Origin of the sequence: Nostocoides jenkinsii Ben 74 (assembly GCF_001046875.1) — a bacterium.
GTDB lineage: Bacteria > Actinomycetota > Actinomycetes > Actinomycetales > Dermatophilaceae > Nostocoides_A > Nostocoides_A jenkinsii.
Genome location: NZ_HF571038.1, coordinates 2,333,681 through 2,376,476, shown reverse-complemented (window position 1 = coordinate 2,376,476; position 42,796 = coordinate 2,333,681). Strand labels below are relative to the sequence as shown.

Sequence of the window (42,796 nt, the reverse complement as noted above, 5' to 3'; positions counted from 1 at the left end):
CGGACGCCGAACCGGCGGCGTCGAACCGCTCCTTGTAGCGACGCACGACGGGCGCCTCCACGGTCGAGCTGGCGCTCTTGACGTATTCGCCCATCTCGTTGAGGCGCTCGAGGAGGACCTTGCTGGTCACTCCCACTTCCTTGGCGAGCGCGCTGACACGGACTTTGGACACAATTCTCCTGTCTCGGGTCCGTGCCGAGACAGGCGCGGACCGCGTTATGGCTGGGTGGAGCTCATTGCTGAGTACTCATCGGAGGCTCATTGCGGAATCCCGCTTTCAGAATCTCGTTGGGCACGGCGGTCGGACATGAAACCCCCGCGAGGTGACTCTCCACCCACGCCAGGACGACGCTCGGCTCGGTCGCACCCTCGATGCGGAGGGCACGGACGAACGCGCGTCGTCTCAGCGCGAGGTCGAAACAGTCACGTGTCGGATGCAGCCAGCAGCCACGACCCGGCAGGTGACGGCGCGGATCGGGCACGAGTGGCGTGACCCCCTCGTGAGCGACCCCCGCGACAACTCGCAGAAGGACCGACCGGCTATCCGTGACACGGCACCCGATGCACGTCCGGATGGGCGTGCTCAAGCCCGCTTCCCGGAGTCCAGCCCGGTCGGCATCAGCCATTCTAGCGGGTCACCCGCGATCGGCTCGCGGCGGTTGCTGCGGGGGCCGCCCGTGGCTGGGCCCGGTGGTGCCGCCAGCGGCCGGTGAGTCGACGTCCGGACGGATGTCGATCCGCCAGCCGGTGAGCTTGGCGGCGAGCCGGGCGTTCTGGCCTTCGCGACCAATGGCCAGCGACAACTGGTAGTCCGGGACGATGACCCGGGCGCTGCGCTCGCTCGGACTCACGATCGTCACCGACTGCACGCGCGCCGGAGACAGTGCCGCGGCGATGAACTCCGCCGGATCCTCCGAGTAGTCGACGATGTCGATCTTCTCGCCGCCGAGCTCGGTCATAACAGCCCGCACCCGGGCCCCCATCGGCCCGATGCACGCGCCCTTGGCGTTGAGCCCGGCCACCTTGGTATGCACGGCCATCTTGGTCCGATGGCCCGCCTCCCGCACGAGTTGGGCAATCTCCACCGCCCCACTCGCCACTTCGGGCACTTCCAGCGCAAACAGCTTGCGCACCAAGTTGGGGTGGGTTCGCGAGAGCTCGATCTGCGGGCCGCGGGGGCCGCGCTTGGTCGCCACCACATAGCAGCGGATGCGGTCGCCGTGCTTGTAGGACTCCCCCGGGACTTGTTCGGCCAGCGGCAGGATGCCCTCGACCGAGCCGAAGCTCACGGTGACATAGCGCGAACTCGCGCTCTGCTGGATCACCCCCGCGACGATGTCGCCCTCACGGCCCTTGAACTCGCCGAAGATCTGCTCGTCCTCGATCTCGCGGAGCCGGTTGACAATCACTTGGCGAGCCGTCGCGGCGGCGACCCGCCCGAAGTCGGTCGGGGTGTCGTCGAATTCCGGACCCAGCTCGATCCGCGGCCGGGCCGGGGCGGCGTCGTCCTCGGGTTCCGACCCGGGCTCCGACCCCGCCTCGGGGCTGACCGGCTCCGGCTCGGCCGGTACCTCGAACTCCTCGCGGGCCCAGATCGTCACGCGGCCGGTCTTCTTGTCCATCTCGGCGCGGGCCACGCGGTAGTGGCCATCGGTACGCTGATAGGCCATCAGCAGCGCGCGCTCGATCGCCTCGACGAGATCGCCCATCGCGATGCCGCGCTCGTGTTCGAGCAGGCGCAGCTGTGCGGGATCGATGTCCATCGTGCTCAGTTCCTCTCGTCGATCTCGGTGTTGTCTGCGTCGGTGTTGTCGGGCTCGATGTCGTCGAGGTCGTCGCCGTCCTTGACCGCGCCGAACTCGACGACGATCTGGGGACGGTCGAGCGCGGCATACGACAGGAGTCGTTCGGTGCCGGCAACGTCGATGACGACGGCGTCGCCTCCGGCCCGAAGGATGCGTCCGGACACCTGCGTGTCCTCGACGCGGCACTGCAGGATGCGTCCGACATTGCGCTGGAACTGGCGCGGCTCGTGCAGCCGTCGCCCGACCCCGGGGGACGAGACTTCGAGGACGTATGGCGCGGCGCCCAGCACGTCGGAGGCGTCCAGCGCGTCGTTGATGCCGCGGCTGACGTCCGCGACGTCGTCCAAGCTCAAGGCGGGGGTCGGGCTGGCGATCCAGCCGTCCTCCCCCAGGTGCGGCCGGTGGTCGACGGTGACCCGGACCAACCGGCGCTTGCCGGCCGCCGACACCTCGACGTCGTCGAGGACTAGCGAGTGCGCAGCGACCACCGGTCCCAGTAGGGCGGCTACCTTCTCCTGCGCGCTCATGCGGAAGTCCTCTCTTGACGTGTGAATCCCCAACTCTAAGCGTCGCCGCGCCGACATTCGTTCCCGCGCTGCTCGCAGCGCCCGGCATGTCATCATCGGCGGGTGCACAGGGGTGTCGGTATGCCGCGGCGTGCCGTCCTCGGGGCGGCCCTCCTCGGCGTGGGCGCCATCGAGCTCACCGGGTGCGGCATTCACTTGGAGGAAGACGCCCCGCACATCCCGCTGGTCCCGACGCGGACCCCGGTGCCCGGCGAGGCGGATCTTCTCGCGCTGATGACGCAGTCGAGTGCCCTCGCCGTGGCGCTGCCCGCAACCGGCGCGCGAGGTGCCGAGTTCGCCGCCCAGCACGTCGAGCAGGCGGCGGTGCTCGACAGCGCGCTGCGTCGGGGCGGGGTGCCCGAGAGCTTGTTGACCGCGCCAGCGGCAGCCGATAGCCGGTCGGTGGGTGATCGCGAGGTCGCTCAGGTCGCCCTGATTCGGTCGCTACTGACGACGGCGGACCCGGCGTTGCTGCCGACCCTGGCCTCCCTCGGCGCAAACCGGGCGGTCGTATGCCGCGTGCTCAAGGCGACGATTCCCCATGCGGACACTCCCTCGCCCTCCGGACCACCGGCAACGGTGCCCTATCTGCTGGCGAGCCGGGCCGCGGCATACGGGATGGAAGTGGTGGCGGCGCGCGCGGCCGGGGACTTCCGCACCCGCGCGATCGACGCCCTAGATGAAATCCGGGCCTTGGCCCTGGAGCAGGAAGTGATCGCGGGCAAGGACGCCCCGCCGGCCATCACGGCATACAGCCTGCCGCTGAGCGCGGACGACGAGGCGAGCGCGCGGCGGCTGGTGGAATACCTCCTCGGCGGGCTCGTTACGGCGTACGCCCAGGCCATCGGGACTGCGGCTGCGGGCACGAAACTCCAGCGCGCTGACGTCCTGTTGGGTGCCGGGTGGCTGGAGGAGGCGGCGTTGTTGGCGGACGCCTGGAAGGTGCCGCTGACCGCTTTCCCGGGGCTCGCCCAGCCCACCGGCTGACGTCTGCGGAATCCCGCGCGGAATCCCCGAGCGTCGTGGCGCGTTGCCCTGGGCATGTTCGGTTCTCGCGCGCGCCAGCCCATGCCCACCGCCGACACTGCCCTCCCGGGCCGCGCCGAGCGACCCTTCGAGGTTCCGGCCGAGCATGAGGTCCTCGGCACTCCGCTGCAGGGGCCGTGGCCGGCGGGGACCGAAGTGCTCTACATCGCGATGGGGTGCTTCTGGGGGTCCGAGCGGATCATGTGGCGGCTCCCTGGGGTGGTGACGACGGCGGTCGGTTACATGGGCGGGTTCACGGCCAATCCGACGTATGAGGAGACCTGCACCGGGCGCACCGGCCACACCGAGGCGGTTCTCGTGGCGTATGACCCGGCGCGGATTCGGCCCGAGGAGATCCTGAAGGCGTTCTGGGAGAACCACGACCCAACGACGCTGAATCGCCAAGGCAATGACGTCGGCACGCAATACCGCTCGGCGATCTACTGGACCACTCCTGGCCAGGAAGCGGCGGTCCGCGCCACGACCGAGGCCTTCCAGGCGGAACTCACCACGCATGGGCACGGGGCGATCACGACGGAGTTCCGCCCGGCCGCTGAGGCCGGGACCTTTTGGTATGCCGAGCCCTACCACCAGCAGTACCTCCACAAGAATCCGGGTGGGTACTGCAATCACGGTCCCAACGGGCTGACGTGTCCGGTTGGGATCGCTGACCTCCCGGCGCAGATCGACGTCCTGCCGCCTCAGTGACATCCGAAGGCGCCGAAGCGGCGTTGGCTGCGGCGGTTGCGGGGCTGCGCGCGCAAGCCGGTTTGTGCGGAAGTTGTCAGCATACGCTGCTGCGGCCGACTCGGCGGGGAACGGTGTACCTGAGGTGCGGACGTGCCGACGAGGACGCGGTTTACGAACGGTACCCGAGGCTACCGAAGGTCACTTGCGCCGGTTATGAGGCGGGTTCTGAGCGAGGGGCGACACCTATCCCACGGTAGTCAAAGGTGACACGATTTCTCACGACGCCCGTGTCGGCTTGTTCCGTCGGGCCCGGGGCCCTAAATTGCCCTGGTCGGGGTTCCTCGCGAGCCACAACCGGAGCCATAAGGTGCCAAATCCATGACGAACGTCCAACCCACCCGTCGCACACTCACCAAGGGCATCGCCTGGAGTGCGCCCGTGATGGCTGCGGCCGCTTCTGCACGCGCGATCGCGGGGTCGTGCCCGCCGGACGGCACGGTCATGGTGCTCTTCTCCAACAACGGCTGCTCGACGGGCAATGTGGACCTCCGCTTCGACGTGAGCAACGGCTGGACCAGCACCGTCACCTTCGCCGCGACCCGGGTGACCTTCTCCGACCGCTCGACCGGCGCCGTGTCCATGTCCCCCGTCGCGGTCGCCGCGGGCGGCAGCACGAATGGCTGGGGCACCGTCTCGCCGCCGGCGGGCACCCACGTGACGCAGGTCGCCTACATCCTCAACGGCTGCACCCTCGGCGGCGAAGCCGGCGGTTGCCGCGCCTAACGCCGTCGAGGTTCGACCGGGCGAAACCCGGTCGAGGGCACGGCATACGGGATGAAAGAATCCCGAACCATGACCACCCCCGCCCCGCAGCCCCCTGCCCTCCCCGAGCGCCCGACGCTCGACGGCCTGGAGGAGAAGTGGGGCGCCGTATGGCGTGAGCAGGGCACCTACGCGTTCGATCGGGACGCCGCCCTCGCCGGCGACCGCGCGAAGGTCTTCTCCATCGACACCCCGCCGCCCACCGCGAGCGGCAGCCTGCACATGGGGCACGTGTTCAGCTACACGCACACCGACTGCATGGCGCGCTACAAGCGGATGGCGGGTTACAACGTCTTTTATCCGATCGGCTGGGACGACAACGGCCTGCCGACCGAGAAGCGCGTGCAGAACTACTACGGCGTGCGCGGCGACGCGTCGCTGCACTATGACGCCGGCTTTGAGCCGCCGCACCGCGGCACCGCGACCTCGACCAAGGCCGCCGACGAGAAGCCGATCAGCCGCCAGAACTTCATCGAGCTCTGCGACGAGCTGACGGTCAAAGACGAGGAAGCCTTCGAATCCCTTTTCCGCAGAATGGGTTTCAGCCTCGACTGGTCGATCAGCTATCGCACGATCGACGACCACTCGCGCGCGACGAGCCAGCAGGCCTTCCTGCGCAATGTCCAGCGCGGCGAGGCCTATCAGTCCGAGGCGCCGGGCCTGTGGGATGTCACCTTCCAGACCGCGGTCGCGCAGGCGGAGCTGGAGGCGCGCGAGTACCCCGGGCACTACCACCGCGTCGCCTTCCACAGCGCCAACGGGCCGGTCTACATCGAGACCACTCGCCCCGAACTGATCCCGAGCGTCGTCGCGCTCATCGCCCACCCCGACGACGAGCGGTATGCCGCCCTCTTCGGCACCACCGTCACCTCACCCCTGTTCGGGGTCGAGATCCCCGTGCTCGCCCACCCCGCCGCCGAGCCGGACAAGGGCGCCGGCATCGCGATGTGCTGCACCTTCGGTGACCTCACCGACGTGATCTGGTGGCGCGAGCTGCAACTCCCGACCCGTTCGATCGTCACCCGCACCGGCCGCCTGCAGCAAGACACCCCGGCCTGGCTCGTGGGCACCCCCGGCGACGCGTTGTATGCCGAGCAGCTCGCCGGCAAGACCGCCTTCAGTGCGCGGGCGGCCATCGTCGAGGCGCTGCGCGAGAGCGGCGATCTCGACGGCGAGCCGACGCCCACCAAGCGGATGGCCAATTTCTATGAGCGCGGCGACAAGCCCCTCGAAATCGTCACCAGCCGTCAGTGGTACATCCGCAATGGCGGCCGCGAGGCCGACCTCAACGCCAAGCTCATCGGCATGGGCCAGACCGTCGCCTTCCACCCGCCCTTCATGCAGGCCCGATACAGCAACTGGGTTGCCGGCCTCAATGGCGACTGGCTGGTCTCGCGCCAACGCTTCTTCGGCGTGCCGATCCCCGTCTGGTACCCCCTCGATAGCGAGGGCGAGCCGGACTACGACCACCCGATCCTGCCCGCCGAGGCCGACCTGCCCGTCGACCCGGCCGCCAACCCGCCGGCGGGATATGCGGAGGAGCAGCGCGGCATACCCGGCGGCTTTGTTGGCGACCCGGACGTGCTCGACACCTGGGCCACATCCTCGCTGAGCCCGCAGATTGCCGCCGGTTGGCGCACCGCCGACGGCACGGGCAGCGACCCGATCTTCGAGAAGGTCTTCCCGATGGACCTGCGCCCGCAGGCGCATGACATCATCCGGACCTGGCTCTTCGCCACCGTCGTTCGCTCGTTCTGGGAGCACGGCACAGCGCCGTGGACCAATGCCGCGATCTCCGGCTTCATCCTCGACCCCGAGCGCAAGAAGATGAGCAAGTCCAAGGGCAATGTCGTCACGCCCGAGGATGTCGTCAAGGAGCACTCCGCCGATGCGGTCCGCTACTGGGCGGCCAGCGGCCGGCTCGGGACGGACGCGGCATACGACATCGGCCAGATGAAGGTCGGCCGGCGACTCGCGATCAAGCTGCTCAACGCGAGCAAGTTCGCCCTTGGCTTCGGCGAACCCGACCTCGCCCCGCGCCAGGGACTGGCGTCCGTGGTCACCGAGCCGCTGGATCGCGCCATGCTCGCCGCGCTCGGCAAGGTCGTTGCCGACGCGACCGTGGGTTTCGAAAACTGGGACTACACCCGCTCGCTCGACACCACCGAAACCTTCTTCTGGACCTTCTGCGATGACTACATCGAGTTGGTCAAGGACCGTGCGCATGCCGGGGATCCGTCGGCGCGCGCCGCGCTGCGGCTGGCGCTCTCGGTGCTGCTGCGCCTGCTCGCGCCCTTCCTGCCGTATGCCACCGAGGAGGTCTGGTCCTGGTGGCAGGAGGGCTCGGTGCACCGCGCCACCTGGCCGAACGCCGAGGAACTCGCGCTCGGCCAGCCGGGCGATCCGGCCGTGTTGAGCACCGTCGGCGCCGCCCTCGGTGCCGTGCGCAAAGCCAAGTCCGAGGCCAAGGTCGGGATGCGAACCGAGGTCGCCAAGATCGTCATCGGCGGGTCCGATGCGGTGATCGCGCAGGTCCGCGCCGGTGAGGGGGACCTGCGAGCCGCGGGCCGCATCTCGGGAGATCTCACGTATGCCGCGGGCGACGACCTCGCGGTCAGCGACGTGGAGTTGGTGGTCGCCGCCGGCTGAGCGGGACCCCCTCCGGCGTAGGCTCCCCTCATGTCGAGGGTCGACACGCAGCGGGCCGAAGAGCAGCCTTACGAGGCGGACCGAGTCGCGCCCGGGCGGTCCCCGTGGCTGGCCTTCGTCCCGCTCGCCGGGGTGGTCGTGCTGGCTCTCTGGGTGGCAACCGCGGGAGTGGTTCACGTCGTGGGCCAGCCCTACCGCAATCCGCCCCTGCCACTAATCGAGCCGGACCGGATCGACCCGCCCTCCCCCGCGCCGTCCCAACAACTGGATCCGTCCCCGGTCCCACCAACTGTGCGTGTGGTGGTGCTGCTCGTGATCGTCGCCGTCCTCCTCGGGGTGATAGCCGTCCTTGTGCGGCGGTGGGCGATGCGGACGAGGCGACGCCGCGGCATACCCCCGGTTGTTGTCTCGGTCGTAGATGTGGTGCTTGCCGACGCCGAGGAGCAACGGGCCGCCTTGCTCACTGGCGCACCACGCAACGCGATCGTGCGCTGCTGGCAGCGGTTGGAGGCCGCGATCGAGGCCGCCGGGCACCCAGCCCAGCCTTGGGAGACACCCACCGAGGTGACCGCTTCCGTCCTGCGGCGCGAGGCTGTCGATGAGTCGGCACTGGCCGAGTTGCTGAGCCTTTATCGCGAGGCCCGCTTCAGCAATCACGAACTGGGCGAGGCGCAGCGTGCGGCGGCCGTGGCGGCGCTGGATCGCCTCCACCTCACCATGGGCGGCGCCCAAGGTGAGACCGCGTGAGCCTGGGCAGGCGGCTGACCTGGCCACGGGAGCAGCGCACCGCACCCCTGGTTTCCCCGTCCGTCCTGCGCAATGGCGTCGCCCTGATCGCCGGTGTCGTCGGGATCTGCTGGTTCTCCTTCTCCCCGGCACCGAACTACCCGCTCTTGGTCGCCATTCTCGTGCTCGGGTGGATCGTCGTATGGATGCTCGTCGGCCTGAGTCGGTCGGCCACCGCTCAGCACTGGGTCGCCTACCGGCCGGTGAGCGGGCGTCGGCCGGGCCGGGATTCGCGCGTCTCGCAGCTGCGCGTGTTGCTGGACGAGCGCGACGACGCCGACCGCAACGACGAGGTGCACGCCCTCCTGGTCAACCTCACCGACGACCGACTCGCCCTGCGGCGGGCGGACCGACCTGGCGAGGACGAGGATCGGCTCGCCCTCCTCGGAGCGGAACTTCACGCATATCTCATCGCTCCGTCTGGGGCACGATCGCGCACGCTGCGCGACCTCGATCACTACCTCGCCCGGCTTGAGAGGCTCTGAATGGAACTCCCCCTGGTCCACCGCCTCGCCGCCGACGTCCTCGACGAAGTCGAGCGAGCCGTCGTCGGCAAGCGCCACGAACTCAGCCTCGTGCTGGCGGGCATCCTGGCCGGCGGTCACGTCCTGCTGGAGGACTACCCGGGACTCGGCAAGACCCTCGCGGCGCGCAGCCTGGCCAGCGCCTTGGGCCTGGACTTCGCCCGCGCGCAGTTCACCCCGGACCTGCTCCCGTCTGATCTGACGGGATCGTTCATCTACGACCAGCGCGCGGGCACCTTCGACTTCCGGCGCGGCCCGATCTTTGCCGGGCTGCTCCTTGCCGACGAATTGAACCGCACTCCCCCCAAGACTCAGTCCGCGCTGTTGGAGGCGATGCAGGAGCATCAGGTCACCGTTGAAGGCACGACCTTTGCGTTGCCACGCCCCTTCCACGTGCTCGCGACTGCGAACCCGATCGAATACGAAGGCACTTATCCCCTGCCCGAGGCACAGCTCGACCGATTCCTGATGCGACTCGCGTTCGGCTACCCGACTCCGCACGAGGAGTGGCAGGTGCTCACCGGCCGGCTCGGCCGCCGCCGCGAGGAGCACGACATCCGGCGCATTACCGATGCCGACGGGGTGCTCGGCATGCAAGCCGCGATCGAGACCGTCACCGTCGAGGACAGCATCAGCCAGTACTGCGTCAACCTCGCCACCGCGACCCGCCGCCACGCGAATGTGCTGGTCGGGGCATCCCCGCGCGGCTCGCTCGCGCTGATGGTCTGTTCGCGGTCGTATGCCGTGCTCTCCGGCCGCGACTACGTCACCCCCGAGGACGTCAAGGCGGTCGCCCACCCCGTCCTGGACCACCGGCTCACCATCCGTCCGGAGTTGTGGGCCACCGAGGTCACCACGGCGTCCGTGGTCGATGCCGTGCTCGGCTCCGTCCCGGCCCCGAGCAGCGGGCGTACCCCGTGACCGTCGCGGCCGACTCGGTCGAGGAGGACGGCCGAAGCGGCTGGCTGCCGACGCCCAATGTCGTTCGGGCCGTGTCGGTTGCGCTCGTCACGATGTCGGTGGGCGTGCTCGGCCGCCGCGCCGATCTGGTGATCCTGGTGTTGCCCTTGGCCGTGGTCGCCGCCTGGAGCATGGCGACCCGACCCCGTCACGCCCCCTCGGTGCGCACGACGCTCGGGCCGACCGCCCTGCCCGAGGGCAGCGCGCTGACGTTCACCGCCTTCGTTTCCGTGCCTGCCGGCGCGCCCGATGTGGCGATCGTCCTCGCGTCAGACCCCTTCTTCGACCCCGTGGACGGGACCTGGACGCTGTGCGCCGACGCGGGCCCGGACGCCGGATCGGTCACCCTTGCCGCCCCGATCGCGGCGCGACGGTGGGGTCGCTATCGGACCGGAGCCGCCGTGCCTGCCGTCACCGGGATTTTCGGCGGCTTCCGACACAGTTTCCGTCCGATCGGCGAGACCGAAGTCGTCGTGCTCCCCGGGAAGGAGTCCTTCGCAAGCCGCACCGGAATGCCGCATCCGCGCGGCATCGTGGGTGCGAACCGATCCCCTCGACGAGGTCAGGGCAACGATTTCGCGGCCATCCGGCCATACGGTCCGGGAGATCGGCTGGCCCGCGTCAACTGGGCCGTCTCGACCCGCACGGCAACGCTGCAGGTCAGCGAGATGCATGCCGATCTCGACACGGCCGTCACGCTCGTCGTGGACGCTTTCCACGACCTCGGCAGCACCGGGGGCGTCGGGGGCGCCGCCAGCAGTCTCGACACCGCCGTCCGCGCCACCACGGCGCTCGCCGAGCACTATCTGCGGGCCGGCGAGCGGGTCGGGCTGCTGGTGCTCGGGGCAAGCGATGTGCCACCGCTGACCGCCCGCTCGGGCCAGGCGCAGTTGCGGCGCATCCAGGACGGCCTCGCGCGGATCGTGCCCGGGACGGTGCGCGGCGGGGAGGATGACGCGACCGGCGCGCTCCTGGCGCGCCTTCAACCGGGCGGGGTGGTGCTCCTGCTGACGCCGGTGATTTCGGCCAGTGCCCTCAACCGGGCGTATGCGCTGGCGCGGTTCGGGCACACCGTCCTGATCATCGACACGCTCCCGCCCGCGGCGCTGACGGCCGGCCGGCTGACCGCCGAGGATTTGGCGGCCATCGCCCCCTTCACGAACCCGCGCGCGATCCCGACCACCCGCCTGGCCTGGCGCATCCGGCTGCTGGAGCGGGAGGGGCAGCTTCAGCGGGTGCGGGCGAGCGGCATACCCGTGGTCCCGTGGCGTGGACCGGGATCGCTGGATGAGGTGCTGCGTCAGTTGCAACGGCGAGCACGCGCCCCCCGGGTGGCTCGGCGATGAGCATCCGCGAGGACGTCGCCGCCGCGCTGACTCAGGAGGGCCGGGACCACCTCCGCCTGCGGATCGGCCTGGTCTGTGCCTCAATCGCCGCCGCGATCGTGACGAGCGCGGCGAGTGGAGCCGCGCGCCCGACCGGTGTCGGGGTGCTCTTCACGCTCGCGCTGCTCGCCGCGCTCGTGCCCGACGGTCACATTCCGACCATCCTGATCGCGGGGCACCTCGTCTTCTGGTTCATGACGGTGCCGCGGCCGGCGTCGGCGGCGGCGATCGCGCCGGCCGTGGTGACGGCGATCCTGCTGTTGGCGGTGCATCTGCTCTCCGCCGCCGCGACGGTCTGGCCGCCCGGAGGTCGTATCCCGCGCTCCGCCGCACGCCGCTGGCTTCGACAGGGTGGGGCGGTGGCGGTGGCTGCCGTCGCGGTCGGTGGGCTCACCGCGCTTTTGGTGGCCGCTCCGCTCCCCGCGGGAACGCTGCCGAGTTTGGCCGCGGTCGCCTCCCTCGGGGCCGGGGCGATCGCGGCATACCGGCTGATCGCTCGGTGACGTGAGCACGAAGGTGAGGCTCATCACGACCGAGATGTCGTCGGACCGTGCGTGGGAGTGGGCGATGTCGCGCCAGCCGGGTACCCTGCAGATTCCGTCGGCGTGGCTGTGCCCGCCTCAAGCCTCCGCAGGAGAAACCCCATGTCCTTCACACTGACCCGCGCCGTCGGGCTCATCGGCGCGTCGCTGGCTGCGGCCACGCTGGCCTCCGCCGCGCCTGCCACCGCCACGCCCACCAGCACGACCGCCAACGCCGGCAGCCAGGCCGACGACACCCGTGGCACCGGGCTGACCTATGACGCCCTCGTGAAGATGTTCGGCAGCGGCTGGGTTGGCGACCGGACGACCGTCGAGGCCGGCCTGCCGTCGCTGCAGCAGATGACCAAGGGTTCCATCACCAACGCCTCCCGCAAGGCGGCCTTCTTGGCGACGCTGGTCTCGGAGTCGGCGCTTACGTACAACGCCGACGAGTGGGGCGCGACCTACACCTATCGCGGTCGCGGCTATATCCAGCTCACCGGTGACTTCAACTACTCCGACGCGGGCGCCTACTTCGGGATCAACCTGCTCGGCAAGCCCGATCTCGCCAAGTCGCTGCGCTGGAGCGCGCCGATCGCCCGGTGGTACTGGACCGTCGCCCGGACCACGACCAACGCCTATGCCGACAAGCACGACATGAACGGCGTCAACCGCAATATCGGGTTCGCCTGGAGCTACGAGGAAGCCACTCGCCGCTGCAACCGGTTCAAATCGGCCTTCAAGTACTTCACCGGCTCGCTCCCGGCGAAGACGATCTGCTACCCGGCCCGTCTGCCGCAGCGCGGCGCCACCGATTGGTACAAGGCGGCCGGCGAAAGGTAGCCCCCTCACGGCGGGTGAGAGTTGGTGTGACCCTTGGGATAACCAATTCTCGTGAGGGAGCAGTTCAGGATCGCCGAACGTCGGCGAGGGTCAACGGAGCCACCACCCGAGTCGGAGCGAATCTCCTGTAGAGCCGACGGTGCAGTACCAACCCGGTACGGGAAGGGGCCTCCAGCCGACGCTGAAACGAGTTTCGTCGGGATACTTCTGGGAGCACGTGCCCGAAGCAATTTGGCTTTGATTGGCCACCAGGCCAGGACCGAACAGCGCGACGAGCGCCAGGACCGTCACGGCCGTCGCGAGGGCTAGCCGGCGTGTCCTCGTCATCGGTACATCGTGGAAGTTCCGGGAACAGGCAGAGTCCACCCGTTGAAATAAATGACGGATTCCTGAGCGAAAATACACCATGTGCTGTCGCACCAAGAAGGAATCCGCCGCCCTCGTTGCGCGACGACTTTTGCGGAGTCACTCCCAGAGTTGCCATTGGTGGTTCTAAAGTAGCTGTAGTACGTCCGGCCAGGATCGAGGTGAGTGACTCGGGAGGTGCCGACCGTGTAGACTCGCTCGTCTGCGGAGTCGGCGAAAGGCGTGTCCAGGTAACCATTGGGCATATCGGTAGACCAGCTCTGAACACTCTTGGAGAAATAGTACTTGCCGTCGTAATTGTAAGTCACGAAGTCGGGTTCGAACGTCGGGTCCGTGTAGCACTGGAACGCCGACAACCGAGTACTTGACCACGTGAACTTCGTGCGCCCATAGCGCTGGCCGGCTAGGGAGGAAGGATTGGAGCGCCCATTTATCCAAGAGGGCCACCAGTCCCCGCATGATCTCTCCGTGGTCATAACGCTGCGACCTGCCGACCCACGGCTCCCGGAACAGGAAGCTGTGAGTTGATCCGGTTGAATTTGCCCTGCGCGAACGCCGTCCTTGCGTCACGCAGCCTTTGGATGTGGCGTGAGGCCCTGGGTGACTCTGAGAGGGCTGCTCCCTCCAGATCGTCGAGCGTCGTTGCAACCTCACTCGGCAGACGCTCTTCAGCGTCCCGCTGATCCTTGCCTAGCACTCCGAAGGTGACGGCCCCGTCGCCCGTGGGGACTTCGATCACGACCGAGGCAGGCGTCTGGTCAGCAGCGAGATGCCCCCCAAGGAATCCATCCGTGAAGCCCCAGGCGAGGAGGCCCATCACTACGGACGCTACGCGCTTCATAATGCACCGTCCGATCGTTGAAAGGAACCGTTGAGCCGATGCTACACGCGCCCGGTCTTGTCTGCCAGGGGACGGGTCGGCTGACGCCAAATGCCAAATTGCCGGGGGAAACACCGCGCCTGGGTGACCCCACCATCCCCGAAGGATTGGAACTGACAATGTGCGGCCGAAAGACGCGGGCCGGGCTCAAATTCGTGCCTAGGCAGAGGCGGCCTCGCCGGTCCCGAACTCGAAACTCGGCCGGCGGGCCAGCCGCAGCCCGACGGGCTGGACGACGAACCACGGCACGGTCCATCCCGAGAGTTGGAGCCGGTGACTGGCGAACTCGGCCCGGCCGAATTCCCGCACCCGTCCGTGCGCCGGGTCGTAGATCTCGAGGTTGCCGTCGCCGCGGTCGGGCAGGATCAAGGTGACATGCCGCGGGATCCAGCGGTCCCCGACGTAGAGGAGGGCCGGCTCTCCGTCGTCGACGAGTTCGAGCAATCGGTCGAACCGGTCCCCGAGGGCGCCGAGGCTCTCCCCGCGCATGACCTCGATGTCGTATGCCGTTCCACGCCTCGAGGCGCCGAACTCCAGTTCCTTCTTCGCCCCCCACGGCGGTGTCCCTAAGGACCGCGGCCACGGAAGGTTGAGCCGGCCGCCGCCGGCTCTCAACGCATTGGTGCGGTGGTGCACCACCCGCTCGTACGCGGCGAACCGGGACTGCGGGTCGGAACCACTCACCATACCGACGCTCGGGCCCTGGCCGGTCAGAATCCATTGGGCGAACAGCGGGTCGACGAGCATGCGGGCGATCGTCAGGCAGGCCGACCCGCACGTCGTCTGGCTCTGTTGGGCGGGGGCGAGATCGCCCGCCTTGAGGCGGTACACCGGCGAGCGGCGCGGGCTCAGGCGGAGCGGCGGCGGGGGGCCCGCTTGCGCGGCGGCTGCTGGTCCTGCCGGACGATCGTCGGCAGGACGTTGCCCAGGACGGTCTCCTGCGTCACGACCACGCGGGCGATGTCGTCGGCGCTGGGCACATCGAACATCACCGGCATGAGGACTTCCTCCATGATCGCCCGCAGGCCACGGGCGCCGGTGCCGCGCTTGAGCGCCTGGTCGGCGATCGCGTCGAGGGCGTCGGGGGTGAACTCCAACTCGACGCCATCAAGCTCGAACATCTTGGCGTATTGCTTGACCAGCGCGTTCTTGGGTTCGCTGAGGATGCGCACCAGCGCGTCGCGGTCGAGCGGCGCCACGGTCGTGATGACCGGGAGGCGGCCGATGAACTCGGGGATGAGCCCGAACTTCATCAGGTCCTCAGGCATGACATCGACAATCGACTCGGCGAGATCCTTCCGGGTGTGCAGCTCGGAGCCGAAGCCCAGGCCCTTCTTGCCGTTGCGCGACTCGATGAGCTTCTCCAACCCGGCGAAGGCGCCGCCGACGATGAAGAGGACATTGGTCGTGTCGATCTGGATGAACTCCTGGTGCGGGTGCTTGCGGCCACCCTGCGGCGGCACCGACGCCGTCGTGCCTTCGAGGATCTTCAGCAGCGCCTGCTGGACGCCCTCGCCGGAGACATCGCGGGTGATGCTCGGGTTCTCTGACTTGCGAGCGATCTTGTCGACCTCATCGATGTAGATGATCCCGGTCTCGGCCTTCTTGACGTCATAGTCGGCGGCCTGGATGAGCTTGAGGAGGATGTTCTCGACGTCCTCGCCGACATAGCCAGCCTCGGTCAGCGCCGTCGCGTCGGCGATGGCGAAGGGGACATTGAGCATCTTGGCGAGGGTCTGGGCGAGATAGGTCTTGCCGCAGCCGGTGGGCCCGATCAGCAGGATGTTGGACTTGGCGATCTCGACGTGGTTGACGTCGCGCCGGTTGGCGTTCTCCCCGGCCTGGATGCGCTTGTAGTGGTTGTAGACCGCGACCGCGAGCGCCTTCTTGGCCGGCTCCTGCCCGACGATATAGGTCTGGAGGAAGTCGAAGATCTCCTTGGGCTTGGGCAGCTCGTCGAAGCCCAGGTCGGAGGACTCGGCCAGCTCCTCCTCGATGATCTCGTTGCACAGGTCGATGCACTCGTCGCAGATGTAGACCATCGGCCCGGCGATCAGCTTCTTGACCTGCTTTTGGGACTTGCCGCAGAAGGAACACTTCAACAGATCGCTGCTTTCGCCCGCACGTGCCATGTGCCCGTGCTCCCTTCGCCGTTGAGTGAATCCGAATCCGCGGACGAGATCGCCCGTGGTGGTGACGCTACCTGCCGGGACGCTCCGTCTCGACCATTGAACCGGACATGTCGCGCCAATGGCGCGCGTTCTGCTGACAGCCGAATCGTCATGTGCGGCGCTCCTTGGCCGAACCCTGCGTTCCTGGCACGAGGCGCAACGCGGCAACTGGCCGGTCTGGGCCGCTGTCCGGGTAATGCGCCATCGTTGTCAGTCTGAATCGTACATCAGTTCTAATTAGAGTGCAACGCTATCAAGGCGACACCTCCGCGTGAGCGATGTGGGCGAGTTCGCGCCATACGAGAAGCAAAGTGAGGCCGGCACCAACCCCGGCGAACCAGAAGGGCGCCGTCACGCCCCACATCTGCGCGATCAGCCCACCCAGCACTTGCCCGACGACGAGCCCGCCGAAAAGCGCGACCACGTACACACTCGACACCCGACCTTGGAACTCCGTCGGGACGGCGCGCTGGCGCACGGCCGTCGAGAGCGTCCCCCAGACAAAGGCGTAAGCCCCGAAGACCACCATGATCCCGATGGCCACAGCGCCGCTCCGATTGAGCGCCAAGGCGAAGTGCGTCACCACCTCCAACGTCAGGCAGGCGCGCATCAGCGTCGCGAGATCAAAGCGTCGCTCCAACCGACCGTATGCCGCGGTGCTCGCCATCCCCCCAACCGCGGCTGCCGTCGTCAACAGTCCGAAGCCGACCTCCCCCAAGTGCAGGTGGTCCAGGGCATACAGCACAAGCACCGACCACGCCGCTCCCCAGGTGACATTGAACGCCAGGATGACCAGCGCCAGGGTCCGCACCGGAGCATTGCCGAGGAGCCAGCGCACCCCTTCGTCAATGTCACGACGGATGTGGGTCGGCTCCCGATCGGGACGCGCAACGGTCGGCGTGGCGATCCTCAGCACCAGGACGGCACTGACAGCGAGGCTGAGGAGCTGCGTGACGAACGGCCAGGCCATGCCGGCGGCGAAGAGAAAAGCACCGACGGGCGGACCGACCAACTGATTGCCCGTCAGAAATCCCGCCATAAGCCGCGAATTCCCCAGTCCCAGATCGGGTTTCGTCACGACCATCGGCAGCAGAGTCGAGAAGCTCGTGTCGGCAAAGATCTCCGCGCATCCGAGCGCCAACATGGCAGCCAACACGATGCCAATCGACACATGCCCGGTCGTGAGAGTGCCGATCAGCATGGCCAACACCAGGATCCGGGCGGCATTCGCCACCACGACCAACCGCTTGCGGTCGTGTCGATCGGCGATGGCCCCCGCGATGAGCCCGAAGAAGAGCGTCGGGACCCGCTGCAGCGCGGCCGCCAGGCCGACCAAAAAGGCGTTCCGGGTCTGGCTCGCCACCAGAAGCGGACCCGCGGCGAGCACGATCCCGTCGCCAATCTGCCCAACCCACGACGAGGCGAGCAGCCACCGGAAGTCGCGGCCCAGCCGCGCCGGCGCAATCGACTCCACCAGTCTGCTCACAAGCGAGTCAGCCTACTGAAGCCAGCCCGACCCTCCTGAGGCATGCGCTGACGATAACTGGGCTGGTCGCCATGCTTGCCGCCACCCCTCTGAGGAGACTCACTACCTCGTCGCTGGCGATCCGAATCCGCAGTGCTCTGTGCGCATTCGGGTTGCGGGGGGCTGGGACCTGCTCTGACCAGCGCATTCGCGCGGCACGCACGGACGACGCACCACTGACCCCCGACGAAGCGCTTACGATGCGCGGCGCGGGTGCCATCGACCTTGTCCCTGCGGCCGACCCCGCCCCACACAACGTCTGACCCCGCCCCATACAACGACTGAGGGTTGACACCGCTAGCGGTGCCAACCCTCAGACGTTGCGCAGAAATCAGCTCTCGAACGACGCCTTGCGCGAGGCCAGAACCTCATCGATCAGGCCATACTCCTTGGCCTCGGCAGCCGACAGGATCTTGTCGCGCTCGATGTCCTTCTGAACCTGCTCAACCGTCCGCCCGGAGTGCTTGGCCCAGGTCTCCTCGAGCCACTCGCGCATCCGCAGCACCTCCTTGGCCTGGATCTCTAGGTCGGAGGCCTGACCATAGTCGCCGCCCATCAGCGCCGGCTGGTGGATCAGGACGCGGGCGTTGGGCAGCGCGAACCGCTTGCCCGGGGCGCCGGCGCCCAGCAGCACCGCCGCGGCCGAGGCAGCCTGGCCGATCACGAAAGTCTGCACATCGGGGCGGATGTACTGCATCGTGTCGTAAATCGCGGTCATCGCCGTGAACGAGCCGCCGGGGCTGTTGATGTACATCAGGATGTCGCGGTCGGGGTCCTGCGACTCCAGCACGATCAGCTGGGCGATGATGTCATCCGCGGACGCGTCGTCAACCTGCACGCCGAGGAAGATGATGCGGTCCTCGAAGAGCTTGGTGTAGGGATCGAGGCGCTTCATCCCATAGGACGTGCGCTCCTCGAACTGCGGGAGGATGTAGCGGCTGCTGGGGCCGGGCACGTGGAGGCGACCGGTCGCCATACCGTCGAAAGTCATTGTCGTTTCAGTCCTTTTCGATCCGTATGCCGTGCTCAGTCGGTGACCGGGTTGTCGTCGACGCCCGCCTGCTCGGCGCGCAGGAAGACGTGATCGACGAAGCCATATTCCTTGGCTTCCTCGGCGGTGAACCAGCGGTCGCGGTCGGAGTCGGCCTCGATCTGCTCAAGGCTCTGGCCGGTGTGCTGGGCGATCAACTCGGCCATCTGCTTCTTGATGAAGAGCATCTGCTCGGCCTGGATCTTGATGTCGGAGGCGGTGCCACCGATGCCGCCGGACGGCTGGTGCATCATGACTCGCGCGTGCGGGGTCGCGTAGCGCTTGCCCTTCGTGCCCGCCGAGAGCAGGAACTGGCCCATCGACGCGGCCATGCCCATCGCGACCGTCGCGACGTCATTGGGGATCCAGTTCATGGTGTCGAAGATCGCCATGCCGGCCGTGACCGAGCCGCCGGGGCTGTTGATGTAGAGCCAGATGTCGGACGCGGGGTCCTCAGCGGCGAGCAGAAGCATCTGCGCGCAGATGGCGTTGGCGTTGTCGTCGCGGACGTCGGAGCCGAGGAAGATGATGCGTTCCTTGAGCAGCCGCTGATAGATGTGGTCGTCGAGGCCGAACTGGCCACCCTGGGCCGCGGCGCTGGGGTTGCTCACGCTTGTCGTCTCCGTCGTGCGCTCGTGCGGATAGTTCATGGTGACCTTAACGCGCGGGTATGACGGGCTACTCCCGCCTTCCGCCACTGTTCACTGAGAGCGCAACCGCGTGGTGCCCGGCTCACGGACGGCCGGGAGGGCGGCATACGCCAAGACGATCAACGCACCCACGGCGAGCAGTGCGCGCAGGACCCCGTGGTGATCGCCGAGGAAGCCGACGAGCGGTGGCCCCGCGATGAAGGCGACGTATCCGATGGTTGCGACCACGGACACCCGGGCGTGCGCCCGGTCAGGGTCATCCGCCGCGGCGGACATGCCGACCGGGAAGCCGAGCGAGACTCCGAGACCCCATAGGGCGGCACCGACATAGGCGAGGGCGGGCCCGCCGAAGACGACCATCAGGGACCCGAGCAGCGCGACCGCGAGCATGACGCGCAGAGTGGGGACACGGCCATACCGATCGAGCAGTCCGGTGCCGAGAATCCGCCCGATGGTCATGAACCCGAGGAAGGTGGCGAAGGCGAGGACGCCCGCCCAGGCGGGCAGGTCATAGCCCTCGACGAAGGCGACCGACACCCAGTCGTTGGCCGTGCCCTCGGTGAAGGCGGCGACGAGGGTCACCAACCCGATGAGTATGGTGCGGGGCTCGGTCCACGCGGACCGCGCCGGGGTCGAGGGCGCCCGGGTCGAGGGGGCTGGGGATGCGGCGTCTTGCGGCTCGCCCTCCAGCGAGCGCGGGAGGAACGAGCGGGTGCTCATCCCCGACGCGAGGACCAGGATGGCCGCCACTGTGACGAGGTGAAGCCAAACCGGCACCTTAAGCGCGGCCATACCGGCGCCGAAGAGGGCAGCCAGGACGGTGCCCCCGCTGAAGGCCGCGTGGAAGCGCGGCATGATCGAGCGTTCCAGCAGCCTCTCGACGTTAGCGCCTTCGAGGTTCATTGCGACGTCGCAGGTGCCCATGCCGAGCCCGAGGACAAAGAGTCCGGCCGCGACGACCCACCGGTTGTGGGCGATGTCGACACCCAGGCCGACCAGGGCCAGGCCCGCGCCAAGGACGACCATGGCGATGGCGCACGTTCGCGCCGCACCGATCCGCTTGACGATATGTCCGGCCACCGGGAGGCCGATGATGGAGCCGGCCGACGCGAACAACAGCACCATCCCGAGTTGCCCGGGCGTCAGGCCGAGGACGGCTTTGGCGTCCGGAATCCGGCTCGCCCACGAGGCGAACGCAATGCCGTTGATGGTGAACACGGCATACACCGCATTGCGTGCAGAGATGAGTCGGCCGAGGGGCAGGGAGGCCCGGGACATCGAGTCCTTAACGGTGTCGGTGGTGCATGGAAGGGAGGGAAAATGTGAAGAGCGGTGCCGATGCACCGCTCTTCACGTTGACCTGAGGTCGGTCAGGCCTTGTCGGCCGCTGCCTCGGTGGGCTCGTCCTGGGCCGGTTCGTCCTCGGTGGGCGCGTCCTCGGCGACGATCTCATCCGCCGCAGCCTCGGCCTCGTCGAGATAGTCCTCGTCGACGTCGTCCTCGTCCTCTTCTCCCTCGGGAGCAAGAAGGCTCAGGTCAACGGCGTTGCCCGACGCGTCGGTGATCGTGGCGCGGTCGAGGACGCTGGCGAGGGCCTTACGGCGCGCGACCTCGGCGACCATCGAGGGGACCTGGCCCTCCTGGTCGAGCTGCGCGGCAAGCTGCTGCGGGTCGATGCGGTACTGCTGGGCCTGCATGATGAGGTACTCGACGAACTCCTGCTGGCTCACCTCGACCTCGTCCTTCTCGACCAGCGCGTCGAGGATGAACTGCGTCTTGAGCGACGTGCGGGTGGCCTCGTCGACCTCGGCACGGTGCTCCGCGTCCTCAAGTCGGCCCTCGCCTTCGAGGTGGTGGTTGACCTCGGCCTCGATGATGCCCTCGGGTAGCGCGACGTCGATGCTGGCGAGCAGGTGCTCGAGGATCTTGTCGCGGGCCTGCACGCCCTGCTCGAACTTCTTGGAGTTCTCGACGCTGCTGGCAACGTCCGCCTTCAGCTCATCGAGGGTGTCGAACTCGGAGGCAAGTTGAGCGAAGTCGTCGTCCAGGTCGGGGAGGGTGCGCTCCTTGACCGCCTGCACCGTAACGGTGCACTCGGCCTCTTCGCCCTGGTGGTCGCCGCCCGCGAGCGGGGCCGTGAAGGTCGCGGTCTCGCCGGCCGAGTGACCGATGACCGCCTCGTCGAGACCGGGCAGCATGTTGCCGGAGCCGACCTCGTAGGAGATGCCGCTGACGGAGTCGATCTCCTCCTCGCCGATCGAAGCGGCGAGGTCGATGGTCAGGAAGTCGCCGTCCTGCACGGCACGATCAACGGTGTTGAGGGTGCCGAAACGCGTGCGAAGGTCGTTGAGCCGCTCCTCGATGTCGCTGTCGCTGACCTCGATGTCGTCGACCGTCACGGCAATGGCGTCGAGGTCCGGAAGCGTGATCTCGGGGCGGACGTCGACCTCGGCCGTGAAGGCCAGCTGCTCGGAGTCGTCCATCGGGACCTGGGTGATCTCGACCTCGGGCTGACCGATGGGACGCAGATCGGATTGGTCGACCGCCTCACCGTAGAAGCCCGGCAGGGCCTCGTTGATGGCCTCCTGGAGCACCGCGCCCCGACCCACCCGCTGCTCGATGATGCGGCTGGGCACCTTGCCCTTCCGGAAGCCGGGGACCTGGATCGAGGCCCCGATCGTCTTCAGGGCCGCGTCGATGCTCGGTTGGAGTTCGGCATACGGGACCTCGACGGTCAGCTTGACCCGCGTCGGGTTGATGGTCTCGACGGCGCTCTTCATCGTTGTTTTCTGCTCCGGAATTGGGCGAACGTTGACGAGCGGGCGACGAGAATCGAACTCGCGTAATCAGTTTGGAAGACTGAGGCTCTACCATTGAGCTACGCCCGCGTGGCCGCGTGCAAGACCGCACGTGACACCGGGGTAGCCTACTGCCCGCCGGTGCCGCTCCCGAAATCGTCGGGGGTCTACGTCGGTGACGGGGTATGGCGCAGCTTGGTAGCGCGTCCGCTTTGGGAGCGGAAGGCCGCCGGTTCGAATCCGGCTACCCCGACCAGTCTTGGGCCGAGCGACCCTGCGCGGCCCGCGGCAGGGCGTTCACGTCACCCCTTCGCGTTCACGTCATACGTTGCAGGGGGTGACGTGGTCGAGAAGGTATGACGTGGTCGGAAAGGGGTGATGTGAACGCGACGGTACGACGTGGACGTCAGGAGCACGGGCGGAGTGCCGACGTCGCGACACTCCCCGAGCACGAGCGTTGCGCGTTCAGCTTCACGAACCACGGCTTGATCGGATAGATCGCAGACGGGGTCTTCGCGGCCAACGTCAAAAGGTTCTTCAACTCCCCCGGGTCGGCCACGGTGTCATACAGCTCCTGCGTCTTCGGCACGCCCTTGGCGTAGGTCACGATGAAGCGATACCGGCCGTCGAACACACTGGCCCAGGTCGGAATGACGGCGGGGGTGTTCACGGTGTAGCGCGGGTCGGAGAAGTATTCCGAGAGCAGCACCGGATGCCCGGCGGGTTCCGCTACCAACGAGAGCCCGTCTATCGCCGGCAATGTCGGGTCCGGCGCGATGCCGGTCACCGACAAGATGGTGGGCAGGAGATCGATATTCGACACCAGCGCCGTGTCCGCCGAGGCGGCGGCAAGCGTGCCCGGTGCGAACACCCCCGGGAAGGCCATCATCAGCGGCACGCGGACGGAACGGTCATACGCCACGAATTTGCGCTGCAGCGCGTGCTCGCCGAACATCAGGCCATTGTCTTGAGGTGAAGATCACCAGGGTGTTGTCGAGTTGGCCACTGGTCTCCAGCGTGGCCACCAGGGCGCCGAACCAGTCGTCCACGCTCTTAAGCACGCGCTGTTGCAGCGGGCAGACGACCCGGTAGCCGAAGGCCGCGCCACTCTGCGGGAAGGCCCGCACGAAGGCCGGCTTGTCGCTGCGATCGCTCTCGACCGGCGGCGCCGCACAGCCGGGCACCGCCGACGTTCGATACTGCGGCTCCGGCATCGTCACGCCCATGTCCAGATCATGCATATGGGGCGCGGTCGGGTTGAACTCCAGATAGAACGGCTGGCCCGTCAGCGTCCGATTGTCCAGCGCCCGGACGAGGTAGTCGTCGGCCTGCGCCCCCAGCCAGGTGGTGTTGTAGTTGGTCCCGCTGGCCACATCACCCGTGATCTTGGTCGTGATCCCGTCACTCGATCGCGTGGCGAGGAAGTTGTAATACCAGGCGGGCCCGTCCGACCGAACGCAGAACTCCGTCGATCCCCCGTTGTCGCACGACCCGGTGACCGTCGTGTACTCATCGAACGACGGCGGCTGCGAGATGAGGTTCAGATACTTCCCGAACAGCCCGGTCCGATATCCCGCTCCGTGGAGGTATGCCGCGATGCTCCCCCGCGTGTCGAGCAGGTTCCCCGTCCCCTGGCTCTTTACCCCGGTGTTGTGCGGATAGCGACCCACGAAGGTCGAGGCCCGGCTCTGGCAGCACGAGGGCGACGCGACGAAAGAGTTGCGGTACGAGACCCCCCGCGCCGTGACGAAGGACGCCAGGTTGGGCATGTACTGCACCAGCCGATCCATCGAATCCCAGACCTGGTCGTCCGTCTTGATCAGAACGACGTTCGGGGGCGAGAGCGGAGGCGGTGGCTCGTCGTCCGCCCGCGCCGGGGTGAAGATGCCGCTGAACAGCATGCCGAGTACGGCGACCATCAGCAGCGCCGAAATCGAGGACGACTTGGACCTGACCACGCGCACACCATAGGCACTGCTTGCGAGAACCGACCGCTTCTTCGCACCGACTGATAAAATCGGGTCGCGATCCACGAGGGATCAGCCGAGCCGTCCACGACAGGCGCTCGGCCCGGGGCCGGAGCCCACCAGCCCCTGACAGGATTTAGAGGGAAACATGACGCAGCGCAACCGCTCACGGATCACGGGCGCGGCCTTGCCCTTGCTGGTCATGGGCGGCATCGGCTTGGGCGCCATTTCTCCGGCAGTCGCGGCCGGCATGTCCGCGACCACGACGGTCACGGCCCGCGCGGCTGACGACACGGCGACCGACTCCGGAACCACGACACCAGAGGAGACGTCCTCGACCTTCACCGAGCCGCCGGTCAGCCCCACGGATCCGCCCACCACCGAGTCCTCGACGCCGGTCGAGACGTCGTCGACGACAGACCCGCCGACGTCGTCGTCGACGAGTGAATACACCCCGCCGTCATCGACGTCCTCGACCAGCGACTACACGCCTCCGTCGTCGACGTCCTCCACGAGCGAATACACCCCGCCCACGAGTTCCTCGACGTCGGAGTACACCCCGCCCACATCCTCCTCGACGAGCGAATACACCCCGCCTTCGTCGTCGACCACCAGCGAATACACCCCTCCGGCCTCCACGACGTCGGCCACGACGCCAGCGACAACCCCCGCGACCACTCCGGCCACGACCCCGCCGACGACCACGACCACGCGGCCCACCACAACCTCGACGACGCCGGCGTCGACGTCCTCCGGTTCCCCCAACTGGACGTCAAGCGAGACCCCGGTGTGGCCCGCCGACGACCAGACAGGGGGCGGCGGTCAGGGCGGTGTCGTCGCGAGCCCCTCCACCTCCGATGAAGACCCCGGCGTCGCCGAGAAGGTCGGAAACCTGGCGAGCGGCATCTTCGGCGGCAATGCCGACTGGGCGCTGTTGAAGAAGACCTTCGTCGGTCTGGCGCTCGGCGGGCTGGGCTGGCTCGCCATCGTGGTCATGCGCCCCCGGCGTCACTGACCGGGCGTAGTTCCCAATAGCGGGCCGGCCGACCCGCGGCGAGCCCCTTCTGCTCGAACCCGTCCGCTGTCTTCCATTCCGGCCGCTCGACCTCGGTCATGACGAAGCCGGCGTGCGTGCCGACCACCTCGGTGAAGTGCTCGGCATACACCGGGTGGTCGGAAGCGACCAGGAGAACCCCATCCGGGAGCAACAGGCGTCCCATCGCGTCGAGCGTATGCCGTTGCACGAGACGGCGTTTGGCATGCTTCTTCTTGGGCCACGGGTCCGGGAAAAGCAGGTGGATCCGATCCAGGGAATGGTCCGGAATGCCTCCATCGAGCAGGTCCACCGCGTCACCGAGGTAGACGCGCAGGTTCGCCAAGGATTGGTCCTCAGCGACGGCGAGCATGCGCGCCACGCCGGGGACGTGGACCTCGGCCGCGATGACGACCGCCTCGGGGTGGACACGGGCATACGCCAATGCGGCCGCGCCGTGACCGGTCCCGATCTCGAGAATCAGCCGCCCGTTGCGGCCCACGAGGGCGTCGCGTACGAGTGGGAGGGGCGGCACGCCATACCGAGGCATGAGCGTCGCCATGCGCTCCTCGGTGAGGTCCGAGCGGCGGTAGCGCGGGGTGTAGCTGCGGATGGGCCGGGGCGGCAAGGGCCGGGGGCGCTCGGTCACCGACGAGACGATAGCGGGCCGGTACCTCCGCAAGAGGCACCGGCCCGCTAGCCGGCGGAGCGTCGGCTTCCTACGCAGGGGCCTGCTTGCTGTTGCCGCCCTTGAGCACCCGCCCACCCGTGGCCATCGGGTCAAGGGTGACCTTCTCCCGAGCAGCCAGGGTCTGAAGGCTGGCCGAGTCGATCCGCAGCGTGCTCCAGTAGCTGGAGGCGGTGTAGAACGTGAAGCCCACGCGACCATAGGCAAGATTGGAGTCGTAGCCGGACCACAACGTCCGTCCGCCGATGGCGAAGGAGAAGAAGTTGTCTTGGGCAACGACTTTCATGTTCTTCCACACCAAGCTGGTGAGGAAGGGGAAGTAGGTCCAGCCCATGAGCGCCGTCTCGGTGCCGTCGTAGTTGACACGCCAGACCGAGGCATAGCCCGTGTTGGTGAAGCCGAAGATGTAGGAGGGAGACCACTCGTAGGCCGAGTTGAGCGAGGCTGGGTTGCCGCGGATGACCAGCGAGTTGTTGTAATAGCCGCCGCCATTGCCGTCCCGCTTCACTTTCGCCTGGTAGACGAAGTTCTCGTAGACGTTGGTGTGCTTCGTCGACGTCCAGTAGCCGGGCAAACCGTCCGCCCGCCACATGCCGCCCGAGCGGTACCACGCACCCGAAACCCGACTCCAGCCCAGGTTGTTGTAGGTGAAGTTGCTGTTCCAGCCGGCTGCGCGACCAGTCTCAGCGGCTTCCGCGGCCGTAGGCCCGACGGCGGTGGCGCCCAGTGCCGTGGCCCCCGCGCCGATGATGAATTGTCGTCGTTCCACTGAATCCTCCTCCTGTGGTTCGAAACCCCCTCCGGGTTCCGATGAGAAGACACAACCACCCCGCGCGGCGAGTGTCTAGGGAATGAGAAAACTCGCCACATGAATTTCTCAGGAGCGCGCCCCGCGTGGTCCGCGAGTCAGTACTCCAGGGAGCCTTGGAGTCGGTTGCCTGGGTCATAAGACGCCTTGATCGAGCGCAGGCGCGCGAGGTTCGGGCCGAAGTAGTCCGACGACGTGCGACCGGGCTCGACATAGTTCACGAAACCACCAGCGCTCATCGACCCCATTCTCGTATGGGCGTAGCCGATCCACGAGCGGGCGGCGGCATAAGCCGTGCTGCTGCCCACGGGCAACGGGCAGAACCACTGGATCAAGGCCGCGTGGTTTCGATAGGGAAAGGCCGTCGCCGTCGCCGACACCGCTTGTAGTTGGCCGGTGAGCGGACCGATGAGCGTCTGGAAGTTGACCTTGCGACGGATCCCTTCGGAGACAACGTCGATCAATGCCGTCGCCGAGGCAGCCGTCACCGAGCTGAGGACATCGCTCCCGGCCGTGAAGTCCCGGCGCGGCGGCGTCGGGTCGCCATTGGCAATCTCCAGCACCGTGTTCATGTAGGTGTCGACCTTGGTCTCTCGCTTCAAATACGGCACCCCGACCATCGCGTGCAGGGCATTGCAGTCAACGTCCTGATCTCCGGGGGCGGTGACGCCGTGCATCCGGACCATGAAGGCGGTCTTCGTCGGGTTGGCGTTTAGGCTGAGCGTCACTTTGGTCGTGTTGTGACTGCTCTGGCTGTATGCCGCCCACGCGGCAATGACTTTTGCCGCCGCCGAGACGGGGTAGCTCAGCCTGAATTGGCCCAGATCCGTCGTCGCGTGGGTGAGATAGGTGAGATCGGTGACGACGGCGATCTGCGCGCCGCCCCCACCGCGAAGGGCCCAGAAAAGATCGGCGTTTTGGGTCGCCGACGCGATCACCTTGCGCCCGTCCGCGAGCACGCAGGTTGCCGAGACGAGGCGATCGCAGGTCGCCCCCTTGCCACGCACCTCCGGGCCGATCCCGCCGCCCAGGGTCAGCCCCGCGGTGCCCACGGTCGGGCATGTTCCCGTCGGTATGGTGCGGCCCACCTTGTTGAGCGCGACGTGCACGTTGTAAAGGCCTGCCCCCGCTCCGATGGTTGCTTTGGTCTTGGTGGAGTTGAGTTTGACCGCTTTGATCCCGCGCAGATCAAGAACCATGACGTCGTCGCCGGTGGAACTGCCGACATAGCAGTGTCCACCCGAACGCGGCGCGACGATCAAATTGTTGTCGGCGGAGAAGGTCATGGCCTGCTGCACGTCGGCCACGTTCAGGGGTTTCACGACAGCGAGCGGCAGTTTGCTGTCCCAGCGCGGGTTGTACAGCTGCTTCGCCGTTGTGTAGGCCGAGTTCGTCGGGAGCACGACCGAACCGGTCATACGGGCATCCAGGGCCGCCCACGCGGTGGCCGGCGGGCCGCTGAGGGGGTTACCCGCAAAGGCGCTTGGGGCGACCCACCCGAGGGCCAGAGATCCCAGGGAACCGGTCAGAACATGTCGTCGGTCGATGTTGGCCATAGTGTGAACGTATTCGCGCATCCGGCTCTTGTCAGCCGGTTGTCCGTCATTCCTTCTGAGGACTTGTGTCACTCCCGCCAGATCAAGACGACCCCACGATCGTCGCCAGAGCCGCCCTGGGCACCACGCACGAGGCGTTGGGCCGCCCCGGGGAAGGACACGCCATACGTCTCGATGGCCCCGAGCATCCAGTCGATCCCGTCGGCCAGTTGGTTGGTCCGGCTCTCGATGACCCCGTCGGTGTAGAGGAGGAGAGCATCGCCCGGGTTCAGCCGACCGCTCGTCTGTGGGAACGACATACCGTCCATCGCGCCGAGCACGGGTCCCGAGCGAGAGAGCACGGATTCCCATCGACCCCGGGCGCTGTCGAAGTGGATGGCGGGCGGATGCCCGGCCAGACCGAGTTCGAAACTGCCCGTCGTCAGATCGAGGTCGAGGTGGACTGCGGTGGCAAACCCCTCACGCCAATCCTGGCGCACGAGATAGGAATTAGCCGCGGGCAGGAAGCGGTCGGCGTCGATCTGGCCCAACAGGCCGCTGAAGGCGCTCGAGAGCATCAACGAGCGCGTGCCGGCCCGCAGGCCTTTCCCGCTGACGTCAACGAGGACGATCTCCAGGTGATCGCGGCCGGACTGCGTGCACAGGAGGAAGTCGCCAGAAAACTCCTCGCCATCCGCGCCGGCAACGACGCATTCCGCACGCCATCCGGCAGGCAGCGGCGGCAACTGGGCCAGGAGCCGCTGCCGATGGGTCAACTCAAAAAGGATGCGGTCGCCGGCGAAGCCGACCAACCCGCGCGAGGCGCGCGAGGCCGACAGGACATACATCACGACCATCCCGGCGAGGACCGACCCGAAGCCGACGAAGGCGCTCGTGCGCGTGCCCGGAGAGATGAAGAGTTGGACCGTCATCCAGGCCAGCAGATAGCCGAACGAAATCACCAGCGGGCCGGGAGGCAGGAAGAGCCCGGCCAGCAACATCCCCGGGACGAAGGTCACCCGCGGGAAGGTCTCGGGCCACGCCAGATAGGCCGCCCCGGAGACCGTGATCAACGCCAAGACGAGGACGACGCGGGTTCGAATGCTGAGCCCTTCGCTCAGGGTGCGATCCCACTCGATGAGGGCCCTCAGTCGGGCCCGCGTAAATGGTGCTGGTTGGGCCTCGCTGGTCACGCGGGGGCGGCCGGCAGGTCGGGCAGCGTGCCGTCCGACTCGAAAACGCTCAGCATTGCGATCCGGCGGGCATGTCGTTCCTCGTCGGAGAACGGGGTGGCGACGAACGTGTCGACCATCGACTTGGCCTGCTCGACGGTGTTCATCCGCGCACCGATCGAGATGATCTGCGCGTTGTTGTGCTGTCGGGCGAGGCGAGCCAACTCATCGCTATAACAGAGCGCGGCGCGCACCCCCTCGACCTTGTTGGCGGCGATCTGCTCCCCATTGCCCGACCCGCCCAGCACGATGCCGAGTGTCCCGGACTCGGCCGCGACGGCCTGCGCCGCGCGGAGCACGAAGACGGGGTAGTCGTCCTCCGCGTCATACGCGAAGGGGCCGTGGTTGACGACCTCGTGACCGGCCGCCTCCAAGTGGGCAACCAACTCCCCCAGGAGGTCGTATGCCGCGTGGTCGCCGCCGATGTGGACGCGCATCAGTCCTCCAGGTTGAAGATGGGTCCGCGGGTGCGGGACCGCTTGAGTTCGAAGAAGCCGTCGGTTCCCGCCACGAGGACGCAACCGTCCCACAGCCTGCCAGCATCTTCGCCTCGTGGCGAGGGGCTGACCACCGGGCCGAAGAAGGCGATTCCGTCGACGGCGATGACGGGCGTGCCCACGTCGTCCCCGACTAGGTCGATGGCGCGCTGGTGGCTGGCTCGCAACGCCGCGTCATTGGCATCGGTGGTGGCGGCCTCGGCCAGCTCGGCCGGCAGCCCGACCTCCGCAAGCGCCTCGCGAATCACGACGGCGCGATCCTCGATCTTGCGGTGATGAATCCGCTCCCCCATCGCGTCATACAACTTCTTGACGACCTCGTCGCCGTGCGCCTGCTGCGCCGCGATGATGACGCGGACGGGCCCCCACGAGTTGTCCATCAGGGCCCGATAGTCGGCCGGGAGGTCGCGTCCCTCGTTCAGGACAGACAGGCTCATCACCGACCAGGTGACGCGGATCGGGCGGACGCGCTCGACTTCCATGAGCCAGCGCGAGGTCATCCACGCCCACGGGCACGCCGGGTCGAACCACATCTCGGCGGAGGTTGCGAAGGACGTCTGGGCAGGGGTCGATGGATCCTGGGACATGATTGCCATTGTGCCACCGGGCGCGCGTGGCAGGATTGCCGACGTGCCTGGATACAACCTCACCCAGCAGGAAGCAGCCGGCCGCGCGGCCATCATCGCGACGGACAGCTATGCGATCGACCTCGATCTGACGCTCTCCCCGGAGACGTTCCGGAGCGTGACGACGGCCCGCTTCCGGTGCGCCGAACCAGGCGCGTCGACCTTTATCGACCTCATCGCTCCGAGCGTGCAGGCCATCACGTTGAACGGCCGCGCGCTCGACCCGGCGGACCACTTCGACGGCACCCGCATCACGCTGCCCGACCTGGCGGCGGATAACGAACTCATCGTCGACGCGACGGCGGCCTACATGAACTCCGGCGAGGGCCTGCACCGTTTCGTGGACCCGGTCGACCAGGAGGTCTACCTCTATACGCAGTTCGAGGTTCCCGACTCCCGGCGCGTCTTCACCGTCTTCGAGCAGCCGGACCTCAAGGCGACCTTCGAGTTCACGATCACCGGACCGGCGCACTGGCAGGTGGTCTCCAACTCCCCCACCCCCAATCCCGAGGCGCTCACCGAGGATCGAGCCGTATGGCGCTTCGCCCCCACCCCGCGTCTCTCCAGCTACATCACTGCCCTGGTGGCCGGACCGTATGACGTGGTTCGCGACGAGGTGACCACGCGCGCCGGGGTCATCCCACTCGGGATCTTCTGTCGCAAATCCCTGCGGGAGTACCTCGACGCCGACAACGTCTTCGCGTGCACGAAGGCGGGCTTCGCCTACTTCGAGGAGATGTTCGACTGCGCCTACCCGTTCGCGAAGTACGACCAGCTCTTCACGCCCGAATACAACATGGGCGCGATGGAGAACGCGGGCTGCGTGACCATCAACGAGATGTACGTCTTCCGGGGCAAGGTCCCGGACGCCCTGGTCGAACGCCGCGCGCTGACGATCCTGCACGAGCTGGCACACATGTGGTTCGGCGACCTGGTGACCATGAAGTGGTGGGACGACCTGTGGCTCAACGAGTCGTTCGCCGAATGGGCATCGACGTCGTGCCAAGCCGAGGCCACCGAGTGGTCGGACGCCTGGACGACGTTCTGCACGCACGAGAAGGCGTGGGCCTACCGTCAGGATCAGCTCTCGTCGACGCATCCGATCGTCGCCGACATCAACGACCTCCACGACGTCGAGGCCAACTTCGACGGCATCACCTACGCCAAGGGGGCCAGCGTCCTGAAGCAGTTGGTGGCCTATGTGGGCCGCGACGCGTTCGTCACGGGGCTGCGGAGCTATTTCGCCGCGCACGCCTGGGGTAATACCGTCCTCGGCGACCTGCTCACGCAACTGGAGAAGTCCTCCGGACGCGACCTGCGCGCCTGGTCCGCGATCTGGTTGGAGACGGCCGGAGTCAATACGCTGCGCCCCGTCGTCACGACTGATGACCACGGCCTGATCAGCTCGGCGGTCATCGAGCAGACGGTGGCCTCCGGGGACGACCGCGTGCGCCCGCACCGGCTCGCGGTCGGTCTCTACGACCTAGACGGCGAGGCCCTGGTGCGCACCGACCGGATCGAGCTCGACGTGGACGGCGCCCGGACCGAGATCCCGCAGCTGATCGGGCGCGCGCAGCCGGACTTGCTGCTCGTCAACGACGACGACCTCGCCTACGGCAAGATCCGCTTGGACGAGCGCTCGCTGGCCACCGCCTTGGCTCACCCGCGCGGCTTCGAGAACTCGCTTGCCCACTCCCTCGTCGTGGCGTCCGTGTGGGACATGACCCGGGACGGGGAGATGTCGGCCACGGCATACCTCCCGTATGCGATGGCGATCATCGCCGGCGAACGCGACTCCAATCTGTTGCGGACGATGCTCGCCCAGGTCCAGACCTGCCTGGTCGGCTATCTCGCACCGGAGCACCGAGACGAGGCGTGGACCGGTGTCCTCGCCCGCTTGCGGGATCTCATCCCCGCCACCGAGCCGGGCAGCGACGCCCAACTCCAGATCGTGACCGCGTATGCCGCGTTGCTCCGCCCCGGCGACGACACCACGTTGATCTCGGGGTTGCTCGACGGCAGCGACAGTGTGTCGGGACTCTCCATGGACACCGACATGCGCTGGGGCCTGCTGACAGCACTCGGTGCCACCGGGGCGGCCAATGTCTCGGACTTCGACGCCGAACTCGAACGCGACAACACGGCCACGGGCCGCGAGCGGCACGCCCGCGCGCGCGCCAGCCTGCCAACCGCCGCCGCGAAGCAGGAGGCCTGGGCCGACGGGGTCGAGAACCCGGACACGCGCAACTCGGTCATCGAAGCGCTCGCCATCGGCTTTCTGCGCGGCGCGGACACCTCCTTGTTAGTGCCCTACATCAACCGGTTCCATGAGGCGATCCTCCCGGCGTGGAACTCCCGGACCTTCTCGACACTGGAGTCGATCAACGCGTTCTATCCGTGGGTGCTCGCCGGGCCCGAACTCCGCTCGGCGACGCTGGCCTGGCTGGAGGAGCATGCGGAGGCTCCCGCGGCCTTGCGCCGGATTCTGCGCGAGAACCTCGACGGCGTCGAGCGTGCCATGCGGGCTCAGGCGCGGGACGCGGCCTCGGCGTGAGCCCGGCCCTGGCCACCCTGGACTGGAATCACGCCTGGGACTGGTTCAACGACGCGCCGATCCGCGTGGTCGCCACGATTGTGGCGGCGGTCGCCCTGCGCTGGGTGCTGCACCGCGTGGTGAGCCGAGCCATCGCCCTGGCCATCAGCCAAGGCGATCGCGACAAGCAAGGTCGAGCCGGGCGCGTATTGGCGCATGCGGCCGGCTGGGACGTCGAGCGGCATCGTCAACGCCTGTCGACATTGGGCACGCTGCTGCGCAGCATCATCACCTTCGTGGTGGCGGGGGTGGCCATCTTGACGGTGATGTCGCTGGTGGGCATCCCGTTAGCGCCGCTGCTGGCCTCGGCCGGTGTCGGCGGGGTCGCGCTCGGCTTCGGCGCGCAAAGCCTCGTCAAGGACTTCCTGTCCGGGATCTTCATGATCATGGAGGACCAGTACGGCGTCGGCGATGTCGTCGACGTTGGCGAGGTGGTCGGCACCGTCGAGGACGTCTCGCTGCGGATCACGACGCTGCGCGACGCGAATGGCGTGACCTGGCACGTGCGCAATGGCGAGATCCTGCGGGTCGGCAACAAGAGCCAAGGGTGGGCCCAGATCCTCGTTGATCTGCCGGTCTCCTATGACGCCGACGTGGAGGCCGCCCTGACCGCGCTCGATCGCGTCGCCGCCGCCTTCGCGGGCGACCCGGCCTGGTCGGACAAGGTGCTGGAGGCACCGACTGTCCTGGGCGTGGAATCCATCTCCGGCAATGCCCTCACCCTGAGGATGCTGGCGAAATGCATTTCCGGAGAAGAGTTCGGCGTCCAGCGGGAGTTGCGCCGCCGTGGGAAGGCGGCCCTCGACGAGGCGGGCATTTCCGGACCGTCTCCGCTCGCCATACCCCCTGGGACCGGAGGTGTCCGATGACCGAGTCCATGTCGTTCTTCGAGGCCGTCGGCGGCCACCGGACCTTCGAGCGGCTCGTGGCGCGCTTCTATGCCGGGGGAGGATCTCGGGCCGGCCGCCGATCGGCTGCGACTATTCCTTGAGCAGTATTGGGGTGGCCCCACGACCTACTCCGAGGAGCGCGGACATCCGCGGCTGCGCCTGCGCCACCATCCGTATGCCGTGACTCCCGACATGCGCGATCGCTGGCTCCTGCACATGATGGACGCCGTCGACGACCTCGCCCTCGACCCCGCGCACGACGCGATGCTGCGGGACTACCTGACCCGCGCGGCATACTCCCTGGTCAACACGCTGGACTGACTCACGTCGGCGGCGTGAGAGGGTGCCCGCGCTCGGCGAGGACGTCGGCGAGCACGTCGATCCGGTCGGTGACGAGCCCGTCGACGCCGAGATCGAGGAGCCGGTGCATCTCCGCCGGGTCATCGATCGTCCAGATGTGGACCTGCTTGCCGAGCGCGTGGGCACGGCCGAGCAGACCTTCGGTGAACGTGCGCAGCGCCCGCCCGCGCAGTTCGTGGGTGACGGGGATCTGCAGGACCGGGGCGCCGGAGTGCAGGAGCCGGCTGACCAGATGCGGGGTGAAACGCAGCGCCACGACCCCCCGGGGTCCGGCCGAGGTGGCCAGTCGGGTCCCGCCGCCCGCGCGCAACTGGGTCAGCCGTTTCGCTGAGAAGGACGCCAAGCACACCCGGTCATAGGCGTTGTGCCGCGCGACGGCATCCAGGAGCGGGGCGACGGCGCCGGGAGCCTTGCAGTCGATGTTGAAGCGCGTCTCCGGGAAGGCGTCGAGGACATCGTCCAGCAAGGGAATCGCATCGCCGCCGACGGTGCGGGCGCGGTCGACCTCGGCATACGGCAGGGAGGCAATCGCGCCCCGCCCGTCGGTGACGCGCTCCAGGCGGTCGTCGTGGAAGGCGACGAGGCGGCCGTCGGCCGTGGCATGGACATCGGTCTCGAGGTAGCGATAGCCGAGGGAAACGGCCTCCGCGAAGGCCGCGATCGTGTTCTCCCGGCCGATATTCGGCGCATAGAAAGACCCGCCACGATGCGCGAGCGCGATCGGCCCGTCGTTGTCGAAATACGGATGGTCGGCGGCGCGCATTACCTACTCCGACAAGGCCGCCCAGACGGTGGTGTCCGTCGGCACACCCTCGTCCACAAGGGGTCCGGAGGCCACCAGCACCTCGGCGCCGGCCGGCAGGGCGACGGGCTCGGCACCGAAGTTCACGACCACCAGCGTCGGGTAGGCGTCATTGCGACCGGTGTTGACGAACGCCAGCACGTCGGGGTCGGCGTAGTCCTCGACGAACGAGAGCGAGCCGAGGCCGAGTTCCCGCTCATGCCGGAGCCGAAGCAGACTTCGGTAGAGCTCCAGCGTCGAACCCTCGACGCCGTCTTGGGCGTCGGCGGCCAGCGGAGCAAAGCTGTCGGGCTGCGGCAGCCAGGTCTTGCCGGTCGGCCCGAAGCCTAGTCCCGGCTCCCCGGCCGCCCACGGCAGCGGCACCCGGCAGCCGTCCCGGCCGGCCTGCTCCTTGCCGGTGCGCAGATAGACCGGGTCCTCGCGGAGTTCGTCGGGCAGTTCGGTCGCCTCGGGCAGGCCGAGCTCTTCGCCCTGATAGACGTATGCCGAGCCGGTGAGCCCGAGCATCATCGCCGTCCCGGCCCGGGCCCGGCGCAGTCCGAGCTCGAGGTCAGGCTGGGGATCGGTGGCGAAGATGCCATTGGGGCGGCGCTCGCCGACCGGGAGGGCGAGCCGGGTCGCGTGCCGCACGACATCGTGATTGCTCAGGACCCACGTCGCCGGCGCCCCGACGGTGTCGCAGACGCGCAGGGAATCGGTGATCACGCGTCGATAATCCGCTGCGCGCCAGGGACATTCGAGGAAGTAGAAGTTGAAGGCTTGGTGGAACTCGGTGGGGCGGACGTACAGGGCCGCGCGCTCCGGGGGGTGCACCCAGGCCTCGGCACACAGGATGCGGTCGGGCTCGCCATACGTGTCCAGCAGGGCTCGCCAGGACTCGAAAATGGCGTGGACCCCGTCCTGGTCCCACATCGGCGCGTTGGCCGTGGGCTGGACGTCGGCATCGGCATTCATCTGGTCGTGGGTGCCGTCGTAGTCCGGCAGGCCGGGCTTCTTGACCAGGCCGGCGGCGACGTCGACGCGGAAGCCCGCAACGCCACGCTCGCCCCAGAAGGAGAGGATGTCGAGGAACTCTTGATGGACCTCCGCGTTGTCCCAGTTGAAGTCTGGCTGCTTGGTGTCGAAGAGGTGGAGATACCACTGCCCCGGCGTGCCGTCCGCCTCCGTCACGCGGGTCCAGGCGGGACCGCCGAAGACGGACTCCCAATTGTTCGGCGGCTCCCAGCCACCGTCGCCATGGCCGTCGCGGAACATGTAACGCGCGCGTTCGGGGCTGCCGGGCGGGCTGGCCAGGGCCGCCTGGAACCACGGGTGCTCATCCGAGGAGTGATTGGGCACCAGGTCGACGATGATCTTCAGCCCCAGCTGCTCGGCATCCTGCAGCAGACCCTCGAAGTCCGCCAGGGTGCCGAACAGCGGGTCGATGTCGCGGTAGTCGGCTACGTCGTAACCCGCGTCCGCCTGGGGTGAGACGAAGAACGGGGAGAACCACACGGCGTCGACACCGAGGTCCTTGAGGTAACCCAGCTTCGCGCGGGCACCGGGCAGATCACCGATGCCATTGCCGTCCCCGTCGGCGAACGAGCGCGGATAGATCTGATAGATCACCGCATGCCGCCACCAGGCGGCGTCGTCGGCGTCGTGGTCGTGGACGGGCGTCAAGGACAGGCTCACGACGGGCTATCCCACCACATCCGGGGCGCCCCGACGCAAGTCGGTATCAGGCCGATCGCAGCCGCTCGATCAGTTGAGCGACGGCGCCGGCGCCGCCGGCGACGTGCCAGCGGAAGCCTCGGTGCTCGACCGTCTCGGCCACCCCGCCGGCCCCGAGCACGAGTGCAACGCCCGGATACCAGTCCCACTCGGCTGTCGAGTGCTGCAGGAAGGCGCCGAGCCGGCCCGTCGCCACGCGGGCGAGGTCGCAGGAGCCGGACCCATTCATCCGCAGGGTCGCGCTTCCCGCGCAGGCGGCTAACCACGGTTGCAGCGCATCCGGATTGGCGAGATAGGTGGGGTGGAGGTAGGTCGCCAGGGATAGCTGCGCCAGCGGCACGTCGGCCAGCCGCGGCAGGCGGGACCCGTTGAGCCAGGCGGCAGCTCCATCTTCGGTCACGTGCCCCAGCCAGGTTCCCTCAACGCTGTCCTGACGGATTGCGCCGATGAGGTTCGCCCCCGGTCCCTGCAGCGCGACGGCGCTGCACCAGCTCTCCAGTCGGGAGGCGTAGTTGTAGGTGCCGTCGATGGGATCGATGATCCACCGCCGGCCGCTGGCGCCGGTCGTGCTGGTGCCTTCCTCGCCGAGGATGCCGTCGGCCGGGCGCAATGCGCGGATGGCGGCGGCGATGTCGGCCTCCGCCTGGGCGTCGGCCTGGGTCAGGAAGTCGGACACCGAGGTCTTGGTTTGCCGCGTGAGTTCGCCGCCGAGCCAGTGCGAACCGATCACCCCACCGCGCCGCACCAGCGCCTCGGCTAGCCAGCGGTCGTCGTCGCGCTCCGCCGCGCGTGCCAGGTCGGCCAGCCAGTCGTCGACGGGGAGCAGAGCGGCACCGTGGTCGCGCGTCATGGCCTCGACCCTAGCCGCCGCCCGCCCCCTCCCGAACTTGAGCACGTCTTACGCACTTGAGATCGCCTCGTAAGGCGTGCTCAAGTTCGGGAGGGCAGGGGTGGGGAGGTCGGGTGCGGCGAGTCAGGACCGGGCGAGCGCGTGGCCGCCGGGGGCGGTCAGGCGCCACCACCGGCCCGCGCGCAGCAGGGTCACTTGTTCCTGCGGGTGCACAAAACCCAGGCCGTATGCCGCGAACGCCAGCCCCGCCGGAGCCGGCGACTCACCCAACGGCTGTGCCCAAACCCGGGAGCGCAGCGCCTCCACCTGCGCCGCGAGCCCGGTGCCGGCCACACCCACCTCGGCGATGCCCGCCTCGGCAGCCGCGATGACGTCGGTGCCGGGGAACGCGGCATACGGGTCCCATCCGGAGCGGGGCGGGGTGATCCCCGCCCACGGCACGAACACCGACATCGGCGGTATGGGGAGCCCCGCCTCCCCCGGGTCGCTCCCGTCCCGCGCGAGCCGATCGAGGATCGCAGCGGCAGGCACCGTGACGTCGACCTCGGTGGGTTCGGCGAGGCCGAACACCCGCAGGCCGAGGGTGGCCCCGGAGCCGGTGACGCCCCGACCCGGCAGCACGCCGACATAGGCGGCCAGAACGGGGCCGGCGGCCAGGAGCCGGACGGCGGCCTCGGGGTCGAGGCGGCGGGCACGCGCAGCATACGTCCGAAGGTCGTCAAGGCTCGCGGCGTCGGCGAGGAGGAGGTCGCTCATCGGCGTCGCCACCGGAAGCGCACGGTCTCCCCGGAGAGGTCGCGCAATCGATCCCGGACGTCGGCGCTCAGCCGGCGCGGCCGCCCGGTGTCGAAGTCGAAGGCGACGAGCCCGGATTCGGCGCGGGCATACAGACCGGTGCCGACCTCCGGTGGGTCGACCATCTCGTAGGCAACGTCGAATCCCGTCGCGGTGATTGCTGTGGGCCACAACCGAATTCGGACGGGCGCGGGGCGGAAGACGAGCGGCGCGAGGTACTCGATTTCGTGGCGATTGACCACGATGCCGCTGTCGAGCATGTCGTGATTGCCGAGCCAATCCGCTAAGGCGGCGACGCGCGCATCCTCCAAGAGACGCAGAAACTGGACGTTATTGACGTGGCCATAGGCGTCCATATCGCTCCAGCGAAGGGCGACGTCAACGGCATACTGACTGACGGGCATGGGTCTATTGGACACCCGCATGGGACGACAAGGCGACGCCTAAGGTGGTCGCGTGGACGACGGCACCGAGCAATCAATGGAGACCCTGCTGCGCCTGCTCGATCTGGAGGAGATCGGCACGGCGACGCTGCAGGGGGGTGACGCGAGCGGCGAGGCCGAGCGGGCACTCGGGACGCGCGAGTTGCGTGTTTTCACCGGGCCGAGCCAACGCACGCCGCAAGAGCGCGTTTTCGGTGGCCAGGTGCTCGCGCAGTGCGTGATGGCCGCGGGTCGCACCGTTGCCGATGTCGCCCCGACGCGGCGGATCCACAGCCTGCACGGCTACTTCATTCGGCCGGGTGACGACAAATTGCCGATCGAGTTCGCGGTCGAGGATCTGCGGGATGGAAATTCCTTCTCTACCAGACGAGTTCACGCGATGCAGCGCGGACAAGTCATCCTGGGCATGTCGACGTCATTCCAGGAGCCGGCCGGAGGACTCGATCACCAGACGCCGATGCCGCACGTGCCCGAGCCGGAGGAGACGCCGGAGCCGGAGCACCTTGATGCGGGGTGGCGTCGGCGCCGGCTCATCGAGTTGCGGCACGTCGAAGGCGACCTGTATCGCGAGAGTGTCGAGGCGGCCGCCGCCAGCCAAAACGTGTGGATGCGCACGCGCGGGCAGCTGCCCGACGACCCACTGCTGCACGCCGCGGTCTTGACCTTCGCCTCCGACTACACCTTGTTGGAGGGCGTCCTCCGGCGCCACGGCATGGGTTGGCTCGACCCCCGACTGCGCGTGGCGAGCCTCGATCACGCCATGTGGTTCCATCGCGAGGCGCGGCTCGATGACTGGCTCTTGTATGCCGAGGACTCCCCCTCCGCCCAAGGCGGACGCGGGCTCGGCATCGGCCGGATGTACAGCCGCGACGGCTTGTTGGTCGCGAGCGTGGCTCAGGAGGGCATGGTCCGCGTCAAGGGCGCGTAGGCGGCCCCGCGCGGCGGGATCAGGCCGCGATCGGCCGGACCGCGCAATACCAGGGTGCTGCGCGCCTCCACGCGCACGGTCGACCCGGCACGGCGAATCTTCTTGTTGATCGACGTGGCCGCCGTGTCGATCTCGACGAGCCATGAGGCACCGAAGTCCTTGCGCGGCAATGTGAAATCGAGCGACTCGTAGTGACCATTGAAGATCAACAGGATGTTGTCGCCGCGGATGGGTTGCCCGCGCCGATCGGGCTCGGGGATGGCCTGGCCGTTGAGAAAGACCATGATCGAGCGCGCGTAGCCATTGCTCCAGTCACCCTCGCTCATCTCGACGCCTGCGGGGGTGAACCACGAGATGTCGTGGATGTCGCTCTCGCCGCCATGATTGGCGCTGCCGGCGAAGAAGCGGCGCCGCCGGAAGACCGGCTGCTCCCTTCGCAGCTGCACGACCCGTCGGGTGAAGTCGAGCAAGTCCGCCTGGCGCTCGGTCAACTCCCAGTCGATCCAGGTGAGTTCGTTGTCCTGGCAATAGGCGTTGTTGTTGCCGTCCTGAGAGCGCCCGATCTCATCACCGTGGGCGATCATCGGGACGCCCTGTGACAGCAGCAGCGTGGTCATCAGGTTCTTGTGCTGGCGATCGCGCAGCGCGATGACGTCCGGGTCGTCGGTCGGGCCCTCGACACCACAGTTCCACGAGCGGTTGTGACTCTCGCCGTCGCGATTGTCCTCACCATTAGCCTCGTTGTGCTTCTGGTTGTAGGACACCAGATCCCGCATCGTGAAGCCGTCGTGGGCGATGACGAAGTTGATCGAGGCAATGGGCTTGCGGCCGGAGTGCTCGTAGAGGTCAGAACTGCCGGTCAGCCGCGAGGCAAACTCCCCGATCGTGGCAGGCTCACCACGCCAGAAGTCGCGGACGGTGTCGCGGTACTTGCCATTCCACTCGGTCCACAGGGGTGGGAAGTTGCCGACCTGATAGCCGCCCTCCCCGATGTCCCACGGCTCGGCGATGAGCTTGACCTGGCTGACGATCGGGTCCTGCTGGATGAGGTCGAAGAAGGCCGACAGCTTGTCGACCTCGTGGAACTGGCGGGCCAGGGTGGCGGCGAGGTCGAAGCGGAAGCCGTCGACGTGCATCTCGGTGACCCAGTAGCGCAGCGAGTCCATGATGAGTTGGAGCACGTGCGGGCTGCGCATGAGCAGACTGTTGCCGGTGCCGGTCGTGTCGTAGTAGTGCGCGCGGTTGGTCGACACGAGCCGGTAGTAGGCCGCATTGTCGATCCCGCGGAAGGCCAGGGTGGGGCCGAGATGGTTGCCCTCGGCGGTGTGGTTGTAGACCACGTCGAGGATGACCTCGATCCCGGCTTCGTGCAGCGCCTTGACCATGGCCTTGAACTCGAGCACTTGCTCACCGCGCGTGCCATAGGCGGCATAGCCATTGTGCGGGGCGAAGAAGCCGATGGTGTTGTAGCCCCAGTAGTTCGACAATCCCTTGTCCTGCAAGTGAAAGTCGTTGACGAACTGATGCACCGGCATGAGTTCGACGGCCGTGATCCCGAGGTCCACGAGGTGGGCGATGATCGCGGGGTGACCCATCCCGGCATACGTCCCGCGGATCTCTTCGGGAATGTCGGGGTGGAGCATCGTCATGCCCTTGACGTGGGCCTCATAGATGACGGTGTTGTGGTACTCGTGGCGCGGGGCGCGATCCTGACCCCAGTCGAAGAATGGGTTCACGACGACCGATAGCAACGTGTGGCCGAGACTGTCGACCTCGTTGCGCTCGCCGGTCGTTCCCCGATCGACGTCGGTCATGGGGTAGCTGAAAAGCGACGGATCGCCATCCATCGTCCCGTCGATCGCCAGGGCATACGGGTCGAGCAGGAGTTTGGTGGGGTCGCAGCGGTGGCCGTCGAGCGGCGCATACGGACCGTGGACGCGGAAGCCGTAGCGCTGCCCCGGCTGCAGGCCGGGGAGATAGCCGTGCCAGACGAAGCCATCAACCTCGGGCAGGCGAATGCGCTCTTCAGCGCCGTCGTCGTCGATGAGGCAGAGGTCGACGGCATCGGCGATCTCGGAGAACAGGGCGAAATTGACACCGGAACCGTCATAGGTCGCGCCCAATGGGTAGGGCCGACCGGGCCAGATCTGCACGAAGACCTCTCGCTAAGGTGACAGGCGAACGCCTTCAACCTATCCGAGACCGGCAGGAGCACAAAGATGAACAAGTCCCAGGTGGCCATCGTCACGGGGGCCGCCCGCGGCATCGGCGCCGCCACAGCGCAGCGCCTTTCCCGCGATGGGTATGCCGTGGCCGTCGTCGATCTCGACGAAGCGGCCTGCGGCGCCACCGTCTCGGCCATCGAGGCGGCCGGGGGGCCGCGCGCTCGCCGTCGGCTGCGATGTCAGCGACGCCGCCCAGGTCGAGGCCGCCATCACCCGCATCGCCGACGAGCTGGGCGCGCCCGTCGTCCTGGTCAACAACGCCGGGATCATCCGCGACAACCTGATCTTCAAGATGACCGAGTCCGACTGGGACGCGGTGATGAATGTGCACCTGCGCGGAGCCTTCTTGATGACCAAGGCCTGCCAGGCGTTCATGACGCAAGAGAAGTTCGGCCGCATCGTGAACCTGTCGTCGTCGTCGGCGCAGGGGAACCGCGGGCAGGCCAACTATTCGGCCGCGAAGGCGGGGCTGCAGGGGTTCACCAAGACGCTGGCCATCGAACTCGGCCGATTCGGGGTCACCGCCAACGCGGTGGCGCCGGGGTTCATCCAGACCGACATGACCGCCGCGACCGCAGAACGCATGGGTATGCCGTTCGAGGACTTCCTGACTGCCGCAGCCAAGCAGATCCCCGTCCAGCGCGTCGGCCAGCCGGACGACATCGCCGCGATGATCTCGTTCCTGTGCTCGCCCGAGGCCGGTTTCGTCTCCGGCCAGGTGATCTACGTGGCCGGCGGCCCCCTCGACTGACCCCGGCCGCCCCTCCGAACTGCTGCTAGCAGCAGTTAGTCAACTGTGGACACCTTGCAAGGT

General features: G+C 67.8%; 41 protein-coding genes, 2 tRNA genes and 2 pseudogenes. 17 read left to right on the top strand and 28 right to left on the bottom strand.

The genetic code is table 11. From position 1 onward, the window contains the following. The 4 genes from BN13_RS18720 to BN13_RS11275 form a co-directional block, all read right to left on the bottom strand. The coding region (locus BN13_RS18720) for a translation initiation factor IF-2 N-terminal domain-containing protein (protein ID WP_157038719.1) at positions 1–172 on the bottom strand (172 nt) is incomplete at its 3' end. Between the two features lie 61 nt (positions 173–233). Next, positions 234–626: a YlxR family protein gene (locus tag BN13_RS18715; protein WP_084733709.1), complete on the bottom strand. Its 393-nt coding sequence runs from the start codon at positions 624–626 to the stop codon at positions 234–236. A gap of 9 nt (positions 627–635) precedes the next feature. Further along, on the bottom strand, positions 636–1,763 hold the full coding sequence (gene nusA, locus BN13_RS11280) for a transcription termination factor NusA (RefSeq protein WP_048546898.1): 1,128 nt from the start codon (positions 1,761–1,763) through the stop codon (positions 636–638). Positions 1,764–1,768: 5 nt separating this feature from the next. Then, a complete protein-coding gene (locus BN13_RS11275; protein WP_084733708.1) occupies positions 1,769–2,332 on the bottom strand; it encodes a ribosome maturation factor RimP in 564 nt (187 codons plus the stop codon). A 102-nt stretch (positions 2,333–2,434) separates the two neighbouring features. On the opposite strand from BN13_RS11275, the gene BN13_RS11270 reads away from it, so the two are divergent. From BN13_RS11270 to BN13_RS11225, 10 genes are all read left to right on the top strand, one after another. Next, positions 2,435–3,358: a DUF4439 domain-containing protein gene (locus BN13_RS11270; protein WP_162199949.1), complete on the top strand. Its 924-nt coding sequence runs from the start codon at positions 2,435–2,437 to the stop codon at positions 3,356–3,358. Positions 3,359–3,439: 81 nt separating this feature from the next. After that, a complete protein-coding gene (gene msrA, locus BN13_RS11265) occupies positions 3,440–4,105 on the top strand; it encodes a peptide-methionine (S)-S-oxide reductase MsrA (RefSeq protein ID WP_235434022.1) in 666 nt (221 codons plus the stop codon). Between the two features lie 360 nt (positions 4,106–4,465). Continuing rightward, positions 4,466–4,870 (top strand): hypothetical protein, encoded by a 405-nt coding sequence (locus BN13_RS11260; protein WP_048546890.1) that lies wholly within the window; start codon positions 4,466–4,468, stop codon positions 4,868–4,870. Positions 4,871–4,939: 69 nt separating this feature from the next. Then, complete coding sequence (gene valS, locus BN13_RS11255; RefSeq protein WP_048546888.1) at positions 4,940–7,558, top strand: valine--tRNA ligase; 2,619 nt, start codon at positions 4,940–4,942, stop codon at positions 7,556–7,558. A 30-nt stretch (positions 7,559–7,588) separates the two neighbouring features. After that, complete coding sequence (locus BN13_RS11250) at positions 7,589–8,305, top strand: DUF4129 domain-containing protein (protein WP_048546885.1); 717 nt, start codon at positions 7,589–7,591, stop codon at positions 8,303–8,305. Next, on the top strand, positions 8,302–8,829 hold the full coding sequence (locus BN13_RS11245) for a hypothetical protein (protein ID WP_048546883.1): 528 nt from the start codon (positions 8,302–8,304) through the stop codon (positions 8,827–8,829). The genes BN13_RS11250 and BN13_RS11245 overlap by 4 nt, the downstream gene beginning before the upstream one ends. After that, complete coding sequence (locus tag BN13_RS11240; protein ID WP_048546881.1) at positions 8,830–9,789, top strand: AAA family ATPase; 960 nt, start codon at positions 8,830–8,832, stop codon at positions 9,787–9,789. Further along, on the top strand, positions 9,786–11,174 hold the full coding sequence (locus BN13_RS11235) for a DUF58 domain-containing protein (protein WP_048546879.1): 1,389 nt from the start codon (positions 9,786–9,788) through the stop codon (positions 11,172–11,174). The genes BN13_RS11240 and BN13_RS11235 overlap by 4 nt, the downstream gene beginning before the upstream one ends. Then, positions 11,171–11,716, top strand: a complete 546-nt coding sequence (locus tag BN13_RS11230; protein WP_048546877.1) for a hypothetical protein — start codon at positions 11,171–11,173, stop codon at positions 11,714–11,716. Before BN13_RS11235 ends, BN13_RS11230 begins: the two co-directional genes overlap by 4 nt. A 141-nt stretch (positions 11,717–11,857) precedes the next feature. Further along, a complete protein-coding gene (locus tag BN13_RS11225; RefSeq protein ID WP_053079777.1) occupies positions 11,858–12,577 on the top strand; it encodes a glycoside hydrolase family 19 protein in 720 nt (239 codons plus the stop codon). A gap of 1,405 nt (positions 12,578–13,982) precedes the next feature. On the opposite strand, the gene BN13_RS11215 is transcribed toward BN13_RS11225, so the two are convergent. From BN13_RS11215 to BN13_RS11180, 8 genes are all read right to left on the bottom strand, one after another. After that, positions 13,983–14,654: a hypothetical protein gene (locus BN13_RS11215; protein WP_053079776.1), complete on the bottom strand. Its 672-nt coding sequence runs from the start codon at positions 14,652–14,654 to the stop codon at positions 13,983–13,985. A gap of 17 nt (positions 14,655–14,671) precedes the next feature. Further along, positions 14,672–15,955, bottom strand: a complete 1,284-nt coding sequence (clpX, locus tag BN13_RS11210) for an ATP-dependent Clp protease ATP-binding subunit ClpX (RefSeq protein WP_048546873.1) — start codon at positions 15,953–15,955, stop codon at positions 14,672–14,674. A gap of 292 nt (positions 15,956–16,247) precedes the next feature. Continuing rightward, on the bottom strand, positions 16,248–17,480 hold the full coding sequence (locus BN13_RS11205) for an MFS transporter (RefSeq protein WP_048546871.1): 1,233 nt from the start codon (positions 17,478–17,480) through the stop codon (positions 16,248–16,250). A 370-nt stretch (positions 17,481–17,850) separates the two neighbouring features. Further along, positions 17,851–18,510: an ATP-dependent Clp protease proteolytic subunit gene (locus BN13_RS11200; protein ID WP_048546869.1), complete on the bottom strand. Its 660-nt coding sequence runs from the start codon at positions 18,508–18,510 to the stop codon at positions 17,851–17,853. Positions 18,511–18,545: 35 nt separating this feature from the next. Continuing rightward, positions 18,546–19,199: an ATP-dependent Clp protease proteolytic subunit gene (locus BN13_RS11195; RefSeq protein ID WP_084733707.1), complete on the bottom strand. Its 654-nt coding sequence runs from the start codon at positions 19,197–19,199 to the stop codon at positions 18,546–18,548. Positions 19,200–19,250: 51 nt separating this feature from the next. Then, positions 19,251–20,477, bottom strand: coding sequence for an MFS transporter (locus BN13_RS11190; RefSeq protein WP_048546867.1), 1,227 nt, complete (start codon positions 20,475–20,477; stop codon positions 19,251–19,253). A 92-nt stretch (positions 20,478–20,569) separates the two neighbouring features. Next, positions 20,570–21,979 carry a trigger factor gene (tig, locus tag BN13_RS11185; protein WP_048549100.1) on the bottom strand — a complete coding sequence of 470 codons (1,410 nt, stop codon included), beginning with the start codon at positions 21,977–21,979 and terminating at the stop codon, positions 20,570–20,572. A 37-nt stretch (positions 21,980–22,016) separates the two neighbouring features. Further along, a tRNA-Gly gene (locus BN13_RS11180) sits at positions 22,017–22,087 on the bottom strand. 89 nt (positions 22,088–22,176) lie between these two features. Between BN13_RS11180 and BN13_RS11175 the strand changes: the two genes are divergently transcribed. Further along, positions 22,177–22,253, top strand: a tRNA-Pro gene (locus BN13_RS11175). A gap of 150 nt (positions 22,254–22,403) precedes the next feature. Here BN13_RS11175 and BN13_RS20625 read toward each other — a convergent pair. The 4 genes from BN13_RS20625 to BN13_RS11155 form a co-directional block, all read right to left on the bottom strand. Next, positions 22,404–22,952 (bottom strand): sulfatase/phosphatase domain-containing protein, encoded by a 549-nt coding sequence (locus tag BN13_RS20625; RefSeq protein ID WP_048546865.1) that lies wholly within the window; start codon positions 22,950–22,952, stop codon positions 22,404–22,406. Continuing rightward, on the bottom strand, positions 22,909–23,955 hold the full coding sequence (locus tag BN13_RS20620; RefSeq protein WP_157038557.1) for a sulfatase-like hydrolase/transferase: 1,047 nt from the start codon (positions 23,953–23,955) through the stop codon (positions 22,909–22,911). The genes BN13_RS20625 and BN13_RS20620 overlap by 44 nt, the downstream gene beginning before the upstream one ends. 81 nt (positions 23,956–24,036) lie before the next feature. Further along, the gene (locus BN13_RS11160; protein WP_048546862.1) at positions 24,037–24,417 is read right to left on the bottom strand and encodes a hypothetical protein; all 381 of its coding nucleotides are present in this window, start codon (positions 24,415–24,417) and stop codon (positions 24,037–24,039) included. A 30-nt stretch (positions 24,418–24,447) separates the two neighbouring features. Next, positions 24,448–24,729: a hypothetical protein gene (locus BN13_RS11155; protein WP_048546860.1), complete on the bottom strand. Its 282-nt coding sequence runs from the start codon at positions 24,727–24,729 to the stop codon at positions 24,448–24,450. Between the two features lie 22 nt (positions 24,730–24,751). On the opposite strand from BN13_RS11155, the gene BN13_RS11150 reads away from it, so the two are divergent. Next, complete coding sequence (locus BN13_RS11150; RefSeq protein ID WP_048546857.1) at positions 24,752–24,979, top strand: hypothetical protein; 228 nt, start codon at positions 24,752–24,754, stop codon at positions 24,977–24,979. Here BN13_RS11150 and trmB read toward each other — a convergent pair. The 6 genes from trmB to BN13_RS11120 form a co-directional block, all read right to left on the bottom strand. Further along, positions 24,957–25,646, bottom strand: coding sequence for a tRNA (guanosine(46)-N7)-methyltransferase TrmB (trmB, locus tag BN13_RS11145; protein WP_235434021.1), 690 nt, complete (start codon positions 25,644–25,646; stop codon positions 24,957–24,959). The genes BN13_RS11150 and trmB overlap by 23 nt on opposite strands. A 70-nt stretch (positions 25,647–25,716) precedes the next feature. After that, entirely contained in the window at positions 25,717–26,454 is a 738-nt protein-coding gene (locus BN13_RS11140; RefSeq protein WP_048546854.1) for a hypothetical protein, read from the bottom strand. A 137-nt stretch (positions 26,455–26,591) separates the two neighbouring features. After that, complete coding sequence (locus BN13_RS11135; RefSeq protein ID WP_162199948.1) at positions 26,592–28,049, bottom strand: FAD-binding oxidoreductase; 1,458 nt, start codon at positions 28,047–28,049, stop codon at positions 26,592–26,594. A gap of 68 nt (positions 28,050–28,117) precedes the next feature. After that, on the bottom strand, positions 28,118–29,221 hold the full coding sequence (locus BN13_RS11130) for a PP2C family protein-serine/threonine phosphatase (protein ID WP_048546848.1): 1,104 nt from the start codon (positions 29,219–29,221) through the stop codon (positions 28,118–28,120). Beyond that, positions 29,218–29,697 carry a ribose-5-phosphate isomerase gene (locus BN13_RS11125; protein WP_048546846.1) on the bottom strand — a complete coding sequence of 160 codons (480 nt, stop codon included), beginning with the start codon at positions 29,695–29,697 and terminating at the stop codon, positions 29,218–29,220. Before BN13_RS11125 ends, BN13_RS11130 begins: the two co-directional genes overlap by 4 nt. Next, on the bottom strand, positions 29,697–30,344 hold the full coding sequence (locus BN13_RS11120) for a mycothiol-dependent nitroreductase Rv2466c family protein (protein ID WP_048549098.1): 648 nt from the start codon (positions 30,342–30,344) through the stop codon (positions 29,697–29,699). Before BN13_RS11120 ends, BN13_RS11125 begins: the two co-directional genes overlap by 1 nt. Before the next feature lie 43 nt (positions 30,345–30,387). On the opposite strand from BN13_RS11120, the gene pepN reads away from it, so the two are divergent. From pepN to BN13_RS11105, 3 genes and pseudogenes are all read left to right on the top strand, one after another. Next, positions 30,388–32,937 (top strand): aminopeptidase N, encoded by a 2,550-nt coding sequence (pepN, locus tag BN13_RS11115; RefSeq protein WP_048549097.1) that lies wholly within the window; start codon positions 30,388–30,390, stop codon positions 32,935–32,937. After that, complete coding sequence (locus tag BN13_RS11110) at positions 32,934–33,845, top strand: mechanosensitive ion channel family protein (protein WP_053079775.1); 912 nt, start codon at positions 32,934–32,936, stop codon at positions 33,843–33,845. Before pepN ends, BN13_RS11110 begins: the two co-directional genes overlap by 4 nt. An 8-nt stretch (positions 33,846–33,853) precedes the next feature. Next, a pseudogene (locus BN13_RS11105) lies at positions 33,854–34,187 on the top strand (globin domain-containing protein). Between the two features lies 1 nt (position 34,188). Here the strand turns inward: BN13_RS11105 and BN13_RS11100 are convergent. From BN13_RS11100 to BN13_RS11080, 5 genes are all read right to left on the bottom strand, one after another. After that, positions 34,189–34,989, bottom strand: coding sequence for a glycerophosphodiester phosphodiesterase family protein (locus tag BN13_RS11100; RefSeq protein WP_048546844.1), 801 nt, complete (start codon positions 34,987–34,989; stop codon positions 34,189–34,191). A gap of 3 nt (positions 34,990–34,992) precedes the next feature. Then, positions 34,993–36,702 (bottom strand): glycoside hydrolase family 13 protein, encoded by a 1,710-nt coding sequence (locus BN13_RS11095; protein WP_048546843.1) that lies wholly within the window; start codon positions 36,700–36,702, stop codon positions 34,993–34,995. A 46-nt stretch (positions 36,703–36,748) separates the two neighbouring features. Continuing rightward, positions 36,749–37,591: an inositol monophosphatase family protein gene (locus BN13_RS11090; protein WP_084733706.1), complete on the bottom strand. Its 843-nt coding sequence runs from the start codon at positions 37,589–37,591 to the stop codon at positions 36,749–36,751. A gap of 123 nt (positions 37,592–37,714) precedes the next feature. Further along, a complete protein-coding gene (locus tag BN13_RS11085) occupies positions 37,715–38,347 on the bottom strand; it encodes a hypothetical protein (RefSeq protein WP_048549094.1) in 633 nt (210 codons plus the stop codon). Further along, positions 38,344–38,790, bottom strand: a complete 447-nt coding sequence (locus BN13_RS11080; protein ID WP_048546842.1) for an acyl-CoA thioesterase — start codon at positions 38,788–38,790, stop codon at positions 38,344–38,346. Before BN13_RS11080 ends, BN13_RS11085 begins: the two co-directional genes overlap by 4 nt. 52 nt (positions 38,791–38,842) lie before the next feature. Here BN13_RS11080 and BN13_RS11075 point away from each other — a divergent pair, with 52 nt between their 5' ends. Continuing rightward, positions 38,843–39,757, top strand: coding sequence for an acyl-CoA thioesterase (locus tag BN13_RS11075; protein ID WP_235434020.1), 915 nt, complete (start codon positions 38,843–38,845; stop codon positions 39,755–39,757). On the opposite strand, the gene glgX is transcribed toward BN13_RS11075, so the two are convergent. Next, on the bottom strand, positions 39,724–41,910 hold the full coding sequence (glgX, locus tag BN13_RS11070; RefSeq protein WP_048546840.1) for a glycogen debranching protein GlgX: 2,187 nt from the start codon (positions 41,908–41,910) through the stop codon (positions 39,724–39,726). The genes BN13_RS11075 and glgX overlap by 34 nt on opposite strands. 66 nt (positions 41,911–41,976) lie before the next feature. Between glgX and fabG the strand changes: the two are divergent. Further along, positions 41,977–42,733, top strand: a pseudogene (gene fabG / locus BN13_RS11065) (3-oxoacyl-ACP reductase FabG). The last annotated feature ends 63 nt before the right edge of the window (positions 42,734–42,796 follow it).

Excerpts from the sequence above, each read along its gene's own strand:
- BN13_RS11230 (WP_048546877.1), top strand. The coding sequence starts at position 11,171 with ATGAGCATCCGCGAGGACGTCGCCGCCGCGCTGACTCAGGAGGGCCGG.
- BN13_RS20625 (WP_048546865.1), bottom strand. The coding sequence starts at position 22,952 with ATGTTCGGCGAGCACGCGCTGCAGCGCAAATTCGTGGCGTATGACCGT.
- BN13_RS11275 (WP_084733708.1), bottom strand. The coding sequence starts at position 2,332 with ATGAGCGCGCAGGAGAAGGTAGCCGCCCTACTGGGACCGGTGGTCGCT.
- BN13_RS11090 (WP_084733706.1), bottom strand. The coding sequence starts at position 37,591 with ATGACGCGCGACCACGGTGCCGCTCTGCTCCCCGTCGACGACTGGCTG.
- BN13_RS11085 (WP_048549094.1), bottom strand. The coding sequence starts at position 38,347 with ATGAGCGACCTCCTCCTCGCCGACGCCGCGAGCCTTGACGACCTTCGG.
- BN13_RS11225 (WP_053079777.1), top strand. The coding sequence starts at position 11,858 with ATGTCCTTCACACTGACCCGCGCCGTCGGGCTCATCGGCGCGTCGCTG.
- tig (WP_048549100.1), bottom strand. The coding sequence starts at position 21,979 with ATGAAGAGCGCCGTCGAGACCATCAACCCGACGCGGGTCAAGCTGACC.
- BN13_RS11260 (WP_048546890.1), top strand. The coding sequence starts at position 4,466 with ATGACGAACGTCCAACCCACCCGTCGCACACTCACCAAGGGCATCGCC.
- BN13_RS11200 (WP_048546869.1), bottom strand. The coding sequence starts at position 18,510 with ATGACTTTCGACGGTATGGCGACCGGTCGCCTCCACGTGCCCGGCCCC.
- BN13_RS11250 (WP_048546885.1), top strand. The coding sequence starts at position 7,589 with ATGTCGAGGGTCGACACGCAGCGGGCCGAAGAGCAGCCTTACGAGGCG.
- BN13_RS11195 (WP_084733707.1), bottom strand. The coding sequence starts at position 19,199 with ATGAACTATCCGCACGAGCGCACGACGGAGACGACAAGCGTGAGCAAC.
- BN13_RS11120 (WP_048549098.1), bottom strand. The coding sequence starts at position 30,344 with ATGTCCCAGGATCCATCGACCCCTGCCCAGACGTCCTTCGCAACCTCC.
- msrA (WP_235434022.1), top strand. The coding sequence starts at position 3,440 with ATGCCCACCGCCGACACTGCCCTCCCGGGCCGCGCCGAGCGACCCTTC.
- clpX (WP_048546873.1), bottom strand. The coding sequence starts at position 15,955 with ATGGCACGTGCGGGCGAAAGCAGCGATCTGTTGAAGTGTTCCTTCTGC.
- BN13_RS11190 (WP_048546867.1), bottom strand. The coding sequence starts at position 20,477 with ATGTCCCGGGCCTCCCTGCCCCTCGGCCGACTCATCTCTGCACGCAAT.
- BN13_RS11080 (WP_048546842.1), bottom strand. The coding sequence starts at position 38,790 with ATGCCCGTCAGTCAGTATGCCGTTGACGTCGCCCTTCGCTGGAGCGAT.
- BN13_RS11100 (WP_048546844.1), bottom strand. The coding sequence starts at position 34,989 with ATGCGCGCCGCCGACCATCCGTATTTCGACAACGACGGGCCGATCGCG.
- nusA (WP_048546898.1), bottom strand. The coding sequence starts at position 1,763 with ATGGACATCGATCCCGCACAGCTGCGCCTGCTCGAACACGAGCGCGGC.
- BN13_RS11240 (WP_048546881.1), top strand. The coding sequence starts at position 8,830 with ATGGAACTCCCCCTGGTCCACCGCCTCGCCGCCGACGTCCTCGACGAA.
- BN13_RS11135 (WP_162199948.1), bottom strand. The coding sequence starts at position 28,049 with ATGGCCAACATCGACCGACGACATGTTCTGACCGGTTCCCTGGGATCT.
- BN13_RS11125 (WP_048546846.1), bottom strand. The coding sequence starts at position 29,697 with ATGCGCGTCCACATCGGCGGCGACCACGCGGCATACGACCTCCTGGGG.
- valS (WP_048546888.1), top strand. The coding sequence starts at position 4,940 with ATGACCACCCCCGCCCCGCAGCCCCCTGCCCTCCCCGAGCGCCCGACG.
- BN13_RS18715 (WP_084733709.1), bottom strand. The coding sequence starts at position 626 with ATGGCTGATGCCGACCGGGCTGGACTCCGGGAAGCGGGCTTGAGCACG.